The sequence below is a fragment of the Microcoleus sp. AS-A8 genome, assembly GCA_039962225.1.
GTDB lineage: Bacteria > Cyanobacteriota > Cyanobacteriia > Cyanobacteriales > Coleofasciculaceae > Allocoleopsis.
On the sequence record JAMPKV010000003.1, the window covers coordinates 288,356 to 346,026 of the forward strand.

The following is a 57,671-nucleotide window of genomic DNA, read 5'->3' on the forward strand; positions in this document are numbered from 1 at the left end:
TGGCGTTTTATTATTGGCTGCGGCAGCATTTTGGGATGCAGGCGGTGGTGCATGTGGGGAAGCATGGAAATTTGGAGTGGTTGCCGGGTAAGAGTGTGGCGCTGTCGGGTAAGTGTTATCCAGAGGTGGCGTTGGGGGCAATGCCTCATTTATATCCCTTTATTGTGAATGATCCGGGTGAGGGGTCTCAGGCAAAGCGTCGTTCGCAAGCGGTGATTATTGACCACTTGACACCGCCGATGACTCGTGCACAGTTGTATGGCCCGTTGCAAAAGTTGGAAGGATTGATGGATGAGTATTATGAGGCGCAAAGTTTAGATCCTAAGCGATTGGGTGTGATTAGCGATCGCATTACCCAACTCATCCTCCAAGAAAATCTCCACCAAGATTTAGGCATTGAAACCGACGAAATCCAAAACCCAGATTCCAATATCCAAAATCGGATTGATGGCTATCTTTGTGAATTGAAGGAAGCCCAAATTAGAGATGGTCTTCATATTTTTGGGCAATGTCCAGATGGGCGTCAATTGCGAGATTTGATTGTAGCTATTGCCCGTCACCCAGGGAATGACCGCATGGGTTTAACTCGTGCCTTGGCTCAAGATTGGGGATTGGATTTCGACCCACTTACGGCTGATTTATCTTTGGTTTTGGCGGGATATGCAGAAGATGGAGATAAAAGTCATCAAAGGGTTGGTGACGTGATTGAAGAATTAGAGCAACAAGCTGCTGATTTAGTAGAACAACTCATCCAAAATTCGCTCCCCCCCTACCCCCCCATAAAAAGGGGGGATTGCAATGTCCAAAATTCTTGGGGAGAGGCAACAAAACGAGAATTAGAATGGATATGCGATCGCCTGCTGCCTTCTTTGCAACAAACTAACCAGGAAATTACCCAACTGTTACGAGGATTGGATGGGCGATATATCGAAAGTGGGCCATCTGGCGCACCAACACGAGGACGCCCAGAAGTCTTACCCACAGGACGCAACTTTTATTCCGTTGATATTCGTGCGATTCCCACAGAAACAGCTTGGGCTGTGGGACGAAAGGCGGCTGAAGTTTTAATTGAGCGCTATACCCAAGAAAATGGTGAATATCCCAAAACTTTAGGACTCTCAGTTTGGGGAACCTCAACCATGCGTACTGGCGGTGATGATTTAGCGGAAGCATTAGCCTTATTGGGGGTTCAACCAATTTGGGATTATCCTTCGCGTCGAGTGGTGGATTTTGAAATCCTGCCCGTGTCAGTCTTGGGGCGTCCCCGTGTGGATGTAACGTTGCGAATTTCTGGCTTTTTCCGCGATGCCTTTCCTAACTTAATTAGTTTATTTGACCAAGCCGTTGTAGCTGTTGCCGCTTTGGATGAACCGCCGGAGGATAATCCTTTAGCTGCCCAAGTTCAGCAGGAAGCAGAGATGTGGCTATCCCAGGGGTTGAGTCAGGAGGAGGCAAATGTGCGATCGCGCTATCGTATCTTTGGCTCTAAACCCGGTGCTTATGGGGCTGGGTTACAAGGTTTAATTGAATCCCAAAATTGGACAGATGAGCAAGACATCGCCCGCGCTTATATCAATTGGAGTAGTTACGCCTACACGAGTACCCCCCCTATCCCCTCCTCACTAAAGCTCCGGTTAGCAAGGGGGGGAACTGGAGAAGTAGCAGTGCCCTCCTCTAATCAGGAACAAGTGGGGAAAATAGCTCCCCCCCTTAATAAGGCGGGGCTGGAGGGGGTAGCCGCACCTGAAGCCTTTAATCAACGCTTGAAACAGATGCAGATTGTATTGCACAATCAAGATAACCGGGAACATGATTTATTCGATTCTGATGATTATTACCAGTTCCAAGGTGGTTTAACGGCGGCGGTGCGGGCTTTAACGGGTAAGAATCCCACAATTTATTTTGGCGATCATTCCATTCCCGAAAACCCGAAAGTTCGGCAGTTACGAGAAGAAATTGCACGAGTATATCGTTCCCGTGTCGTCAATCCGAAGTGGATTGAAGGGGTAATGCGGCACGGTTACAAAGGTGCTTTTGAAATGTCAGCCACAGTCGATTACTTATTTGCCTATGATGCCACGACCTATTGTGTAGAAGACCATATGTATCAAGGTGTAGCCGAGGCGTATTTATTCGACCCAAAGGTGCAGGAATTTATCCAACAAAAGAATCCTTGGGCGCTGCGAGATATGGCTGAACGGTTACTGGAGGCCAATCAACGAGGGTTATGGAAAGAAGTGAAGGGGGAAGTTTTGGAGAAATTGAGAGCGATCGCACTGCAAGCGGAGGCGGTGATTGAGGGTACTCACGATCAATCATTGAGCTAATCGGTTGCTTATCCCACAACGGTTAGCTAGATTTTGATGGGTTTGGAGTCAGCGTTTTCGCGCTAAAGCGTCCACTACGAACGGGGCGATCGCATCAGCCTCTTTAAGGCTATTCTTATAACTTTTCAGCTTCTTCACCGATAGCTGAACGGTCAAGTCCCTGTTTAATCCAACTGATACATTCCTGCTCAGATTTGAAAATTTTGGGTGCAGCAACATTATTTAAATGCTCAGGCTTATAGTGGTCATAAAAATATTTTCCACCTGTTTCATAGACAATAATTAAATTGTTTTGATACGTATAACGACGTTTAAAGTAATCATCGCTACTGACAACCTCTGAATTCTTATCGAGATGTTCTTTGGCAACTGTAATACTCCCCTCCCAACTACTCGAATAAATACCCACCGGATTCTCTGATTTATGCAATTTACTTTTATGTCCTAATTCAGATAGTAATTTATAAGAATAAATAGATTGACTATCAGCTATTCCCAAAACGAAAGGAATAATTAAATAACCTTTATAAGAAACTGATTTTTCGTAGAGTAACCGACTCATTTTTAAAATTCTGTCGTGAGGGTTGCAGCTAGGGATACTGATTCAAAATGATGTTTTTTGAAAATTAATCAGCTTGAGCTGGATTCGTCTTCAAGTAGAGGGATGATTTATAGAGGACTTGTTCTTGATGAGTTTCTAAAGTGCAATCAGACAGAGGGTAAGCGACGCAGGTGACGGTGTACCCATCGGCTAATTCCGATGGTTGCAGAAACTTTTGTTCGCTTTGATCCACCACACCACTGACTAGTTTGGCGATACATGAGGAACAGGTTCCTTCGCGGCACCCCGCAGGTAAACGAATACCCGCTTCCTCTGCCATATCCAGAATATATTGATCATCGGGTACCGAGATGATGCGGTCAAGATTGATTGTTGGATTGACTAACCGGACTTGATAAACAGCCATCTGTTATTTCTCCATAACTGCTATTCTCTGTTAAGCCAATTTTGCCAGAAATCCTCAACTACTCTGTCCATGCTTGCGCTTACTGGAGATTACTCTGAATTGTTTAGATTTTCTCCCTTGACATTTTGAAAGTCTTAGGCAGTAGTGATAGGCTATGTAACGGAGACTACCAATTACCATCCCCAGGATAGATGACAAATCAAAAGCACATTGAATTACTCGCTCAAGGAGTAAATGTATGGAATGCTTGGATGGAAAAAAATCATCATTTAATTCCCGATCTCCGAGAAGCCAACCTGAGAGAAGCTCACCTCCGATATGTCAACCTGTGTAGAGCGGATTTATCGGAAGCAGATTTATTTAATGCCAAGCTCAGCGGAGCCGACCTCACTGGAGCTAACCTCAGTAGAGCGAACCTCTTTTTAGCCGATTTCTCAACAGCCGACCTCACTAGAGTGGCTCTCAGTGAAGCCAACCTGACTAGAGCTAACCTGTTTGTCACCAATCTCAGTGAGGCTGATTTGACGGGAGCTAACCTCAAAGAAGCTAATCTCAAAGAAGCCAATTTTAGCCATGCCAATCTCAATAGAGCCGACCTCAGTGGCGTCAATCTCCATAGAGCGAACCTCAGTAAAGCCGACCTGAGGAATATCAACCTGAGTGATGCTAACCTGAGTGGTGCCAACCTAGGTAAAGCCAACCTGAGTGGTGCTAACCTGAGTGGTGCTAACCTGAGTGGTGCTAACCTCTGCGGTGTTAACTTCAAGAGCGCTAACCTCTGTGGTGCTAACTTCAAGAGAGCCAATCTCAGTGGTGCAAGTTTGAGCCATACTCATGCGTTGGGTAGTAACTATGAACAGGCAAGACTTACGGGTGCTGAGCTAGAAGATTGGCGTACTAACAGTGACACAAACTTTGATGGTGTGATTTGTGACTATGTTTATTTGAAGGCACACCATCAAGCTCGTCTCCCGATGACTGGAAAATTTGTCCCAGGAGAGTTCATCAGTTTATTTTCAAGACAAATGAACTATCACTCTGTAAGTTAAAGATAAAATAGCTTACAAACGTGACGATGATGACGCATGAGTTAAAATCGGTTCCGAGAGCGCCGTCGCTATCGCTTTGAGACATCGATCATCCGTCAACATCCAGGAATGCAGGCGAACAGGTACCGTCACCTCTTTCCCCACGGGCATCTGCGAACTATTCGACGGGACAATGATTAAATCGTAAGGCGTCCAGATCACGGTAAAGTTCAGGCGTCCCAAAATATTTACAGCATCTCGATTCAAATCCTGTAAAAACGCACTATCTGGACGCATCTGAGTACAGCCAGGACGCCAAGACAGATAACCGGCCAAAGTGCCGTTGTTGGGAGCCGATATACTCACGAAGCGCTTGACTCGCTCAATGCCTCCCAATCGTTGTATATAGTATCGCGACACCAGACCCCCCATGCTGAAGCCAACAATATCGATGGGTTGTGTGGGGCCAAACCTCTGATCCACATAATCAGCCACTTGCTTAGCCAATAGGTCAAGGCAGCCGTCGCCGTTGTTGGGTATCATGTTGAAGTGATGTACTGACCAACCCAGTCGGCTCAGATAAGGATCCATTTTGCTAAAGACGGCGATTGTGTCGGTAATGCCGTGAATCAGCAATACAGGGTTGCGTTCGGGTTTTGTACGCCTCGCGTAATCGCTTGCACCATTCATCATTGCTCAAATAACTCATTTAATCCAAGCTTAGTCATCTGTTGACCTATGACTGGGCTAATGTGGTACAGCTACCTCAGTGGCCTAGGTTTGGCATCAAAGTATGAGATGATTGTAAATATAGATAAACAATGTGAGCCGCTTTCGGCAGCGAAATGTAAACCTGTATACTAGTTACAATCAAATTGTAAAGTTTTACAAAGAAGACCCCACGAGCCTTGCACTGTGTCGCCGTAAAAATTCATAATTCAATCTGGCAGCAACTTTTGGGAAGCTTCATTTTAGAAGTAGCCACCGGGGATTGGCAGTCGTAATATATAGTCTTGTATCAAAGATGGCGGAATATTCTTCCATATTTGGCAACTCACATAAATTCATCTAAAAGCGCAGGAGTATCGGTAAATGTTTGATTTTATCAAAAACTTGTTCGGCGGAATCGCTGCATTTTTTAGCGGGCTTTTCAGTGGTAAAAAATCCAAGGACGGTGAGTCAGCTCCTAAGGCTCCTAAGGCGAAAAAATCGAAAGGGTATTTCTTGGAGCTAGACGACAGTGGCAGCGCTTCATCAGCTCCTGAAGCCAAGAAGCCGGAACCTATGAAAGCGAAGGCGGCGGCTCCCGCCAAACAGGCAGAATCGTCTTCTAAATCCGCTGTCGCAACACTCGAACGCCCCAAAACTTCGACCGTTAATGAAGTCCCTTCTGGGAACGAGACCGTAAAGATCCAAGCGCAGCCTAACCCCCCAGCCCCTGCCACAAATGGCAAAGTTTCACCTCAAGCTGCATCGACGTTTGCTCCTAACTACTTAATGCCCACGCCTACCAATAGTCGGCGTCGTCCAGGTGCGAACATGGAGATGTTCCGGGATATGGCACGTCAGGTTAAAACACCGAATCGCTAGTACCTCTGGTGTTTCATTTTTCCTGAGAAGAATTCTTCAGGAAAACCAATCCACTATACAACTGAAATGCTGGGTCCCAAGGCGTCTCTTGTCGACGAAACAAGTCGATATGAGAAGGCAGGTTACCCAGCATTTCTCTAAAATCGATCGCGGTTTCGGCAAAGGTTTTGAAATCTGACCCGACTGGAACTTGAGGCAAGTTTTGGTTAAGGAAATCGACTAAGTGATTCCAGTTGTTTTTGGTAGTTCCTTGTTCGAGCGAAGGCGCTTTTGACTTCCGGCGTTGATCGGCAAGGGGCTTTGGAGAAAGAGCGAGTCCCTGCTGGAACTGATAGTTACGAGCGCCTAAACGCAGAATACTCCCTCGTTCCGGTAAATGCAGGTCGCAAAACTGGACGTAATCCAGGGTTTGAGTTTTGCGCTTAAAATTGCCACGCGCATCCCGATCCACCACTTGGTCAAACAGCGGCAATAGTCCTTCCACTCTTTGAGTGACTTCTGACCAGTCGAAAGTCAGAGAACCCAACTGTCCCTGCTCGTTTTTGCAAACCACAGTGGGTTGAGAAGATTGGCTCTCTGGGGAAAAATAATGAACGTTAAACACGTTAATTTTTTTGATGTCAGCGATCGCGGCACAAAAGCAAGGAATTGACGCCTCACGTAGAGATGAAACATAAAAGTTGAGTTCTCCCATCGGCCCCGTGCGATACAATCGCCAGCCGCGCATCGGTAACTGTAACCTGGCGCTGTAGGCATCGAGTTGCATGATGTGGGCAAACTTTTGCACCGCTTCCGCTTTCGTTTCAGCCTGGAGCGGTTCCAGTACCAAAACCCCCACTTGCCCACTGTTCGGGTCAGCCGTCGCCTCAGCCAGAGCTTGTCGCCGTCGCTCTTTCTCCATAGCTTCTAAGCGCCCCAGCCCCTGACGTGCTTGAGATATGATTTTAGGATTAGTCGTGCCCCGTAATAACTGCCGATAGACATTTTCAGCCGATTCCTGCTTGCCCGTCGCTTCATACAGTCGTCCGATATAAAGCTGAACCCAAAGGTTCTTCGGCTCCTGTTTGACCCACTGCTTGAGTAATCGGGCAGCAGTTCGATAATCTTTACGCTCAAAGGCATCAGCCACTTGGTCAATCATGACGGCTCAGGAGTGGGTAGTCACCGCTTGCTAGTTTTCCTGTTGGGCTAGCGAGTCGAATCTCGCCTCAAGTTTCCGAGGACAGAGGGAGTCTATACATTCCCTCCCATTGTAGAAGAGGGCTACGGTGATTTTTCAGTCAAAAAACCATTAAGATTTTTTTACAATTTATAAAATTATTTGTAAATTACTCTAATCAAGTTAGCTTTTCTTTTCTCCATCGTCTCACTTCAAACGTCTTAAAACGATGTGAATTAAAAGTTTTCTAAAGTTTATGTATCACAGCTATTTGGGTGCTCATACCCAGTTGCAGTCAAAGATAGCAGGCTTTTTCCCCCGTTCCCCCATCATTGTAGAATCTCCGGCCCCATCCTCGTATGAGGGGAATAAGGGTTATCGAAACGGATTGGGTATCAGGCGTCCTCTTGGCTCGGAACGTTAGACAGGCCAAACTAGGGTTGAATCCCTTGCTTTTTGGTGAATTCTACTATAATTAAAACCATAGACTCACTCTTAACGGCGCAAACAACACTTGCCCGCGAGGACTCTGCCTGCACCCGAACCATCTTCCTGTAACTATGAATATTGAAGACCAGGAACTGATACTCGGCCCTGAAGATTACAGTCTGTTGACTGACCTTTACCAGCTCACGATGGCAGCTTGCTATACGGGCGAAGGTCTTTTTGCTCGACCCGCCTCCTTTGAGCTATTTGTGCGGCAGTTACCCAAGGGATTTGGCTATCTGATTGCCATGGGGCTAGCACAGGCGCTGGCATACCTGGAAAAGTTTCGTTTCACTAAAAACCAGTTGGAGGCTTTACAAGCCACAGGCATTTTTGCGGAAGCTCCGGAACAATTCTGGTCAATCCTGGCGGAGGGGCGGTTTACAGGCGATATCTGGGCGGTACCAGAGGGAACAGCCATTTTTGCGTCGGAGCCATTGTTGCGGGTGGATGCCCCCCTGTGGCAGGCGCAGATTGTGGAAACATATCTGTTGAATACGATTAACTATCAGACTTTAGTGGCGACACGAGCCGCACGGATGCGAGATGTGGCAGGGCCTGAGGCGAAGTTACTGGAGTTTGGGACGAGGCGGGCGTTTAGCCCTCAAGGTTCTATATGGGCAGCGCGGGCGGCAATGGCGGCGGGGTTGGATGCAACCTCAAATGTGCTGGCGGCGCTGAAGTTAGGGCGCAAGCCAAGCGGGACAATGGCTCATGCCTTGGTGATGGCGATCGCAGCCATAGAAGGCAGTGAGCAGGATGCTTTTAGTGCGTTCTATCGCTACTTTCCCAATGCGGCCTTGTTAATCGATACCTACGATACGATCACCGCGGCAGAGAATTTGGCACAACGGGAAAAAGCTGGCGAAATCCAAGTGGCGGGTGTGCGCTTGGATTCTGGGGATTTAGTGACTTTGTCCCAAAAAGTGCGATCGCTTCTTCCTAATGCGACAATCTTTGCCAGTGGTGATTTGGATGAGTATGAAATTGCCAGACTCAAACAAGAAGGAGCTTGCATCGATGGCTATGGACTGGGAACGCGACTGGTTACCGGAACGCCCGTGAATGGAATCTATAAGCTGGTCGAAATTGATGGCATTGCCACGATGAAGGAAACAATTAACAAAGCCACTTATCCGGGACGCAAGCAAATCTATCGCCAAATTGTCAATGGGAAGCTCATCCAAGACCGATTAGCACTCTTCTGGGAAGCCCCTCAGCCCAATGAGCAGCCTTTGTTGCAATTGGTGATGAAACAAGGTCAACGGGTACAGCCACCGGAACCTTTAACAGAAATTTCCCAGCGCACAGCGGCCTCTGTGGCAACACTTTCTACCTCAATCCGCCAACTTAATGACCCAACTCCCCTCGCCGTACAAATCTCTGATCATCTTTTGCAGCTAACTCAAGCGACTCAGCACAGACAGATTAGCCAGTTAACACGTTAGCAAGTTAGCACCTTATCTTTCCCACTCCAACTTTCAACCTTCAACCTTTTTATGGTTAACATTGCTTTGTTTGGCACCAGTGCCGATCCACCCACTGCCGCTCATCAAGCCATTATTAACTGGCTATCTGATCACTACGACTATGTAGCCGTTTGGGCATCGGATAATCCCTTTAAGTCTCATCAGACACCGTTACAACATCGATCGCAGATGCTGCGGTTACTGATTGAGGGGATTGAACCGCCTCGACGCAATGTGACGCTACACCAAGCCTTAAGCAGTCCCAGAACGGTGGAAACGCTGGAAAAAGCCAGAGAACACTGGGGAGTTCAAGTCGGCTTTACCCTCGTGATTGGTGCTGACTTAATTAGCCAGATGCCGCGTTGGTATCAAATTGATCAATTGTTAAAACAAGTGGAATTGCTTGTAGTACCACGTCCGGGTTATGAAATAGACGAGGTGGGTTTAGAGGAGTTGAGGCAACTTGGAGCCAAAGTGGCGATCGCAGACCTGAAAGCACCCGCCGTTTCCTCCACAGCGTATCGTGAGAATGGAGATACACAAGCTGTGACACCTCCCGTTGAGGACTATATTCATCGAGAACAATTGTACACATGCCAGGACGCGGCACCCAGAAGCTAAATAAAAAAGCACTAGCTGACTTTAAAGTTGGAGTTGATAATGTAATTTTTTCTGTTGATACTCAGCAAAATCGCCTACTTGTGCTGTTGGTGATGCGCCAAGATGAGCCATTCTTAGGGCAGTGGAGTTTGCCAGGGACATTAGTCCGCAAAGGAGAATCGTTAGAAAATGCCGCTCATCGAATTCTGGCAGAGAAAATACGGGTAAATAATTTGTACTTGGAGCAACTCTACACCTTTGGAGGGCCAAGTCGTGACCCGCGAGAATCACCTTCTAGCTTTGGTGTTCGATACCTATCCGTCAGTTACTTTGCACTAGTCCGGTTTGAAGAAGCCGAATTAATTGCGGATGGCGTCAGCGGAATTGCTTGGTATCCCATTAAGCAGGTGCCGAAACTTGCCTTTGACCATAATGAAATTCTGGAGTATGGTTATCGCCGTTTACGCAATAAGTTGGAGTATAGTCCGGTGGCTTTTGATGTGTTGCCGGAAGTGTTTACTTTAAGCGACCTTTATCAGCTTTATACAACGATTTTGGGGGAGAACTTTGCAGATTATTCTAATTTTCGCGCTCGTCTTTTAAAGCTGGGTTTTTTGTCGGATACGGGTCTTAAGGTATCGCGGGGAGCTGGGCGTCCAGCGAGTTTGTATCGTTTTGATGCAGAAGCGTTTGCACCGTTGAAGGATAAACCATTGGTGTTTATTTAAGTGAATGTCAGGAGACTTTGAGACTGTTTCTAAAGTAATGTAACTGGCTACATCGACTCCTTTTGGATAGATCGAAGGAGAGGAGTTCTCTTCAAGTGGAACAAACTACTCTAAAATGAGGTCATTTTAAAATCTCAGTAATATCTTCCCTCAGAGAGTAGACAGGGTTACGTCGAATGCCACTACGTTTATTGAGCAAGCTGTCGCTGTTTCTAGTTATCCTCACCTTTCCTTACTTTCTGCCTTCTTCTCCCAAAGCTATTCGGTGTACGTTTTTGGCTTGGAATGCCCAAGCGAGTGATTTTGGACGGGATGGTCGAAATGGCTCTGATGGGCAAACTGGACGACGGGGACGAGATGGGCAAAGTCAAACTATTTTTGCTAACGGTTCTCCGGTGAATTTAGATTTGTCCGGGGAAGATGGCTCCGATGGAGATGATGGCAGAGAGGGAGACGATGCCGACTGTGGTAGGCAGCCGCGAGATGTGGACCGTAACCTGCGTGCGGCTGATGGAGGTAAGGGTGGCAATGGGGGTAATGGTGGGGATGGGGGTAATGGCGGTTCGTTGACAGTTTATTACACCAATCCCGCCGACTTAAAACAAATCTTTGTGCGGGCTACAGGGGGTAGAGGAGCGCGAGGAGGTCGAAGGGCTGAGGGGGGTAGGGGTTGCAATTGTCGCGATCGCAACTGGGAAATCCAAAGCTGTAAGGGGACTCCAGGGAGTCCTGACTATAGTTGCAAAACTCGTAAGTTCTCTTGCGAGGATGGCAATGATGGCAGCGATGGTAGCGATGGTAGGGATGGGAGTGATGGAGCTTTGGGTAGCGTCACGTTGATTCAGCGTAGTGAGGCGCTGCCGCCAGACAACCCAACAGCAACGGTGGAAATGGCTCAACTCAAAGACCAGATTTTTGCACTGTCTAAAAATATATTCCAAACTCGCAATGGTGCAGCGTCTGTTTTAGCACCGGGTTCGGTGATGGCGGATCAATACCTGGAGTTTGTAGAACGTGCGGAAAGTTCATTTCAGGTGGTATGGAATGCCACGCGACCGATTTCTGATTTTGCCGGGGAACAGGTAAAGGTGAGTCTGGAAGATGACAAACAGGTCAAGGTTTCTTTCCCGGAAGAGGTTTGGGTGGATGGTACAACCTCCCAACAAGGTGGAACGACTCAGTTTGTTGCCACTAATGTCATCCTCAAAAAAGAAGCCACTCAGCTCAAACGAGCCGATTTTTCCGGGAGTGGGACTGACCTCAATTTTGCTGTGATCGACGCCGCCGGAAAGTCCGAGCTGATTGCAACTCAGTTTCGGATCAAGTATAAAGTATCAGAATCGGGCGATCGCTTTCGTGAGCGCTTTGATTATCGCACCCGCTATGAAGGCGATATTCCAGCCGAATTGGTTACTCGTAGCAATAATCGCTTCGTTCTCAATCTAGGCAAATTGCCGATCGCCCCGCAGTATCTCAAATCGGGATTACCCGTGGAAATTGAGTTAGTGGCAACCCGCTCTTTTGCCGGACGTTCTGCGGAGCAAAAAATTGAATGGCGGGGAGAAATTCGGCGCTGAGACGTTGCCGGATGAGGATGCGATCGCTTGTAAAGATAAGGGGGAAGGTTCTCCGATTGGAGTTGTTAAATCTTGATTGAGTAGAGCGAACCAGACAGTCCGCGCAGTGTCGAAGCCTATACTACAGAGCAGCTCTCACCAATAACGGTTGATTGCTATACTAGCTGGGCTGAGATGCTCATTTTTAGACGAGGTTAAGGAGTTTATACTAATGCCACCTCATGAGCAAACCGCTGCGGACGGTAATACAGAAAGTCACAATGTTGTAACGGCTCAGCCCTTGAGGGATTTCCCCGTCCTAAAATTCCCCTTATTATGGAAACCTAAAACTAGTACTTGGCGCATTCACCAAAAAATTGGTTACGGCTATTTTTTAGCTATTGGAATTGGTTTTTTTGGCTCACTGAGCGGGATGCTCGTCGCGGACTATTTCCAGGGACAAGGCGTAGAGCAACTTGCTGATGCTCATGTGCAATCCAAGCTTTTGGGTGATTTCAAGGATACTGCCATAACAGCGCAATTGCAGTCTTCACGTATGGCTTGTCTCCTTCAAGATTCAAGACGGCTGCAAATCGAAAAAGTACAATTTCATCACAGTGTTGCTAGGGCAAAGAATCTACGGGAACAAATTAAACGATATATAGAGAGTAACCCCGCTTGGTTAGCCACAGACCCCAGGACTTTACAGGCTTTATTACAGGCTTACACAACGAGCTTAGACTCCTATGCTCAAGCCACGGAGTCCCGCTTGCAGCAACTTGATCCATCGTTATTGACACCAGAGAAGATTGAATCAGTACACCAGCAGTTGGAGCAGATTTTGGTTGGGGAGGAAGCGAAGAGCCTCGAGCGCCACTATGCTCAATTGAGCCATATTCTGGAGATTGCTCATCATCAGGAGCGACAAGGGGAAGTCGCCCTAGAGGATGCACAAGGAGTGGAAAAACTGATTATTGTGCTGAGTATGCTGACATCCGTGGCGATCGCGGTGATTGTAGGACTCCGTACTAGTCGTGCGATCGCCCAACCGGTTGTCACCGTTACTCAAGTGGCTCAGCAGGTAGCAAAAGACTCTAACTTTAAGTTGCGCGTTCCGGTCATGACCAAAGATGAAATTGGGTCATTAGCAACCTCTCTGAATTATCTCATTGAGCGAGTATCTGAGCGCACCCAAGAACTGCAACAGGCTAAAGAAGTCGCTGAAGCGGCAAACCTTTCCAAGAGCCAGTTTCTAGCCAACATGAGCCACGAGCTTCGCACGCCGTTAAATGCGATCATTGGCTTGAGCCAACTTCTCCAACAAGACGCCCAGGACTTAGGTTTATATGAACAAGATTTTATCAATGACCTGCAATCAATAAATTCTGCGGGTCAGCATTTGCTGGAACTGATCAGCCACATCCTCGACTTGTCCAAGATTGAAGCGGGGAAAATGGCACTCTACCCGGAGACGTTTGATCTTAAAGAGCTAATTGATGATGTTGCCATCACAGTCAAGCCGTTGATGGCAAAGAATGAAAATCTATTAGAAGTTCATTCTCAGGAGTCGCTGGGTACCCTGCACGCCGATCAGACAAAAGTACGACAAGTTTTATTCAACCTACTTTCCAACGCCGCTAAGTTTACGACACAAGGTCGGGTGACGCTCACGGTTACCCGTGAGCAAGTCGGCAGCAGTGAATGGGTTTATTTTCGCGTCTGTGACACAGGCATTGGCATATCTGAGGAGCAGCAGGAACGCTTATTCCAAGCGTTTACTCAAGGAGATGCCTCGACCACACGTAAGTATGGGGGTAGTGGACTGGGGTTGGCCATTAGCCGTCACTTTTGCCAGATGATGGGCGGTGAGATTGGTGTAGCAAGTCAGGTGGGGCAAGGGTCTACGTTTACCGTCCGCTTACCCGTCGGCTTTGTGAATTAGCGATCGCTAATGATGCTGGTTCTCATCCAGGATTGTCCCATCGAGAATGGCCTGCTCCAAGTTGGCACCGCTCAGGTTCGCCTCGTTTAGGTTCGCCTCGCTTAAGTTCGCGTGGGTCAAGTCTGCCTCAACCAGCTCAGCTCCACTTAGATTGGTTTCATCCAGGTTGGCTCCCCGCAGGTTAGCCTCACTCAGGTTAGCCTCACTCAGGTTCGCTTGGCTCAGATTAGCCACAACTAAATCGGCTTGGCTGAGATTGGCTCCATCCAAAACAGTTCCATCTAGAACGGCTCCATCTAGGATGGCTCCACTCAAATTAGCTCCACTTAAATCTGCATTCGTTAAATTGGCTCCATTGAGATCCGCATGAGTGAGGCTGGCTCGACTCAGAGTTGCCTTATCTAGGTCTGCCGCTTCCAGAAGTGCTCCGTCTAGCATGGCTTCGCTTAGGTCAGCTTCAATCAGGTTGGCTTCACTTAAGGAGGCTCCATGCAAGTGTATGCCTCGCATCTTCGCTTGATTCAAGTTGGATTGACTCAGGTCGGTTCGACTCAGGTCGGAAGCCGTTAAGTTAACGCCACTTAAGTTCGCTGAACGCAAATTGATTCCCTGTAAGATTTTCCCACTTAAATCCACCCCACTTAAGTTCACTTCCTGAAAATCCCGCTCTCCAGCAGCATACCGCGTCAACAATTCATCAGCATTCATCCGCATGACCTCTCTCTAGCTCACTTGGGTTGGGAGCTTGCACTAAACTACTCTCTATCTTGGTCGGCAAACCTTTGAACCGTCAGAACCAAGCGAGGTATCTGTAGCCAGGAATGAACCGTTGGCTTTTTCTGTCTTTGGGTAGAGATAGAGAACTCAATTAGGTGTATTTCAATTTTAAATCGCTCAATTTATTAAATTCTCGGTTTTTCTTTCCAGAGCAAATCTTTAACTATCTATGTATCGATGATTTAGATTTAATCTATGAATTTTTGTTTCACAACGAGAACAAACACTTTCTTTCCTTGGCTCAACTATTCATCTTTTTTTATGTATTTGGCTTTTTCTTTAGCAGACTAAGTGCTGAAAAACCATATGTTTTTCTCTTTGAAACATAAACTCAAACACATACATAGATAAAAATCAATAGTTATTATTACTCTTTACCTATATAAGCCGACTGTAGGGCCACCATTATCGAATTATTTAATTGAATCCTTCTTTTTTGGCTCCTCAACTAGTATACTCAGTACTAAAGCTTAAAGAAAACTTAATTTTCTCCATTCGTAAGTCCTAGTCAGAACAGGGCTGGCTCAGTCTTGCTTTCACTGGCTTGAGAATTTCTCCATCCAAAAAAGGTAATGCCGATGGCTCAATGGTTATTGGAAACGGCTTGGTTAATACCTTGCTATGCGTTGATTGGTTCAATTTTAGCGATACCTTGGTCTCCTGGGATTATTCGTCGCACAGGCTCAAGGCCCGCGGGTTACATCAATGCATTAATGACCCTCGTCGCGTTCTTACACGCTTTAATGGCTTTACCAGCGACTTGGAATCAACCCGCACGAGAAGTACTCATTCCTTGGCTTCAAGTTGTCGATCTCGATTTGACCATTCCATTGGAATTATCTTCGATTACCATTGGCGCAATCCTTGTGATCACAGGCATAAACCTGCTGTCACAAATCTACGCGATTGGTTACATGGAGATGGATTGGGGTTGGGCACGCTTCTATTCACTCCTGGCATTATTTGAAGCTGGGATGTGTGCGCTTGCCTTGTGCAACTCCTTGTTTTTCAGCTACATTATTCTGGAAATCCTCACCCTGGGAACTTACCTCTTAGTTGGATTTTGGTTCAATCAGTCTTTGGTGGTTACGGGTGCTAGAGATGCGTTCTTAACCAAACGGGTGGGCGATTTGTTTCTCTTGATGGGGGTGATTGCTATCTATCCCCTGGCAGGAACCTGGAAGTTTACAGAACTCGCCGAATGGGCAAGTACGGCGCACATCGATCCAACAGTTGCAGCGTTGCTAGGTTTAGCCTTAATCGCGGGACCGATGGGCAAATGCGCTCAATTTCCGCTCCATCTGTGGCTCGATTTAGCAATGGAAGGCCCGGTTCCCAGCACGATTTTACGAAACGCTGTGGTTGTTTGTACGGGTGCTTGGGTGCTAATAAAAGTACAACCCGTGATCGCGCTTTCTCCCTTGGCTACCTCAGTCACATTGTTGATTGGTGCTGTGACAGCATTGGGCGGTACGATGGTTGCGATCGCGCAAATTGACATCAAACGCACACTGTCCTATCTGGTAAGCGCTTACATGGGTTTGGTGTTTATCGCCGTCGCCACCGGTCAAACCCAAACTGCCCTAACGTTAATGTTGACCTACGCCGTATCAATGGCACTGCTGGTCATGAGCGTTGGTGCTATTGTCTGGAACACCATCACCCAAGACGTGACTCAGTTAGGGGGTCTGTGGGGTAAAAGACCTGCTTCGGCTTTCGCCTATATCGTCGGCGCGGCTGGCTTGGTCGCAATACCTCCCCTCGGTGGTTTCTGGGCTTTATTGCAATTAGGCGACCATCTTTCTAACACTTACCCCTGGTTGTTTGGACTATTGCTACTGGTCAATGGTCTAGCGACCTTTAGCGTAACCCGCGTGTTCGGCTTAGTGTTTGGTGGCAAACCCACGCAAATGAGCGAGCGAGCGCCCGAAGTCCACTGGCCGATGATTTTACCTATGATGCTCTTAATGGGCTTCACCCTCCATGTCCCGCTCATCCTCCTGCAATGGCAACTTATCCCAGACTGGTCAACTCTCAATACAACCGTTGCTGGCTTGCTAGTTTTGTCTAGTGCAGTGGGTTGCACTGTTGGGTCATTCATTTATCTCAACAACGGCTTTGCCAAACCCGTGCGCTTTGGCAGCAAATCCCTGCAAGACTTCTTTGCTTACGATTTTTACACCGAAAAGCTTTACCGCATAACCATTGTGTTTGTAGTTCATCAAGTCTCTAGAGCTATTTCTTGGGCTGACCGCTATATCGTTGACGGCGCGGTCAATTTAGTAGGGATATTAACCGTTTTCAGCGGACAGAGTTTAAAGTACAACGTTTCCGGTCAGACCCAGTTTTATGCCCTAACGATTCTATTGGGAATAGTGTTGTTTGGAATTGTCGTAAGCTGGCCCTTGTTGGCTCGTCTTTCGCTGATAGTTAATGCTTTTTGAAACTTATCAGTAGTAAGTTAGCGCATTAACTGTAAGCTGTATTAACAAGGTACCAACAAGCGCGAAACATATTGCTTACAGCACGTAAGAGTGCAGTATACCTTAAGTCGTTTCTTGTGCGGTTTTAAACCACACATATTAAGTCACTTGTCCGTATTCTCTAAAATGTTGAAAGGAAGAACAGATTCAATGAACACCAACAATCAGAGTGCCAATCTATCCCGACGCAATTTGCTCAAGTTTAGTGCAGGGGCAATCGGCACAGGAGTATTGACAGCAGGATTAGGCTCTAAGCTAACTTTTCCCGACAAAGCTGTTGCACAAGCGAAAGAGGACCTGACTCCTGACCAGGCACTGCAAGAATTAATGAAGGGAAATCAACGTTTTGTTAATGGAAAACTTGAAAACCCCCGCCGAAATAGGGCACGTCTGGCAGAAGTTGCAAAAACTCAAAAGCCGTTTGCAGCTATTCTCGGCTGTGCGGATTCACGGGTTCCTTCTGAGATTATCTTTGACCAGGGATTTGGAGATTTGTTTATATGCCGTATTGCTGGTAATGTCGCGACGCCTGAAGAGATTGGAAGCCTGGAATTTGGCACTTTAGTATTAGGGGCAAAAGTGATTATGGTCATGGGCCATGCAAGATGCGGTGCCGTAGATGCCACGATCAAAGGTGCTCAAGTTCCCGGTCAAATTGCCAGTTTGCTGGATGCGATTAAACCGGCTTTAAAAAACTCAGGAAATCAAACCGGTAATGAGCTTGAGAAGGCAACCAAAGCCAATGTTTTATTTCAAATTGAACGATTAAAAGCCTCTCCTGTCATTTCTCAGTTAATCCAAGAAAAAAAACTGACCCTTGTCGGGGGTTATTACGATTTAGATACTGGGAGAGTCATTATGGTTAGTTAGGCATTGGTCATTGGTCATTGGTCATTGGTGAGTGGTAACTACCAACAACTAACAGCTAACAACTAACAACGATCTATGCTGAGTACCTTGATTTTGCTACCCATAGTGGGAGCTGCAATAGTTGGTTTTTTTCCCGGAAAGGCAGCAGGTACGCGGATACGTACTGTTACACTAGCGATCGCCGCCGCTATCTTAGTCGTCACTCTCTGGCTTGGTTCTCAGTTTGATATAGCCAATACAGGAATGCAGTTTCAAGAGTCTTTGCCCTGGATTCCCCAAATTGGCTTAACCTATAAACTGGGCGTTGATGGGTTATCCTTTCCCTTACTAGCTCTCAGCAATTTTCTGACATTAATCGTCATCTTTAGTGGTCGGCTTGAGATCGAGCGTCCTCGCCTCAAATACGCTCTAATTCTGCTCGTTAATGCCGGTGTTGCCGGAGCATTTATCGCCCAAAATTTACTGCTGTTCGTCTTGTTCTACGAAGTAATCTTAATTCCCCTTTACCTGTTAATTGCAATTTGGGGAGGTGAGAAACGCGAATATGCAGCGATGAAGTTTCTCATCTATACAGCAGTATCCGGGATTCTGATTCTGGGTGCATTTTTGGGGATAACGTGGCTTTCCCACTCCACCAGCTTTGACTACGATGCCATTAACACGCAAGGATTATCCTTAACTGTTCAGCTGATTCTCTTAACTGCGATTTTGGTGGGGTTTGGTATCAAAATTCCTCTGGTTCCCTTACATACCTGGATGCCAGATGCTTATGTTGAAGCGTCTCCCGTGGTAGCCATTATTTTAGGTGGCATGGTTGCCAAGTTGGGAACCTATGGTTTGGTAAGGTTTGGCTTGCAGCTATTTCCCGAAACTTGGGCACTGACTGCTCCGGGACTATCGATTATCGGCGTAATCAGTGTAATGTATGGGGCACTGAGTGCGATCGCCCAAAAAGACATCAAGCGCATGGTCGCTTATAGCTCCATCGGTCACATGGGCTACATCGTTGTCGCCGTCGCCGCACTGACTCCCTTGAGCCTCTTGGGTGCTGTTGCCCAGATGGTGAGTCACGGTTTAATTTTGGCAATGCTGTTTTATTTGGTAGGGATTATCGAAGCCAAAGTGGGCACCCGCGACTTGGATGTCCTCAATGGCTTGATGAATCCCATGCGTGGTTTGCCTTTAGTCAGTGCCCTCCTAATTTTAAGTGGAATGGCTAGCGCTGGAATTCCCGGTTTGGTCGGCTTTGTCGCTGAATTTATGGTGTTCCAAGGCAGTTACGCTGTATTCCCTTGGCAAACGCTCCTGTGTATCTTTGCCTCTGGCTTAACCGCCGTCTACTTCGTGATTCTCCTCAACCGCACTTGTTTCGGCAAACTCGACAACAAGACGGCGTATTATCCCAAAGTTCTATTGGCTGAAAAAGCCCCTGCTCTGGTTTTAGCTGCTCTCATCTTCTTCTTGGGAATACAACCGACTTGGTTAGTGCGTTGGATGGAGCCGACTACTACGGCAATTACTGCTGCGGCTGCAACTGAAACTAATCAGAAAATCGCTATCAACTATCAACTACCAGTCGAAAAATGATAACGAGTAGGATGGGCATTGCCCATCCTATCCATCGGATAGTTGTTAACTAAAAAACATTCTTACAAGCGAGAACGAGAAAAATAAAACCATGATAGCAACCTCAGATCAACCGACGAAAAGTCAACCGAATAAACCTAAATTGCCCCCTTCTAGACATGAATTTGCTGATGTCATTCACCGCCTAGAAGCTGGTGGTGCAATGATACCGGATACGCCGGAAAATCTAATGCAAATTGTCGGCATTTGGAAGGCGTATGCCGTGCCGATGGATTTCTACTGGCGCGACTTACTTTATATTGGCGAGCGTGTCTTTTTAAATCCCCTTCCTTTCTTTAAATACTTCCTGCCCAAAGAGTATTTAGAACTGCATAATCATTACGCTGGTGACGATGCTGATTTGCGAATTTGGCGCGGAGAAGCGACTGCCCATCCCGAACTCTTGGAGTTTATCGAGAAGGGGGAAACTGGCAAAATGCCCAAGTTGCTCCATCACTTGTGGCATGACCGGATTAACATGGAGTTTGCTGAAGCCTGTATGCGGGCGATGCTTTGGCACCGTCACATGTATGCGCCCGTTAACCAGTTTGATGCTTACCTCGACTCTGAAGAGTATAAAGCCAACGCTGATAGAGCAATTAAGGCTTACTTTAAGGGCAATCCTTTAATGCTGGGACTCCATAAGATGTTCCCAGAGATGTTTTTGGAGCAGTGCCGTCAGGCGTCTTATTACAGCAATTTGGGACTCTTTTGGGAAGTAATGGCTCCAGTATTCTTTGAAATTTCTGATCTCTACGATGAAGGGAAAATAACAACGGTTCCGGAGGCGATGAATTTTATTGTAAATGGGATATTTGCGATCGCCGGTCGTCCCATTTACCACCATGTTTACATTAATGGCGAATGCTACGAAGTCATCCCGAAATCCAAGGGTTTTACATGGCTATATGAAGCCGCACTCCCTTATGTTGAAGCAGTTTTTTATCGCACTGCACCGTTTAGGGGGACAAAATCCTATAATGCCCAAGCTGGGGAAGTTCCCAGCGATCAAAAAGACTTCCACTATGGGGTTCTTTATGCTGATAAATTCCCTGTTGGTACGGCAGGCGTCCCACCGACACTGCTGATGCAGGATATGTACCACTTCCTGCCTCCCTATCTCAAGGAATTCTACAAAGATCGTTGTCGGAACGATGATGATATCCTCAACCAAATTGCGGTAACGTTCCAGCGATCGATGTACTGTGTCACCTCTGGGGTGTTTCAGGCGTTGCGAACGGCGTTACTGTATCCGTTAGATGACCCAAATCCGAAGCATTTGCAAGCAAATCGGGCGTTTTTTGAGGCGCAATTGGATCGGTTCTGTCGTCCTGAATATGGGATGCGTAATGCGGCACGTTTGGGGGCTATTCAGACGGCGGATTATAGGTAGGGAATTTAGATCCCCCCAACCCCCTTTTTAAGGGGGCTTTTTTTTTGGATATGCGATCGCTTTTAAAAAAAACAGAGTAGGGTAGGGTGGGAAATGCCCACCTTTCTTACTTGTTTTTCACAGGCGTTAACCTAGTGAGTGGGAACTAATATTCATCCAAAAACGGACTTTTTCACCCCAAAAGCTGCCAGTCCTACTACCGCACCAGTACCTACAAACGCAGCGAAACCGACAGGATATGCTCCTCCTGCTATAGCTAAACCTGCTACTCCAGTTTGGTGGTATACGGTGCCACCAGCAACCGCACCAACTGTTGCAAAGATTGCAGCTTCTTTAAGGTTTTTGATGGCTTCCTTTGTCGCACCATGATCTGCTAGTCCAGCTACTGCACCAGCGCCTGTAAATGCAGCCAAACCGATAGGATATGCCCCCCCGCAATAGCTAAACCTGCTCCTCCGATTTGGTGATATACAACTCCACCAACAACCGCACCAACTGCTGCAAAAGTTGCAGCTTCCTTAGCGTTTTCGATAGCTTCTAACAAGTTCTTTCCTCGAAAAAAAAATTATCAGCATCAAACCTTCATGGAGTCTCTCTTAGAGAAGGTGCTAACGCGATAAAGGTGAGATGAACTGGAGTAAAGACTTTGCGATCGCATACCAATCGGTGTGCTAAGGAGATTAGCGGATTGTTTATTTCTGACGATTTGAAGCGAAAGCTTAGAGAAGAACTTTGCTGTTAAACAAGAGAATTTTTTTCTAGGCTGGGGTGTGTCTACCGTCATTAACTTGATAGATTATATAGAGCGATCGCACTTTCTCTGTTCGCAGGATTAGCCAGTGTGATTACCTACGGTAGCGCTAAAAGCGATCGCTAAAATTTCTCTACAACCCCGATCTGTGTTAGTGCCAAATAGCAGTTCAGCAACTTGGGCTAACTTCTCTTACGAACAAGGTTCACCTATCCCATCAGAATTACTGTGTCAATAACGTGGATGACACCGTTATCCGCTTCGATATCTGCGGCTAGAACAGTGGCATTTTTTACCTCAAAACCATCAGAGGTATCAATCCTGATCGGTGAACCCTCAACGGAGGTAACTGAATCCACTTTTTCCAAATCGGCTTTTGTTAACTTGCCTGATACGACGTGATACTTCAAAATTCGAGTTAGCTGAGGAATGTTCTGTACGAGGGTTTGTATCGTTCCCGGCGGGAGTTTAGCAAAAGCCTCGTCATTCGGTGCAAAGACAGTAAAAGGGCCAGGACTTTTTAGCGTCTCCACTAATCCAGCCGCTTTGACAGCCGTTACTAGAGTCTCGAAAGAACCCGCGCTAACCGCAATATCAACAATATCAGGCATTTACGTATGTTCAGCTAAAATTTGCAAAAAAATCTAATTTATTATTTTACTTGTCAAGGCACCCCAAAAGCTATCTTTTTTGTTGATCGCTAGTAATAAATCAGGCTTATGTGTCAATTCCAGAAAATGCTTTAATTACTATTTGATATAATTCATCTCCCTCAAATATTGGAAGTTGTTTAATCAGAGTCATTGTCACCTTTGCCTTCATAGTTATCTTCTCAAGTTATACACTGAAACACTTGCTGTGTTTGTTGTCAAATCGTTCTGTACCCTAAAGTGTCACAAAAATTAGTTTATGGGAATGGGGAACCCGAAGCGTTTTTGAGGTAGTCTATCTGTCTATCTGGAGCAGAGGACGCTCTGCGCCTTGGCCTGAAAGCCAAGCTGGCATACGCTATTGCTGCTATTGCTAGCATAGAAACAGGCAAGGACAAATCTACAGAGAACGCATACAGCAAGGATTTGTTTAAGACAAAAAATTTTGGAGAGACTTGATGCAAAAATCATTGTTCGTTGGCTGTCTCGTTCTTCTTATAGCTGGATGCGCGCAAAAGCCTCCCTCTACACCCACCAGTGCTGAAAGTCCGTCCAAGAGTGTACAGCTTTCCCAGGAGTCCCAGAAAACCCCTGCCGCTGCACAAAGCAACGTCGAACTCATTAATGCCGGTACTGAGCCTAAGCAGCAACTGCGTTTCACACCTGGGGCGAACACAAAGCAAACGCTACAGATGACCATGGATATGGACATGGCTATGTCTGTAGGAGGACAGACTCAGCCAGCGTTTGATAGTCCACCCATTAAGATGACGATGGAGTCGGAAGTCAAAAAGGTTGATGCTAACGGGGATATTCACACGGATTTTTCCTATTCGGATGCAGATGTTGTTGCGGCTAAGAATACCCAGCCACAATTAGTGAACGCGATGCGCGCCCAAGTTAAAAAGCTTGTCGGCTTACGCGGCTCTATGATTGTCGATAACCAGGGAAACACGAAACAGGCAAACTTTAATACGCCTGAGACACTCGACCCCAACACGAAAAAAATGGTTGAGCAAATGGTGACGTCCCTCAAGCAACTTTCCTCACCAGTTCCCTCAGAAGCGGTTGGAGTAGGTGCCAAATGGAAGATTCCTAACTCGGTTACGGCAAACGGAATGACGATGAATCAGAGTTCCACCTATGAGTTAGTGGATATTAAGGATAATGTCGCCTCCTTGCAAGTGAGCATGGAACAGCAGGCAGGGACACAAAAAATCAACCCACAGGGTCTACCTCCCGGTGCCTCTATCGACCTCAAATCCATGAATTCCCAAGGTAATGGCAAGCTCAAGTTGGCGTTGAATCAAGTTATGCCGATTAGCTCTACGATGTCCATGCGTTCTAAGTCTCAGATGAGTGTGAAGGAACCGAACACTGAAAAAGCCACAACAATGGATATGAATGTATCTGTTGAGATGGCTCTCGAATCTAAGTGATCAGGGTGTAAATTCAGCCTGATTGAATCCTGCGATCACTCATTACCATTTTTGAGGTTGGATTTTGAATCCTTTGCTCCTAGAGAGTTGCCATACTTCAAATCACGTAATCTTCAAGCCAAATGGTATCACTAGCAGGACTTACGCCTTTTCTGGCTTAATACACCATCTTCGTCGGGGCAAGGGATACCTTGCCCCGATATGTAGCGGATAGCGTAGCTAGTTGCGTTAGTCCTAACTAGATTACCTATAAACGCTTCAAAATATGACAACTTAAGATTAAACAGTGGGACACACCAATACACAAACACATCTGGGGTGCCACCATGACTTGTGCCTAACTTATCCTCCATTCGTCTATGACTTTGGGTGGCTTGCCTCAATAGGGTGGAAACGAATAGCATTTTGAAGTTGGTGCGTCACCCTGCCATATACAATGCCAAACACGCAAGGAAGACCATTTAACTTGCCAGCACTGTGTCCAAGACTTCCTCGAAACAGGCTGACCTTTACAGCAAATTGAGGGGATAAAGTGTTGATGATGGATCTTCGACAAATCAAGCAATTCAAATCCGGCGTTGGATACGTCGCCTTATCAGGAGTGTTAGCTGTAGTTACCACCGGAGGTTGGCTGATCTATAGTCAAACCTTTAATCAAGCGGCTCAACCGCTCGCGGTGCGTTTGCTCACGGTGAAGCAAGGCAATGTGGAACTCGTGATTAATGAAAGCGGTACTGTGGAACTGGGAGGTCAACAACAGCTAAAAGCTCCTGGAGAAGTCACGGTAGATCGAGTACTGGTCAACATTGGCGATCGCGTTCGCTTTGGTCAAAAACTGCTCGTCCTCCGCAATCCACAGCGACAAACGAACCTGGAAAACCAGCAGTTAGAAATTCGCAAACAACAACTCAAACTCACCCGCAGCCGCCAGAAGGTGGAAGAGGCTAAAGAAAAGCTGGCAGCAGCACAAAAGGAACTCCAAGAGCCAGTCAACCAACAATTTCTGATTCGTAAACAAGAACTCATCCTGGAACGCAACCGCCAGAAGGTGGAAGAAGCCAAAGAAAAGTTAGGCACGGCTCAACAGAAACTTAAGCAACTCGAAGTTCTGGCTCAAAAAGGATTCATTCCGGGTAATGAACTGCAAGAACAAAAAGAACAAATCCGCAATGCTGAGTTTGCCGTGCGCGATGCTCAAACCGTCGTCAACGCAGATATTCTCGAACTTCAGCGCCTTCAAGCCGAGAAACAACGCCCCTCTCAACTCCAAGACAAGGTGAACGAGGCGCAAGCTGAATTGCAAGAGGTTCGCTCCGCTGTCAACACCGATAAGAGCGAACTCCAACGCCTTCAGGTGGAGCGAGAGAGTATTGAGCAGCAACTGCAAAATAATATTGTCACGGCTCCCATTGCGGGTAAGGTTTTGGATGTCCAAGTCAAGGATGGAGATGGAGTAAAACCCGGTGATGTTTTGTTGACTCTGGGCAACCCGGCACAAGAATTGGTGAACCTTCAGCTATCTACGCTGAACGCGACTAAAATCCGAGTCAAACAAAAAGCTCGGATTAAGGTGATTGGACCTGATGCTAAATCTTATCAGGGACAAGTCAAGAGCTTGTATCCTCAAGCGATCGCACAAGACGACAACCCAGACTCATCCCGACGCCAATCTGCCCAAGCCAAAGTCCCTGCGATCATTCAGCTTGACGAACCCACGGGTACTTTAATTCCAGGAAGCCAAGTCAGTGTTGAGATTATTCAAGAACAACGGCAGAACGTATTAACGTTAGACTCATCCGCCATTGAACGTTCTGAATCGAAACCGTTTGTCTGGATTCGAGACGATTATGGTAAGGCTCAAAAACGACCGATCACTTTAGGGCTAGAAGGAGCGACCCATGTAGAAGTTAGATCCGGCTTACGTCTTGACGAACAAGTCATACTCTCCCCACCAGAAACTCCCCTCAAACACGGAATACCTGTTGTTCCTCAAACGAGTTCTCTTACTCCTAATATCAGTCCTCTTCAGCCCTAAAATGTTTTCCCTTTGTACACACCGGTATGAGGATTTTGCACTTGTATATAACAATCCTAAATTATACGGTGAGATTGGCTGTTTTAAGAAACCACAGAGGCACAAAGGGCACAGAGGGCGCAAAGCAGAGAAAGGGGGGTTTCAATAAATGATAAAGATTATTTAGGACTGAAGATAGAACCTTGTCAATTAAAAAATCAAATCTTCCCAATTCCCCATGAGTCTCTCCTCCCTCGATCTCCTCGTCCTCACCTTTAATTCCCTGCGCGGCAATCCCTTGCGTTCTGCCCTAACCACTCTGGGAGTATTCATGGGTGTGGCGTCAGTCAGTGCGACACTTCAGGTTGGCACTATCAGTCGAGCAGTGATTGAGCATGACTTGTCACAGCGAGAAGCGCCTCATCTCACTGTTGGATTTTGGGGAATTAAAGGTAGGGAAGCAAAACTAGAAGATATGGAATTTTTCAGGCAACAACTCAAAGGTTTACAAGCCATCAGTGCGGTTAATTTCGTTTGGGAATTGGGAAGTCCAACGGTATTTCAGGGTCGAGAAGCGGAGCCAGATATTATGGCAGTTTCCCCAGACTATTTGCTGACTTCAGGTCGGCGAGTCTTGGGAGGTCGCTCTTTTACAATGGCTGATTTTGTCAACTATCGCTCGGTTGTTCTGATTGATGAATTTTTAGCCAAACAATTGTTTCAGGGTCAAGAGCCGATGGGTCAACTCATCTTCACGGGACAAAATCCATTTCTCGTGATTGGAGTGATAGAAACTAAACTCAATTCTAAGGAAGATGAACCTAAAGGTGGATTATTGATGCCCATGTCAACCTATAGTTCGATAACGGGTAAGCAACGAATTAATGCTCTGTGGATGCGACCCCAGAACCTCAAAGATATGAAAAAAATAGAAGCTCAGGCTAAGGCAATCTTTGAGCAACAGTTTCCTGAATCGGATTTTTATTCTTGGAATAATGTTGACGATATTCTTCAACAACGAGAAACCTTTGAACTCGCCTCACGAGGATTAACGGCTGTGGGCATCATCTCGCTGCTGATTGGTGGAGTGGGCATTGCTAATATTACGATCGCCGCCGTGATGGAGCGTACCCCAGAAATTGGATTAAGACGCGCGATTGGGGCAACCCGGAGAGATATTTTACTGCAATTCATTCTAGAAGCAGCACTGTTGAGCCTTGTAGGCGGCATTTGTGCGATCGCGACTGTACATGGATTAACGGTAGTGGTGGCGAATACGTTTAAATTACCCTACGCATTCAAGAGTAATATCGCCGTTTTATCCTTAAGTTCAGCCTTACTCGTGGGTGTGGGTGCTGGTTTTATCCCTGCTGTTCGCGCTAGCCAAATCGAGCCGGTGAAAGCGCTACGGAGTGAGTAAGCTTCATCAGATCTCGATGTTGGGATTCTGAAACGCAACACTACTCAATGCAGCATCGCTTTGATGTAGGCTTGCCAATCAGATTCATCTACCGAAATCACTGTAATATGTCACAATCCCCGAACCCCGATTCTAAACGTCCCAACCCACGAGATTATCTGTCTTGTCCCCGCATCAGCGTTTTTATTCCTACACTCCTCGGTATGCTCATTGCCGTTTTCGGCACAGCTTGGACATTCACCCTCGCGTTTAAACCTCAGCCAGCACCTAATCCCAAATCTGGGTTAACTACCCCCTTTTTGGTGGAGACAAGGCAGAAGGCAGACCGGATCTTTAGTGAGGACAGATGGCAGAAGGAAAAAATACTTAAGCTGAAAAGGGGCTTATCAAAGCGGATTTGGGATAGATCCTCTGCCAACGACAAGACAGCCCTCACAACGTTGTCACAGCCCCTCACGAACAGGCTGAAGCCAAGCCATCAGCCGATTGCCCAAGGTGCACCAATGCAGCATCCTGCCTCATACCAAGTTGCGTTCAAACAGCTAAAAAGAGCCTCACCTCCAACCCCTTCCTCATCCTCACTAAAGCTCCCGCTACAAGCAGAGGGGTGTCATTTAACTTGCCTGTGTGAATGCAACTCCGTCTCAAATTCCCAGAACGCCCCCTTGGCAGTCTACCCATTCCTGAGCCAAGAGACGGGCTTGAACTCCGTTCGGATTTTAGAAAAGCTCCCCACCCACAGCCAACGCCAGGAAATCGCTCCAGTTCAAACCCTCGAAACACAACAAGCCAAGCCAATCACTGACAACCCATTAACCCAAAATCAACCCAAACCTTTAACGGAAGCGGGGGCAATTAAACTCAGTCTTTCGGATGTTGTCATTTTGGCTTTAGAGAATAATAGACCGATTAAAAATGCCTACCTCGAACGAATTGCCCAAAGACAAGAACTAGCTGTAGCAGAAGATAAATTTTCTCCTAATTTCACTCCTACCGTGTCCATATCCATTGCACAATTGGGCACAAATCGCAGGGTAACTGATACAGACTTAGGCATTGGGGCAACGGTTTCTGTAAAAGTTCCCACAGGAGGAGAGCTGAGTTTTCGTTGGGCAACCAATGGTCAAACGGTGTCTCAAAATGGCCTGAATCTCGATATCAATGATGACCCTTTTAGCCAAAAGTTACAGCTAAGTTTTAACCAACCCTTATTAAGGGGTTATGGGGTTAACGTGAATCAAGCTTCGGTTGATATTGCTCGGCTGACTGAACAGGTTAATATCCTGGATTTAAAATCTATCCTGACTAACACGATTACCGAAGCCATCCTCGCTTACCGTGAATTAATTCGCGCACAGGAACAACTTAAAATTGCTCAGCTTTCTCTGCAAACAGCCCAAGAATCATTAGCTAATAACCGAATTTTAATTGAGGCAGGTAGACTTGCACCCGTTGATATCGTTCAAAGTGAAACTGAGGTGGCGAGGAGACAAGTCAGTTTAATAGAAGCTGAAAATAACCTTGCCTCCGCTAGATTAGTCCTACTGAATATTGTTGATATTGAGCCAACGGCCGTAATTATAGCCACCGACTCACTGCTCGCACCTGCCGTTTCTTTTAACTCAGATAATCTCAGGCAATTAGCCTTTGAAAATCAGCCAGATTACTTGAAGGCACAGTTGGATTTAGAAAGAACTAAATTGGGCTTGTTGCAAGCGGAAAACAACCGACTTTGGGACTTAAACCTGAATACCAGTTACGGTTATGCCTCAAACAACACCAGCGATCTGCGAATTGGATTAGGGTTGAGCCGTCAAATTGGTGATGTAACAGTAGAACGAGATTTTCAGCGCCGCTTAGTCAACCAACTCCAAGCCGAAAATACTCTCACGGAGCAACGTGAGAGTTTAGATATTCAGTTAATAGATAGGATGAGGGATGTTAATCTGAGTTTCTCTCAGGTAGAACTGGCTAAAAAAGTGACAGAGTCCTCGGAAAAACAACTAGAGATTGCACGAGAAAAACAAAGATTAGGGAGAGATATTACGGTTTTTGAGCTAATCAGACTTCAGGATGATTTAGTCCAAGCCAGAAATGTAGAACTTAATGCAATCATTAACTACCTCAATGCTTTAACCCGATTAGATCAGACCTTAGGCACAACCTTAGAAACTTGGCAAGTAAAGATTGATATGAAATAAGACCTGAAAAGGCTGTTCTAGTCAGTCTCAATCCTTCATGAACCTGTGTTACCTAGTTTCGTCAAAAACACTCGTTTCTTGGCCTATTTCTCCTGCCTCCTCGGCTCTTACTCTCTACTCCCTTAAAACACAACTTGATATTACTACTTGTGTTTCTCTGTGTGTACTCTGTGCACTCTGTGGTTCCTAAAAAACTCATAACTCATATTGATGGCTATAGCACGGTAAGATATTTCTGGTTGATAGCCTCTTATCTTTAATAATGAGCCAGATTTCTTCTTCAACATCTACCCATTCCCGCATCAAACTGTTTGAACAACCCAGTCAATGGCTCTATGCCTTTTGGAAATTCTCGCGTCCTCACACGATTATTGGCACCAGCCTGAGTGTTTTTGCATTGTACCTGATTACTGTGGCAACCACGAATAACCAGGTCACGTTGGAAAGTATAGAGCAACTGCTGGGAGCTTTGCTGTCTTGCTTATGCGGTAATGTCTACATTGTCGGACTCAATCAACTAGAAGATGTAGAAATTGACCAAATTAATAAACCCCATCTTCCGGTTGCAGCCGGTGAATTTTCGCGGCGACAAGGTCAAATCATTGTTGCTGTAACGGGTATTCTCGCCTTACTATTGGCAGGCTTACTAGGGACATGGTTGTTCTTGATGGTAAGTATTAGTTTAGCCATTGGAACGGCTTATTCGCTCCCGCCAATCCGATTGAAGCGATTTCCTTTTTGGGCAGCATTATGTATTTTTTCGGTCAGGGGAGCCATTGTTAATTTAGGGCTGTTTTTGCACTTTAGTGATTGTTTACTGGGGACTGTTCTGTTTCCCACTGCACCCGTGTGGGTGCTAACCTTGTTTATTGTGGTATTTACCTTTGCGATCGCTATCTTCAAAGATATTCCCGATATGGAAGGTGACAAGCAGTACAACATCACCACCTTTACGATCAAACTGGGTCAACAAGCGGTGTTTAATTTGGCTCGTTGGGTGATAACCGTGTGTTATCTAGGGATGCTCATTGCGGGAATATTTTTGCTCCCTGCTTCCGTTAATTCAATTTTTTTGGGTGTTAGCCATCTAGCGTTGTTGGGTATCCTGTGGTGGCGGAGTCGGAGCGTAGACTTGCAAGATAAAATCGCGATCACGCAGTTTTATCAATTTATTTGGAAACTCTTTTTCCTAGAATATTTAATCTTTCCCGCTGCCTGTTTATTATAAACATTGAAGGATGAAGTAGGAAGGATGAAAAATTATTCCTACTTTATCCAGTGGAAATGAGTTTTGAACTCCTATTGCCTCCAATCGCCCAGCTCGATGAAGTAGTTTTAGTGCAAGTTTAAGCGCTAGTTTGCCAATCTTCTCGACTAATTTTGTAAATGACTGCTTCCAGGCCAAAGATTTCTGTCGTCCCAACAAGTTTCTCTCCTAACTTCTCGGCAACCCGCCTTGAAGCCGAATTATCTGGACGAATCAGACTTATTACATAGGATTGCTGCAACTCATTAAAAGCATGAACCATCGCCGCCTTTGCCCCCTCCGTCGCGTAGCCACAGCCCCAGTAAGCTCGTCGCAACGTCCAGCCAATTTCAAATCCCAGCCAGCCCTCCGGTTGCCAGCAGCCGAGGCGACCCATCATTACACCAGTGTGACGTTCCTCGATAGCCCACATCCCGTAGCCCCGTAGCTGCCAGTGACCCAGCATCATCGCCATATTCCGCCAAGCCTCAAAGCGGGATAAGGTCTGCCCATTGCCGATATAACGCATTACTTCGCGATCGGCACACATTTCGGCGTAAGCATCCAGGTCTTTTTCGTTAAATGCGCGTAAGATTAGGCGCTGGGTTTCAAGTTGAGGAATAAGCATTGAGAACTCTCTCTAAACAGGGAACTGTCCGATTTTAGACAAATGATTTCAATTTAATTATCTATAGCAATTCTCTATTGAGTGCAAAACACGTCGTTCGTAGGGGCACGATATTATCGTGCCCTTACCAGTGGTGTAGCTATGAGTAGCTGAAGCCCTTGAGAATTTAAGCAACTAGTTCCTTCTGCTTTCTCAAAGCTCCTAAACGAAGCATCATCGCCAAAACTAATAAGATGACAAAAGGAGAATAGATCAGCATTGATTTGGGAAGATTGACGCTGTATTCAAACAGCAAACCCAGCCAGAAAAAGTGCATTCCAGTATTGTGTAAAATCTTCCAACCCTGTTTGCCTAACCAAGCGGCTGGGCGCTTAAAGGAGGTTACAGTCATAGCAAACAGCAAGATATAGCCAAGTATTCCCAAAGGGTTGGATGGTGGAGCAACTCCAGCCGTTACCAACCATAAACCGAAAAGAGCGATCGCCTGATAAGTATGGGACACCGCCATCGATATCCCCAGATAGCGGCGATTTTTCAGAAGCCATGCTGAGAGTGGAGTTAACCAAAGTTTGCGAAGTGAGGAAGCAACAAACGCACTGAGAAATAGGATGGTTGATGTACGAGCCGTTGCTCGAATTGCCATCCGCATCCCTTTTTCATCAACACCATAAAACAGCCAAATTACGCCAACAATAGTGCCGACTGTCAGCGCCGAAAAACCAACGATGCCCCATCCCTGTAAAGCAAATTTCGTACCTCTCATGCTTGGTAATTCCTTGAATATTGCTGATAGGTACACAATTTAGCGATCGCACCCCAGTGCTGTCTTGCCTAATCTCCCGAAAAATGTCCTAATCTTAAGAATTCAAAGAGCATTTCTATATGCCTTGGGTGTCGTTTTGGTATGTTGGCGAAACACTCTAGTGAAATGACTCTGACTCGTGAAACCGACTTCATGACAGATTTCAACCAGCCTCAATTCCTGCTTTAGCAGCAACTGTTTGGCTTTCTCAATCCGGCATTTCATCACGTACTGATACGGTGTAAGTCCTGTAGATTGTTTGAATAAACTGGCAAAGTAATTCGGACTCATCCGCACAGCAGCAGCTATTTCAGCCAGGGTTAAGTTTTGGTCTAAATGCTCGTTGATGTAGTTAACCGCTTGCCTTAGCTTATATTTGGACAATCCGCCTGTATAGTTTTTAATCTTCTCTGCGTGGGAGCAGTATCGCCTCAGCAAATGTGCGGATAATGCTGTTGCCATAGACTCAGCGTAAAGCCGACTGTCGGTACCGCCAGCTTCTAACTCCGCCATCAGTGCCAGTCCCATGTGCTGAATTAAGGGATCGCATATCTGCAACTGTGGTATTAACTCGACTTGATCTGGGTTCACAGATTCACAAGCCGCACGGGTAAGTGTAGCAGGTTCAAGAAACAATTCGAGTAATGGCACTTCGCGATCGACCTGTGTTTTGGGCAAGGATTGGGTAGCTGGGATAATGCCAATCTCCCCCTTGGCGTAATCTACCTGTTGCCAACGTCCATCGAGTAGATAGGTGGCACGAAAATCATCCAGAGCAATCAGGATAAAGTGCTGACGGAGGTAAGTTTCAGGCATTTCGTCAGCGGGTTCTAGCTCATAGATGAGGTTCAAGCCATCCCATCCTGACTCGAAGCTTGAGAGGAGGTGTAGGTGTACAGGCGGTTCGCTGCTGGACACGGTTGGTCTCGGCTTTAATTTACTGTTTTCAATTTATCAGGGGTTTGGTGCCCAACTAGCTCTAGTCAATGAATGGCAGCAGTTGTTCCAGGAAGCGATCGCTTTCCTGGCGACGAAGGAAACATCGCAAATACTACCCCCAGCATCAATGCAAGAGCAATCAAATAATATTGCATTTAAATTTTCAACAGGATTTTCCTAACTGGTAGAAACTTGAGCTAATTCCAGGGAAAATCACCCATCATCCTTCAATCTATCTATATCCTCTCGATAAATCTCATGAGCAGCAATGTCTTTTAGCAATGAGGAGATATCCTTTTGCTCTCGATACGATCGCTCTTGCAGTTTTTCATAAAGATCGAGTTCTTCAGCATCTGACCAAGTAATATCAGTACGGCGCTCCGGGCGAGTTGCAACATGCATATAATTCCCATCAGGACAAGCCCAGTAGCAGGTTCTGCAAACTTCTAGAATTTGATCAATTCTATTCGGGCAATGTTCGCATTCCCAACTCTTGGAGCGCTGATGAGACCCACACAGAGGTTGGTAATCTTCTACATAAAGTTCCTTTCCCTCGCCTCCTACTATATAGGGGACTCTATGGTCTAACTGTAAAATCCGAACTGGATAGGTTGTATTGCAAATATTACATTTATAGTCGAATCTCTGGAGTACTTCTTGGCGGAATCTTTTTGGAAAGTGTCTTCGGCCTAGAAAACTGTTTTCATCTATAATATCAGCGAGGCTATAAATAGCCATTCGAGATCCAGTCTTGGGATGTCTTCCGTAACTTACTTTAAGACTTACACCAGCCTCCTTCAAATCTTGCGCTGCGCGTGGAGGTTGATCGTAGCCAAGCTGTCCTAGTTCATAGGTACTAACACTTCCATTCTTCAGAATAAGCTCTAAAACTGTCCGAGGACGCTTTCCTAAGCGATTCAGCAATGCTTCATATTTCTTAAGAACTTCTTCATCAGTCATGCTCGGAATCAAACTCGTACAAAAGTTCCCTGAGACTTACTCCTAAGCCATTAGCGAGGTAAACCAAATTTACAAAGGAAATGTTCCTTTCTCCTCGTTCCACACCGCCTATATAGGAGCGATCAAGCCCACACAAGAAACCCAACTCTTCTTGAGATAGTCCCTTGGCAATACGGTACTTTCGGATCAAAGCGCCCAAAAGCAGTAATGCTCGCTTTTCATTCTCTTGCCTGCCCATGTTGCTAGCAGGTATTATGATACTTATAAGTATCATTCCAGTACTTAATGCCGTCTACGGACTATAAGTACCATTTAGTTAGTTGTTTCCGACATGCAGCACGCCAGAGACCGTAATGTTAAAGTTCTAGATTTATATAGCGGCCTTGGCGGATTGAGCTTGGGCTTCGAGATGACGGGTGCCTTCGAGGTGATTGGTGGCATCGATAACTTTGACTGGGCAGTTAAAACGTTTTACCACCATCACAAATTGAATCTACGGCTTATTGGCACACCTCAACACATGTCTTGTCTGGATACGAATGCTGTTCTTGATGATCTTGGTACGATGCCAGACGTAATTGTTGGCGGGCCTCCATGTCAAGGATTCAGTCACGCAGGAAAGCGTTTAGAGGATATGCGAGATGATACTAGAAACCATCAAATCTTCCACTTTTTTAGGTTTATAAAAGATATAAAACCTAAAGTTTTTTTGATGGAAAATGTGAGCGGTATCCTCAACGTTGGGCAATCTAAGAAGAATGACTTGATCAGGAATTTAGTCGCTGAGTACGAAAAACTAGGATATTCAGTGAGTTGGTCGATTCTGAATACGATGAATTACAGAGTTCCTCAATCTCGCAAGAGATTTATTATGGTTGGAGTTCTTGACAGGAAGCAAAAGTTCACTTTTCCTACTCCACCCTGCTCAACTGATTATAGTTTTCCGTCCGAGAGTATATACACCGTTTTAGATGCACTCGGAGACATTCCTAGCCCTACGGACGAGAAGCCTCAACCTTACTCTATCCCTGCAAGTACTGACCTTCAAAGGTTTTTAAGACATAATTCTTCAGGACTTTTCAACCACTTAAACACACGTCACTCTGAGGATATGGTTCAGAGGCTGAAAGCACAAAAGACTGGTACACGCTTATATCCTAATTGGAACCACTCTTGGTATCGCCTCGACCCTTCTCGTCCATCACCAGCAGTAAAAGAAAATCATCGCGCACCCTTTGTTCACTTCTGTGAACCTAGAGCAACTTCACCACGAGAATGTGCACGCCTACAAACAATTCCAGATCGATACGAGTTGCTGGGCACAAAAACAGCACAGTTAATCATGATTGGTAATGCAGTTCCTCCTGTTTTTGCTGCTCACCTAGCAACAGCCATAGCTGAGCAGTTCTTCAATATTAGACCTCATAGCCCTTGGGATCTGGTTTCTAATCCTATGCAGGCAAATAGAAGTTTAGTAGCTGGCGTTGTTGGGTGAACGCTGGGAGTTATCGCCATGAATGTGCTGTGAGCCAGACCGAGAACTCTACCTTGAAGTTCCAGTTGAGACTTACGAAACGTTCTTCAGGCGCGAGACGGTGCGAGAAATGACTCAAGCTTACCGTCTCAAAATTGCAGTTTATAACCCAGACTTGGAGGCGATCGAGCAATGGATCGAGTAGAACAATACCGAGGCTATATCAAACAACTCCTAACAGAATATGCCAGCTATAAGTCCCTGAACAAAACAATCGAGCGGCAATTTGTTTGTGATACCGAAAACGACCACTATCAAATTGTAAACATGGGGTGGGACGGGCATCGCCGCATCTATGGCTGTACTATCCACATTGATATCAAAAATGGCAAAATCTGGATTCAGCACAACATGACCGAAATCGATCTAGCCCAAGAATTAGTCAGCCTCGGTGTTCCCAAAGAGGATATTGTGCTAGGGTTTCATTCACCCTTCATGCGGCAGTTTACCGACTATGCCGTTAGCTGAAATGTTAATGAAGTAGATACCGTTGCAATGCTCAGCGATCGCAATCCGTCTTGAAGAACCGCTTGATTTGCTCATTAGCTGGAGGTTGCGGCTGGGGCGTAAAATCAGGAAAGCTTGAGTCTGTATGACGCGACACTAAGGTTTACCGCAAATGGGCAAAGTTTACCTGGTAGGTGCAGGGCCGGGAAATATTGAATATCTCACAATTCGGGCACAGCAGTTGCTGGAACAAGCTGAGGTACTCATCTACGATGCCTTAGTCGATGAGAGGCTATTAACGTTAGTGCCTCCCAACTGCCTTAAATTTGATATGGGGAAGCGGGGTGGACGCCCCAGCCCATCCCAATCCGAGATTAACCAGTTGATGGTAGAACAGTGTCGGCAGGGCAAACAGGTTGTCAGGCTCAAAAGTGGCGATCCCTTTATTTTTGGTCGCGCTACCTCGGAAATCTTGTCCTTGCAGGAAGCTAACTGTCCGTTTGAGGTAGTGCCGGGAATTTCCTCAGCCCTTGCGGCACCGTTACTCGCTGGAATTCCCCTAACAGATACCGTACTCAGCCGAGGCTTTGCGGTGGTGAGCGCCCATGAACCAGAAGAGTTGGACTGGGAAGCGTTAGCACGGCTGGAGACATTGGTGATTTTGATGGGTACACGCCATCTGGGGGAAATTGTCAAGCAATTGCAACGCCATAAGCGATCGCCTGCTTCCCCCATTGCCGTGATTCGCGCTTGCGGACGCCCCGAACAACAAGTTTGGATTGGCACTTTAAAGGATATTGTTCAGCAAACAACGGGTGTTTCCCTCTCCCCGGCAGTGATTGTCATCGGTGAAGTGGTGGGGCTACGAGACTATTTGCAATCGCCCAGTGAACAAGAAGTGCCCTCTTCTCAGGAAGCCGTCAGCCGTGAAGAGTTGAGGGTGGAAAAGTGGGACGTTAAACCTTTGCCCGAATTGAACGTTAACCCGTTGCCCGTTGAAGAGTTACCCGTCTTAAACCTGGAACAGTGGAACGTTGAACCTTCACCCGAATTTAATGATGACAGGTTGCCTGTTGAAGAGTCACCCGGATTAAACCTGGAAAAGTTGGACGTTACACCTTTATCGGAATTGAATGTTGACAAGTCACCCGATGAAGAGTCACAAGATTTGAAGATTAAACAACTCAACATTGACATTTCAGAAGCACTGAACGTTAACCCGTTGCCGATTGAAGCTGCTCCAGAACGCTGGCAACCGATCAACCAACCCTTCGACGACGGCTACGTCGAACAACCTGTAATCTCTCCTAACCCAGAACCTGCGAACGTGCAACCTTCAACCCTCACTCCATCGTTACCACTGACGGGTAAAACCGTATTAGTCACCCGTTCGGCTGGACAATCTAGCCATTTTAGCCGCCTTCTGCAACAAGAAGGAGCCGAGGTGATTGAAATGCCTGCATTGGTGATTACGCCGCCGTCCAGTTGGGATGAGTTGGATCATGCGATCGCACAACTCTATAACTTTGATTGGTTAATTCTCACCTCTGGCAATGGCGTTGAGTACTTTTTTGAACGACTGCACGCCCAAAAGAAGAATAACCGTGCCTTAGGTACGGTGCAAATTGCGGTGGTGGGCAAAAAAACAGCCGCGAGTCTGAAAGCACACGGATTGGAGCCTGACTTTATTCCTCCCAATTTTGTGGCAGATTCCCTCGTCGAACACTTCCCGGAACCCCTAGAGGGTAAAAGAGTGTTGTTTCCCCGCGTGGAAAGCGGGGGCAGAGATGTCTTGGTGAAGCAGATTACAGCCCAAGGTGCAGAAGTCACGGAAGTTGCCGCCTATGAGTCGGGTTGCCCTGCCCAAATGGCACCCGCCGCCTTAGCAGCTCTGCAACAACAAAGGGTAGATATTATCACCTTTGCTAGTTCCAAAACGGTTAAGCACTTTGTTCAACTGTTAGAAACATCCCTGCGGGGAGATACCCAAGGGTTTCCTATGGCCCAATCCCGACTCCAAAACGTCTGTATCGCCTCCATTGGGCCTCAAACGTCCATCACTTGCCGTCAACTATTGGGGCGAGTGGATGTTGAAGCCCAGGAATATACTTTAGAAGGTCTGATTCAGGCGATTGTGCAGTGGACAACAGACAGATATTGACGCTTTCATCTCAGGACGCAAGTAGGTCGGATAAGCTTAATCTCAAGATATCTTTAATATCATTGCTCAGGGCACGGATACAAAATACTTGGAAACTGAGATTCCTTCTAAGATTAAGGAGGATAATAGCAAAGTAATCTCTTCTGGACAAACCCAGGTCTAGGAAGAGGTTTTTCTGATCCGAGAACCAGAGCGAAGGTATCTCTCCACACAAAATCTCTACCGCAACCATTAAACAGAGGTGGTTGATTTAATCGCCATGGCGCAGGACATCACCGAACAGAAACGGCTTCTTGAAGAACTTAAACGAGAAAAAGAAGATTTATCCGCACTCATTACCGTCACAACCAATGGCATTAGCACGTTGCATTTAGAAGAACTATTGGACGTGCTACTTCAGCGCATTGTGCAAGTGATGCGTGCCGATGCTGCCGTCATTCTTTTGAAAAAAGATAACCAGCTTTATGTCGGCTCCAGTCTAGGGATAGATGCAGAATCTCGCTTAAGTAATATTATCCCCATTGGGGAAGGTTTTGCGGGTACAATCGCAGCCACAAGGCAGCCGCTTTACATTGAAGATGCTCAAACCGACTCGCGCCTGATTGCCCTCAAACCCGGTAACATTCGTTCTATTCTGGGTGTCCCACTGCAACACCAGGGCGAATTAGTGGGTGTCCTGCATGTGGATTGGAAGAGTATTCATCCCCAAAGCGATTGCCCAAGGGGCACCGCCCAAGGCGATCGCGAACTTCACCTGTTGGAAATTACCGCCGAACGCTGTACGATGGCAATTCTCAACGCCCAGTTGTACGAACACACCAAACAGCTGCAAGAACGCCTTCAGCTCCAAATTAACCATATGCCGATCGCCTGTATTATGAGCGATCACCAATTGTGCGTCACGGACTGGAATGCCTCGGCTGAAAAAATCTTTGGCTTTAGCAAACAAGAGGCACTGGGGCAAAAATTGTGTGAGTTAATCGCTCCTGTAGCCGTTCGTCCGCACCTAGAAACGAGTTTTCGACAACTGGTGGCGGGGGAGAAGACGGTACACAGTGTCAACGAAAGCTTAACCCAAGATGGACGTATCATCATCTGTGAATGGTATCACACGCCCCTCAAAGAAGCCGATGGCACGGTCGTTGCTATGCTTTCCATGGCGCAAGACATCACGGAGCGCAAGCAAACCGAAGCACAATTGTGGCGCTATGCCTATTACGACGCGGTCACCGGTTTGCCCAACCGGGCTTTATTCTCAGAACGTTTAGAACAGCGAATCGAAGCGGCAAAACAGGATAAGGCTGATTTATTTGCAGTTCTGCTGCTCAAGCTAGAACACTTTGAGATGGTCAAGTATAGCCTGGGGCACAACGTGGCAGATCAATTAATGATTGCCACGGCTCGACGACTAGAGGCGTACCTACAACCGAGCGCCACATTGGCACGAGTGGGGCCAGATGAGTTTGCCATTCTCCTGGCGGAACTGCAAAATAATGATGAAGCCACGGAGCGAGCCGATGGCATTCACCGACTTTTGATCTTACCGTTCGACCTCCAGGGACGTGAGGTATTTTCTACCTCCAGCATTGGAATTGCTTTGGGTGGGACAGATGAATTCAAATGTATCACTTCTGAGCCGGAGCTTTTGCCCAACTCATCCCCAGAAATTCCCCATCCATCTTCATCGTCTCAGGAACTCAACTGTTCTGATCGACCCGAAGATTTTTTACGGGCGGCTGATACAGCAAGGCATCATGCCAAAGTTCAGGCACATGTGAGTCATGCTGTCTTTAATCCTGCCATGCACGAACAAGCTGTGGCACGCTTTCAGTTAGAAACAGACTTACGACGAGCGATCGAACGCCAGCCGTTTCAGGTGCACTATCAGCCCATCGTCTCTTTAGAGATGGGTAAAATAACGGGTTTTGAAGCCCTAGTGCGTTGGATTCATCCCACACGAGGCATGGTGTCACCCATGGAGTTTATTCCCCTAGCTGAAGAAACAGGATTAATCAGCTTTATCGATTGGTGGGTACTGCGAGAAGCTTGCACTCAGTTAAGGATTTGGCAACAGCTATTTGGTGAAGATTCAGCATCTTTAACGATGAGCGTAAATTTTTCTGGCTTGCACCTAGTGCAGTTGGGTTTATTGGAACGCATTGATCACGTTTTGCGAGAAACGGGTGTCGAAGGATGTAATTTGAAGTTAGAGATTACGGAAAGTGGTTTACTCAAAAACGCCACCTCTGGAACTGAAATTTTACAGCAGCTCAAAACCCTGGGAGTGAAACTCTCCATTGATGACTTTGGTACTGGCTATTCGTCTTTAGCACGTTTGCATCAGTTACCCATTGATACGTTAAAGATTGACCGTTCTTTTGTTAGTCGCATGGGTCATGAGGGAGAGAGTTTAGAAATTATCCGAGCCATTATGATGTTGGCTCATAGTTTAGAAATGGATGTGATTGCTGAAGGTGTGGAAACGCCAGAGCAGCTATCACGGTTGCGAGCGCTTAATTGTGAGTATGCACAAGGCTATTTCTTCTCTCGACCGGTGGATAGTAAGCAAGCTGAAGAGTTGTTAGCTGCTCAGTTACAGTGGTGACGCCGCACGTTATTATTTGTGATCGGTTATTTGTTTCAATGAGGTCAAAATAGGTTTTTTTTGAGCTAGAATTAATATTTCTATAATTTTGCTCCGATAGGGAGATTCTTCAGTAAAAGTGAGATTGAATCAGGAGCGCAATTAACAGGGGTAAGGGGTAGTTTTGGGATGGCAATCTATCTGGGGCGTTGGGGTTGGGGATTAGGGTTAGCAGGAGTTTTAGTAGGGGGTGAAGCTAACTTTTTAGGAAGTCAGACTTTAGCTCAAATTACACCTGATTCTACTTTAGGAACAGAAAGTTCTGTTGTTACACCTAACGTTAATGTTAGGGGATTTCCTGCTGAGCGAATAGATGGGGGAGCCGTTCGAGGGGCTAATTTGTTCCACAGCTTTCAGGAATTCAATGTTGGGGATGAACAGCGAGTTTACTTTGCTAATCCAACGGGAATTGACAACATTCTCAGTCGAGTGACAGGTAATAACCTCTCTAACATTCTGGGAACATTGGGGGTAGATGGGGGAGCCAATTTATTTTTGCTCAATCCCAACGGCATTATTTTTGGCTCGAATGCTCAACTGGATATCGCGGGTTCGTTTGTGGCGAGTACGGCGAATCGTGTGGTGTTTGATAATGGTTTTGAGTTCAATGCAAAGAACCCAACAGCACCGCCACTATTAACAGTCAATGTTCCTCTGGGTGTGCAGTATGGGACAAATCAACCACGAACCACTATTACTAACACTGGGAATTTAGCAGCAGGAGAAAATTTAACTTTAGATGCTGGAAATCTTGATTTACAGGGTCAACTTCAATCCGGAAATAACTTAACGTTGCAAGCACAAGATACGGTTAAGATTCGGGATAGTGTCACTAATCCATTTATTGCGGCTGCTGGGGGACAATTACTAATTCAGGGGAATCAAATTGTTGATATTTTTGCTTTGAATCATCCTAATAGTGGGTTGTATTCCGATGGAGATATGGTATTGCGAAGTACCAATCCTGTAATGGGTGATGCTCATTATTGGGGTGGTGGGAATTTTCGGATTGAACAGTTGGCTGGAAGTTTGGGGAATTTAGTGAGTCCTAGTGACCCGATTATTCGTGCTAGTGGAGATGTTAGTTTCACAAATTATACCGGAGCTTCACTGCATATTTTAGCAGGAGGTTCAGTCAGTATTAATAATGTGACGATTACAGGTGGAGATATAACAGGAAATGCAATTGTAGAAGATGTTACTTTATCGAATGGTACACCTCTGAGTATCAGAGGTACCACTCAACCAACTCTAGACGTTCGGGCAGGAACTACTGCATTTAATCCTATAGGAAATATAGGTGGGCCTCTTCCCGCAGGACTTACTACTACTGCAACTCCAACTAGTGCCAATATCACCATAGGCAATATAGATGTAACTGCTCCTAATAGTCTTGTCTTTCTAACCAATCAGTACCAACCCAACACAACATTGCCTGGTGGAAACATTCAAGTTACAACAATCGATACTCGCAGCAATGCTGGTAATGGTGGTAATGTCTTTATCGATTCTCGCGGTAACATTACACTCCCTGGTAATGGCTTCATCAACACATCTTCTTCGGCTAGCAATGCTGGTAATGTCACTTTAATTGCTAATGGCTCATTTTCCTCTACAGGTGGCGATATTGGCAGCACCATTAGTTCAAGGGTTGGGGCTAAGGGAGGTGACATCAACATTCAGGCGGAGTCACTTTTCCTATCAAATGCTGCTGTTTTGGAAAATTCTGTTAGTTCTGGCGGGATAGGAAATGCTGGCAACGTGAATATTAATGTCCGCAACAGTGTTACGCTTACTCAAACCAATTACGGAGCAAACCCCACTTTAATTGAGAGTAAAGTAGCCTCTGGGGCAGTGGGTAATGGGGGTAACATTAATATACGAGCTGGGTCACTTTTGATTGAGGGGACGGCTGCACTGCAAACCTATACCGATTCTAATGGGCGGGGAAATGCTGGTAACGTCTTTGTCCAGGTTGATGACTCTGTATCTTTCATAGATGGTGGTCTTATTTATAGTGCTGTATCAACAGGAGGTCAAGGAAACGCTGGAACGATTCAGATCTTTGCCCCTAATTCAGTAACTATGTCTGGAGTGAATCCTTCTAGAGGAGGGAATGGAGGCATTTCTAGCGGCTTGTTTGCTAATACTTGGGCAGGTACAAGCGGTCAAGCGGGGAGTATTAATGTCAACACAGGTGTCCTGAGTGTGCAAAATGGTGCAGTTGTGGACGCCTCAACAGCCAATGCTAGTGATGGCGGTAGTGTGACAATTGGTGCTAATCGCTTAGAGCTAACAGGTGGTGGACAAATTCTCTCCGTCACTCGTGGTAGTGGCAATGCAGGTAGTGTTAACCTCAATATTGCTGATACTATCACCATTTCTGGAAGTGACCCGTCCTTCGAGAGCCGATTGAGGCGATTTGGACGAGATGTAGTTACAAACGAAGCCGATGCTAGTGGCATATATGCTGGTGGGACTATTTTTGGTTCTACAGGAAACGGTGGGAACCTATCCATTAATGCAAGGCAGCTCAATGTTAGTAATAAGGGAGAAGTTAGTACTAGTGTTGGTGGTACGGGGAGAGCTGGAGACATATCAATCGCAACTACAGACTCAGTCAATGTCAGCAGTGAAGGCAAGATCATCACATTATCCACTCAAGGAAACGGCGGCAACTTATCCATTAGCACCGGACAGTTGAATGTGAGCGATGAGCTAAGCGTTATCGCAACTGTTAGCGGTAAAGAGAATGCCGGAGACTTATCAATCATCGCGACGGACTCAGTGAACGTCGTCAATGGAGGTGGTATCACTACATTTGTAGGTAAGTCAAGTACTGGAAATAGTGGCACCTTATTCATCCGCACCAGAGAGTTAAATGTCAGGGATAGGGGAGAAATCACCACGGCTTCCGAGGGTACAGGAGATTCTGGAAAAATATCAGTTATAGCCACAGACTCTGTGAATGTGGTTAACCAGAGTGGTATTAGTACATCCTCAAGCGGCACAGGACTTGCAGGCGCTCTTGATATAACTACAGGGAAACTCAGCATTCGGGATGGCTCACTTGTTTTCACCAGTCCTCTTGGATCTGGTGCTGGAGGTGATCTCAGTGTACGCGCTACCGATTCAATTGAAGTAGTTAATGGCAGTGCACTTTCTACCTCGACTAATGGCAGTGGTGACGCGGGAAATGTAATTATTAACACCCAAAACTTACTGGTAGATAGCAACAGCAAGCTTTCTGCCGATACATTTAGTAGTGGTCAAGGTGGAGATATGACCATTAACACCGCAAGGCTATCCGTTCGCAATGGTGGGGAAGTTTCCACTGGTGTTTATCTTAACAGTAGTGGTAATGGCGGAAAATTAACTGTAAATGCCACTGATTCCGTAGACCTCAATGGGGGAAGCTTAGCTACTTTAACAGTTGGTTCTGGCGCTGCCGGAGAAATGGACATTAACACTAGGAGATTGACTGCCCAAAATGGAGGACGAGTAGAAGCTCGAACGGCTGGTTTAAGTCCGGGAGGAACTATAAAAGTAAATGCTTCGGAGTCTATCGAATTAATTGGTCAAGGCGCTGCCATATCTTCATTTAGCGATCGCAGTAGCTTTGGTGGTGCACCTAGCGGTAACGTCAACCTTACCTCTGGGGAATTGATTATCCGCGATGGCGCAGAGGTCACTACAGCAACGTTGGGTCGAGGCAAGGGGGGTGATATTCGAGTGCAAGCTAACTCCCTGTCCCTCAGCAATAACGGAAGTATCACTAGCCAGAGTACGGGAGAGGTTAACGCGGGTAATGCAGGGGATATCAATCTCACGCTTCAGGGTAACTTGCGCTCCAATGGTGGCATCATTTCTGCAACCTCTTTTCGAGCTGGGGGTGGTGATATTAAATTTCAAGCTGATGATATCCGCCTTCGCGACGGCAGCCTCATCAGCACGAGCGTCTTTGATAGCACAGGCGGTGGCGGCAACATCGCAATTGACTCCACCGTCTTCCTCGCCATAGAAGACAGTGACATTCTCGCCAATGCAGAAGCTGGGCCGGGAGGCGATATTACCATTAACTCTTCAGCATTTTTAGCTGACCTGTTTTCTAGTGGCGCAGCCGTACCCGTCGGTCGCAACCCTGGCGATTTGGGTCGGTTTCGGGGCAATGGGCGGAACGATATCTCTGTCTCTGCGGGGTTTCGGGGCAATGATCGAGTTGATATTTCTGCTGATTCACGAACAGGTACCAATGGGACTGTCACCATCCGTGGTTCGTTTTCTGAGCGAAGAGTGAACCCGTTGCCATCTTGGGTTGATGCAGAAGACTTAATTGACCGGCGTTGTACTCCTCACAACAGCGCACGCAAAAGCAGCTTTACGATGACAGGACGTGGTGGTTTGCCTCCTAGTCCCAATGATCCCCTGACTAATCAGGAAGTTTTGGTGGATTGGATTACCCTCACAGGCAGGCAAGCAAACGGTAATGGTGAGGCTACGCGTACCCAGCCCACCCATTCTCATCCACAGCAACTGGTGGAGGCGCAGGGTTGGGTGATGAATTCAGATGGGCAGGTGATTCTGACCGCTTCTGTACCCACCGTCACGCCGGGGAGTTCTGGGTTAGCATTCCCATCTTGTGACGATAACGAGACGGCTACCGATTGAATGAGTGAAATGCAGCACGAGGAAAGAGGGCACGCTCATCTCGTGCCCCTACATAAATTTGTAGTTGAATGGATTTTGATAAAGTAGGGGCACAACATTGTTGTGTCCTTAGAGCTTATATCACAATGAGGGAATTCCAAAAATCCCAGCGCCGAATTGGTTTAACGGGTGGCATTGGTACGGGAAAAACAACTATCTCCAATTACCTGGCACACCATCATCAACTTCCCGTTTTAGATGCCGATATTTATTCTAGAGAAGCCGTGCAACCCGCTTCGCCTATCCTCACCCAAATTTTTGAACGCTATGGCGTCAGTGTGCGCTTAGCCGATGGCACGCTCAACCGCAAACGCTTGGGTGAGATTATATTCAATAACCTCGATGAAAAGCAGTGGTTAGAGCAACAAATCCATCCTTATGTGCGCGATCGCTTCCAATCAGAACTCGATACTTTAATCGCTCCCACTGTTGTCTTAGTCATACCGTTATTATTTGAAGCCGAGATGACGGACTTAGTAACGGAAATTTGGGTAGTTAGTTGTTCCCCCGAACAACAGTTACAACGGATGATGACACGCGATCGCCTCTCCCTGGAACAAGCTCAAGCCCGCATCAATAACCAACGTCCCCTAGAAGAAAAAATTGCTCGTGCTGATGTTGTATTCGATAATTCCTCCACACTAGAACCTCTACTTAAACAGGTCGATTTATTGATTGTGGGGAATAGGGTGATGGATACGTAATAATTAATCACCAATTCCCAATGTCCAATCTTGAATCACTTCAACTAACTGGTCAATTTCTTCCCGTAGAGTAAAGTAGTGAACACAAGCGCGGACACAGTCTGGGTCGAGAATGGTTCGGAGCATGAACCCCTTTTGTTCGAGAAATTCTACTAATTGCTTGTGAGAACGTCCGTTCGTTAATACAAACGAAACCAGACCCGCTTGTGGCGGTGAAGTACACAGGCAACGGACAGACTCTAGCTGAGATAAACGTTGCCAAAGGTACTCACTTCCTTGACAAATTTGCTCGTACCGTTCTTCAGATGTTCCCCATTGCTGATGAGTTGCGATCGCAGCACGCAATCCTGCATACAAGGGGTAAGCTGATGTTGCCACTTCAAAGCGTTGACCGTTAGACTTCCAGCCTAGGGGTTTACCTGTTACATCACTGACAATTCCTCGCCAACCGATGAAGGTCGGGTGAATACTGCCTAAGGCATCGGGTCGGATGTAAAGACCACCCAAACCTTCAGGCCCACACCACCACTTGTGACCTGTAAACGCATAAAAGTCTGCTCCCAATTCAGTTAAATTTAAAGGCAGAGAACCCACCGACTGCGCCGCATCAACCAGAACTCTGATGATATGGGAACCTGTAGCATAATTTCGGCAGGCATCAACAATCTCCCTAACGGGTAACACTTGACCCGTATTCCACAGCAGATGACTCAGCACCACCAATCGAGTCCGGGGTCTTAGGTGCTGTGCAATAACGGCTGTCGGGTCTCCCTGATTGAGGGTTTCCTGGATGGGACAGGTGGAGATTTCGATATTAAACCGACGAGCGAGTTCTCGTGCGATCGCGATAACACCTGGATGCTCACAATCCGTCAGCAGTAAGTGGTCTCCAGCTTGCCAGTCAATCCCCCACAGGGGAATATTGCAACCCACTGTCACATCTTCCGTGAGTGTGATCGATTCTACAGGTACGCCTAATTCTGAGGCGATCGCCACTCTTGTTTTGTTACCTTCTTCCGTAATCCAAGTATTCACGCCAGCACAGAATGGCCCATGTAGCTGGATATATTCATAAACATTTTGGATCGCCGCTAACGAGGCTTGAGGCAGCGTGCCTTGACCCCCAAAGTTAAAATACGTTTTATTAGCTAAAGCCGGAAATTGCTGCCGATGGCGCTCAAGTTGCGTTGGCGCAGGGTAGATGCCAGTCATAGAACCAGTGCGAAAGAACAAGACATCCCATTTTATCGCTCTGGTCACGGGTCAGTGGTGTCCTTTTGCCTCGTGCAACACCTAAATAGAATTGGGGATCTAATGCTTCAACCCTTTTGCTTCGGTCGATCCAGCCAATACCCTGAGCTGACACTGCGGGTAGATTCGGTTATCGTAGAAGTTACGTAACAAACTTGTGTTTTTTAATGTGTTAGTCTTTGTAATACATTTATGTATTACCGAGTCTTGCTGCCGAAGTGTATCCCCACCAGGCTTACACATTAAGTGCATCTCTAGAACAGGATTTGCGACGCGATTGGGGTGGACATTCCAAATTCCGAAAAAGTATTCAGTGGCAGTCTCTACCAGCAACCTAACCAGAACCACAGCTTCTGCTTAGAGGCAGTGGCGATGAGCCTGAAAGTTTAAACTTTTTCTTACAGGTGATTAGCCAACTCCTGTCAACCTATCGGCAAAGATGCCTGCGGTCGGTACTAACCTTCGTTGGAATAGGCGGCAGACGTTTCTTCACTCTTGATACTTCTGTTAATCCCGCCGTGCACCTGCCACTTCTGACTCTGTGTCTGGCATCGCCCTGGAAATTACTGAAGCCTTACTAATTTAAGGTAATGACCTGATGACGTGTTCACTTAATCAAGCTTTCCCATGGGTCAAACAATGCTCATCCGCTTAAATGAGGCAGTCAGCTCTCCAATCGAGCTGCTTCTAAGCAGCTTACCAAACTTTTATTATGCAGGAATTGTGTGAGGATAACCAGACATGAGTAAAGTATTGCTAGTTGAAGATAATCCCTCTCAGTCGCAGTTGATGGAGAGTTACCTGCGAGAGGGGGGACACACGGTCATTCGTCTTAACAATGCTAAAGAAGCTTTGAATAAGGCGCTTGAACATAAACCCGATGTAATTGTGACCGATGTGGTAATGCCTGGAATGAGCGGTTTTGAGTTATGTCGCCGCATCAAAAATAACCCATCAACCACCAAAATTCCTATTGTAATTTGTTCTTCAAAAGACCAGGAAATCGACCGTTTGTGGGGCATGAAGCAAGGAGCTGATGCCTACTTAACAAAGCCTTTCTCTAGAGAGCAGCTTGTTCGTGCTGTCAACTTAGCTGTGGTTTGAGTCAAAAAAACTCAGGACTCAGCTTATTTTGTAAAATGCCAGTGGTTCAGATCCCCGACTTCTCTAAGAAATCGGGGATCTATGCTTTAAAGGGCAAGGGATAATACCCATCCTTTTGGATAACCCCCTGATTCCCCAAAGGAGGATGAAACAGGGAAAGAGATTGTTTAGTCTCCACAAGGCTCAAAGTAATTGCTAATGCATTTTGGCAGAACTTGCTGTTAGTCAATAAAACAGGTGAGAATTTACCATCCCTACAAGTAGCCTAAGTGTTCATTAGGCACATTCTTACTTGGCAGAAACGAAAGAATTGAGTTTTCTCAAAAAATCTAGTTAGAGCATTAATTTCTATGCGTTACTCTCAAAAAAATAAATTATGACAGGAATAGAATTGCCATCTGTAGCGTCAACAACTTCACCGAAGATTTCTTACTCCAAAAAACGGAAATCCTTGTCCCTTGAATGGTTTTATAATTTACCCGTTAAGGGCAAGCAACTCACTGGTTTGTTTACCTTCGAGGTGATCTCAATCGTCGGACTGGTGGGTGTAGGGGCTGTATTGATTGTGGCAGCTCCGAATCAGGTGGTGACGGGTCGAGCCGTTGCAGGCACACAAAGCTACACGATCGCCGCTAAAGCCTTGAGCGATGTCAACGGCAATCCCGTGGCGGTGTTGGTGAGGGGAACAGAAGAAACGGCCTTAAATAAACTCCTCGGCGATAGCCTACTGCTCCAGCTAGCCGTGTCTGCCCTGACATTAGTGGTGGATGTGGGGTTAGCCGTGTTACTGGGACGAACGATTGCCCAACCGCTCAAGCAGCTACAGCAAACGACCCAAAGATTTGCCAGGGGCGATCGCCAAGTGGGTGCGAAGGCTTTGACGAACGATCTCCAACATCTTCAGGTCAAGGCCCATATTATGGCAAAGTGGTGAATCTGGTTCAGGAGATTTCCCTGAAAACTAGAAACTGTAAATAGACGCAGATGATTGAAGATTACGATAGCCCTAGGAGGGAATCTCTTGCTTAAGTCCACTCCATTGCTTCAAAATACCTCAGCTACTAGTCTGGTCAAGATTTGGGCACAACGCTATGTCCCCGACTTATCAATTTTCTCTTCAAATCAAGGTCAATTCAATATCTCTGAGGTGATGCAAGCGGCATCGTTAGAGGGGCGAACTCAAACCGTTGCTAAGCTTCAGCGTCTACTGCAAACCAGTTGCGAATTAGCGAGTATCAAAACGAATATCCTGTTTTCTTACATTCCCAATGTCGTAAATCTATCGGAGGCTGGAAACATCGCCCGCTCAGCCGTGCGAGTTTATGAGAAGGTACTGGACATTTACCAGCAGCAGTCATCTCTCATCGCGGCACAGGATGCCCAACCCCAGACGGGGGAAGCTCTACCCCAATGGGTGAGGCAAGCGATACAGCTACCCGATATTCAACAGTTGGCTCTAGAACTTGAACCTGAATTACTTCAACTTCAGGAACAACATCTATTAACACAGGATGGGCGCAGTCGTGGCTTTCTTTCCACGCACTTTCACTTGAGTACCAAGCAAATTCTCAATCGACTCACACTACCAGAGCAAGCCTTGCTTAGCCCTTACTTCAAGTTCATCGAAGAGCAAGTCTGCATCCCCTGGCAGCGAGTGTGCGCTGCGGCGGCACAGCATCCACCGGATTCCCCGACTCTGGCACTCGTGGAGCAACTATTACCCCAGACGGAAGAAATCGCGTTAACCGTCTACCACCGAGCTGTGGAATTGTATCCCCATTATCGAAGCTATCGGGGAAGCCTGAGCGAATCTGGGGTTGCCGCCTCTACCCTCCGAGACTTGAATATGTTCCAAGGCTATCTGTGGCTGTGTGTACTGGAAAAAAGTCTGGATGCAGTGGAACAGGAATTGCTGCCTTTGTGCCAGATGGTTTTTCCCTGTGTGGAGGTCAAAGGAGAATGTGTTGAATCGATATTAGAGTTATTATTTGAGACAATTTTAACCCGTGTGGATTCCGAACACAAATTTTCGGTAAAGTCCTATAGTTTGGCGATACAGCAGAGCTTCACTAATTTTGACGCCAAGGTGAAATAAGCTAATGGGCATTTAAATTACATTTTTATGGGTGGACTCGTTGTAAGGATGCCCTCGTTGGGTCGAGAATTTTCTGACCAATACCAGGAAACTTAACAGCAATGCTGATTTTATTTCCTGAACCAAAAACATGGGTGACTTCGCCTGTGCCAAAGGTGTCGTGAATCAGTAACTCGCCAACTTTCCAATCGTGGGACTGTTGTGTTGAGCGTTTGGATGTTTGCCGATTAGTTTGGGTTGAAGATTGCAGGTTGTTTTCTGAATATTCAACCTTCGACCTTTTAACTTTCACTAAAGTGCTGCTGACGAGTTCTTTGGGTAATTCCTCAAGAAACTGCGATCGCACAGCGGGTTCTCGATTCCCATACAAGCGTCTCTCACGCGCATGGGAGAGAAATAACTGTTCTTGGGCGCGGGTAATTCCCACATAACAAAGGCGGCGTTCTTCTTCCAAAGAAGCCGGGTCATCCATTGAGCGATAATTGGGGAATAGACCCTGTTCTAACCCTACCAAAAAGACAACTGGAAACTCTAACCCTTTAGCCGAGTGGAGAGTCATTAAAGAGACAGATTTTTGCCCATCTTTTAAATCATCCAAGTCAGAAGCAAGAGAAGCATTCGCCAAAAATCCTTCTAAACTGGTATCTTCGTTTTCTTCCTGAAATTGGAGAACCGCGTTATAAAGTTCAGAGACGTTTTCCAGTCGATTCTCGGCTTCATCAGTTGCCTGTTTTTTCAAGTCCTCAATATAACCCGACTCTTCCATAATTCCCTTGACAATTTCAGCCGCAGAAAGATTCTCAACTTGCTCCTGCCACCGCTGTATGATTTCGGCAAAGCTGTTGACGCCCTTCGCTGAGCGTCCGGCTAAAGTATTCACTGAAGTTTGGTCACTGAGAATTTCCCACAACGATATATTTAATTCTTGAGCCGCTCCCATGAGCCGGTCAATTGTCGCTTGACCGATGCCACGTCGAGGGGTGTTAATAATACGGAGGAGACTGACGGTATCATCGGGGTTGGCGATCGCTCTTAAATAAGCCAGAGAATCTTTAATTTCTTTGCGATCATAAAACTTCAGCCCACCCACAATAATGTAAGGAACTTTACCCCGGAGAGCATCTTCAAACGGTCGAGATTGGGCATTCGTGCGGTAAAGAATGGCAAAATTCCCCCAGTTGAGTTCTGGGTACTGTTGCTCCATTCGTCGGATTTGATTGACTACAAACTGTGCTTCTTCTACTTCATCATCTGCTTTATGAACATAAATTTGTTCCCCTAATCCGCGTGTGGGTCTTAGTACTTTATCGATACGCTGGGTATTATTTTCAATCAGGTAATTAGCGGCTTGGAGAATGTTTTCCCTAGAACGATAATTTTCCTCTAATTTCACCATCGTGCGGGTATCTTCATCGGGCAATCCATCTCCGAAATCTTGCTGAAATTCCAATAATATGGTAAAGTCAGCCATTCTAAAGGAATAGATGGATTGGTCGGCGTCACCCACTACAAAGATTGATCTATCTTGCCAATTCCATGCACTTTTCTGTGTCTCTCCGTTTGTGCTTAACAGGCGAATCAAGTCATACTGAATCCGGTTCGTGTCCTGGTATTCATCCACCAAAATATGACGGAATTGCTGATGCCAATAGCCCAAGACGGTTTCATTTTGCTGAAATAGTTTAACGGGAACTAAAATTAAGTCATCAAAATCGAGGCCGTTGTTGCTAGCGAGTTGATTTTGGTAATGGCGGTAGACTTCGGCAATCACTCGTCCCTTATAGCCAGATTGTTCTTTCTCCAAATCCAGGGGAGATAAGCCCTGATTTTTGGCATTACTGATGGCGTAGCGGACTTTGCGGGGGTCAAATTTTTTGTCATCCAGGTTTAATTGTTTGGTGACAATGTTTTTCACAAGACTTTGGGCATCGGATTCATCAAAGATGGAAAAGTTACGGTTCCACTGATGTTTTTGTTCGTCTTGATATTTATTGATATCGAGGCGGAGAATCCGAGCAAATAGACTGTGGAATGTACCAATCCACAACGGTTTAATATATTTTTTGTAAACGCGCGATCGCAACTGAGTTTGTTCTTCTTCGGGCAGTAATTCCAGACGTTGCCCATGTTTGCGTTGCGCCATCTGCTGGGCAAAGATGGTTTCAATCCGGGTTTTCATCTCCCGTGCCGCTTTATTGGTGAAGGTTACCGCCAGGATGTTTTCCGGATCGACTTTGTGGGTGAGAATCAGATTGGCGATGCGATAGGTTAATGCCCTTGTCTTGCCAGAACCCGCGCCAGCAACCACCAGCAAGGGGCCGCAGAAATGTTCGACGGCGAGACGTTGGGAGGGGTTGAGGTGGCTGAGGAAGTCAGTGGTTGCAGTCATGGCTGGATTGAGCGACAGGCGTTGGTTTTAGCAAGGAAGTCTATTCTAGTCAAGGGTATCGTATCTTTGCAGAAGACTGTAGGGGTGAGATGCGATGTCTCCCTAAATGGATTCATCTTGCTACGGGAAGGAGAAACTTGTAATTATAATCAGCACTAAGACAGACGGCAGGACTCTGAGGTTAGGATGACAGACCAACAGACAATTCAATTCACATTTGCTGTTAACGACCCAGAACTAGAGGATGCAGAACGGCAAGAGATAGCGCGAAAGCTGCTGCGGGAACTGCGTCAACTGGATGAAGTGGAAAACGTTGACTTTGCCAAAGACTCGCAGCTAGAAGCGGGAGCTAAGTCAGCTCTAGCAACTATAGTAGGAGTCCTGACGGCTGAGGTTAGTATAGAAAATATTCAGAAAGTTTTGGGGTTTATTGGCGATCGCATTCCGAATAAACCCGTTGTGATTAAAGTAAAAGTGGGTGAACAGGAAGTCGAGATTGAAGCGAAAAGCCGTAAGGAGTTAGAAGACGCCGAGCGAGTTGTTCGCCAACTTTTGGCACACGGGAGTTGGGGGGCGAAGGACGAGCAATTCTCACCTCTTCAACTGCCTTGCAAAAATCTTTTGAGCATGAAGGGTCGGGAATTTATACTCGCTTTCTGGTTGAGGGATTGGAGACGGGAGCAGCAGACACAGATGGAACGGGTACAATTTCCATCTTGGAGTTGCACGACTATGCCAAGGAGAAAGTTCAGGCAGCTAAACCAGCAATGAAGCCAGAAATTTACTCCCACCAAGAAGGATTCAATATTATCCTGACTCGTTCGCCCGTAAATGACCCTGAATTGGAGTATCGTCGAGAGGTTGAGAAATGGGTTAAGAGTCGTCGCGGTGAAATTTCTCGTATTGGTCGTAGAGCTTTAAACAAGCTAGCAACAAGGTTACAGTTATCGCCGGGAGCCACCAAAAGTATTGAGGCGGAAGTTCTAGCACCCTACAAAGAACACAAGGCAAATCTGAAGGAATACGAAGAGGTGTGGTGGTGTGTGTCTCTTGTCTCGCGTCGAGACTTGTAAAGTGTAGCATTTAAGGGTTTCCGGTTTTTATCAAGATTTGCTACTAAGGCAAATTCCAGGAAGCCACGCCATTTCTAGCTTTTCGATACCTGGCACTTCTTGCACTACTCCAAACTTTAGCCGCTAGCCCGCCCTGAAATAAATTTCGGCGTCACAGCTAAAGTCAGCTTTAGCTGACTGAATCGAGGTTTTATCCCGTTAAAACTGACATCTTGCACCAATTGCAACAACCGCCAGTGGTTTTAACCACTGTCTCATAGCTAAAGTCGTCTAAAGACGACTAGATAAGAGTTTCAGTCCATTTCAATGGACTTGAGCTATAAGCCAAGAAATTAATTTCTTGGCGGGTTATGTGGCTTATTGAGAATGGTGCAAGATGTCAGTTAAAACGGGTTTGAGCTTTCAGCCGGAACTTTAGTTCACGGCGAGGTGTAAGCTGCGACATGGACGTATCGCAGGGTACTGAATCTCTCTTTGCGATCGCCTAAAATCAACGGGCGCGATCGCACCTTGAAATAAACAGCAACAGCATCAAATTCCAAGCATCCAGTACTATGGAAACATCCGCAATGGCGACACAACAGGTGAAAAGCCATGTCCGAAACCACCCTAGCAGCACCCGATATCCAACTCCCCCCCACACAGGCAGAGCTGCCCTATGATGATGGTATTCCGATGGAAAGTGCACGGCATAAAGCCCAAATGGACTTGCTGATTGATGCCTTAATTCCTTGGTTGGAACAACGGGAAGATGGGTATGTTGGCGGCAATATGTTTGTCTATTACAGTCTGGCACAGGTACGAAACAAAGACTTTAAAGGACCCGACTTTTTTGCTGTGCTAGGAGTGCCCAAAGGTGAACGAAAAAGTTGGGTCGTTTGGGAAGAAGGAAAAGCACCAGATGTGGTAATTGAGTTGCTTTCTGAGAGTACTGCCGCCGCCGATAAAAACAACAAAAAGCTGATTTATCAAAATCAAATGCGCGTACCAGACTATTTCTGGTATGACCCCTTTAACCCAGATGATTGGGCCGGTTTCTCAATTCAACAAGGCCGTTATCAACCCATCACACCCAATGCTCAAAATCAGTTAGTGAGTCAATCGTTAGGACTAGCATTGCAGCGTTGGCCGGGAAATTACAAAAGCATTGATGCGACTTGGCTACGCTGGGCAACTTGGGAAGGAGAATTGCTGCCAACACCTGAAGAAAAGGAACGACAACGAGCAGACAAGGCAGAAGGGCAATTGCTACAAACGGCACTCAACTTACTTGATGCTGGGATGACAATAGAACAGGTAGCTCAATTAACAGGTTTGAATTTATCTGAAATAGAACAATTGATAACCCGTTCTGAGACGTGATGCATCAAATAAAAGGCGACTGGTTAGATATACCGGGAGCATGTTGAAATGCATCGTTAGCTTCGTCTAGATTTCGTTGAATTGTTTCTTGAGCAAAAGGTAAGGAATTCAACGCCTGACGATACTTCTCTTTAAATTCGCGTTTGGACGATTTTCTGGCTAGACGCCGCTAACCCCACTTGAATTAAAAATTAAACTTATCAGTGGGGCTTGCGCGTTGTCATTCGTGGTGAACTCTGATGTTCTAAAAAGTAGTAACGATGTCAGAACATGCGAAATTGTTCAACTTTTTGGGTGTATTCGATGGGCATAACGGTTACAACATTTTCATCAGGATTGGGAATGATGTAGTACTCAATCACTTGACCCCCGTAAACTTTCTCGGCGGCTTCAATTCCCGCCGCAATAGCAACATTGACTTCAGAAATCTTCCCTCGAATAGTGACTATAAAGTTACCCCTTTCCGCTATGCCGTAATAAACCAATGTGACGGCACCAGCTTTGACCATCGCATCTGCTGCCGCTAACACAGCAGGAAAACCTAACGTTTCAATCGTTCCAACGGCTGCTGGCATGAAATCAGCTCCTGAGTCAACTTTAATAGGTGAAATCAATTGTACGAGACTTCACTCTAATTTTGATAAAAATACTATTTGCAACAACAAAACCCGGCATTTTTACCGGGATGAGAAACATTGGAGAATTCGAGAGATTTCTGAAGGATTAAGCGGGGACTGGAGCGCCTTGCTTTTGATTCGCCAATTCCAAAAGCCGACGAATCCGCTCTTCCGTAGGAGGATGAGTCCGGAACAGAGCCAGCAGACCTTTGGTGGAGAGCGGATTGACAATCAGTAGCGCGGACATCGCTGGGTTGCCGTTCATCGGGATTTGGCGACCCATAGCTTCGAGCTTCTCCAGCGCTGTGGCGAGTGCTCTGGGATTTCCTGTGATTTCCGCCGAACCCAAGTCAGCCGAATATTCGCGAGTCCGGGAAATGGCAAACTGAAGCAGCGCCGCCGCAATCGGAGCTAAAACAATCAAAAACAACACACCCAGAGGATTGCCACCTTGACGATTATCGCGAGTTACGGGGCCATACAACGCTCCAAATGTGAGCACCCGTCCCAAGAAAGTAATGGCTCCAGCGATAGTCCCGGCAACGGCTTGGGTCAGGGTATCGTGGTTACGGATGTGGGTGAGTTCATGAGCCAAGACGCCCTCAAGTTCTTCCCGTGAAAGCAAATCCAGAATGCCTTGAGTTACGGCTACTGTTGCATGTTCTGGGTCTCGACCGGTGGCAAAAGCATTCGGCGATTGTGTCGGTACGATGAATAATTTAGGCATGGGAATGCCTGCGCGATCGCTTAAAGAAGTGACGGTATCATAAAGTTCTGGCGACTCATGACGAGCAATAGGCTGTGCGTTATACGTCGCTAAAGCGGCTCGATCCGAGTAGTACCACGAACCGAAACTGGTTAGGGCTGCAAACACTAGACCCATGTACAGACCCTGTTCATTCCCGACTAGATAGTAGCCCCCTAAAACGAGCAGACCACTCAGCAGTCCTAGCAGCGCTGCTGTTTTAATTTCATTGATGCCAAGCATGATTTTGAGAGTGATTGTTAAAAATGTTTGCGATTTCTCTCAACATCTCAAATCTTGAAGAAATTTTGTCTCTATCCCTCGAAATAAATCCAGCTATTCCAATGGGTAGGTCAATTTTTGATGGAAGGTTCAAACATCCTCAAAATGATTACTCGCCCCCTGAGGAATCGAATCCAGCTTGGTCATTCTTTTGTGCGACATCATCTGGAAAAAAAGCTTGTATTAATGACCCAACCATCCAATAAACTCCGAATGCCAATAAGATGAGCATCAAAGGCGCAAAACCGGCAAAAGGAGCAAATAGCAGCATCAGCAATAAGCCGAATATTACAATTTTTCCGAGTCGATTATTCATGGAGTACTTTTCCTATCTCAATGGTTTTACTATCTCAGTTTTGCTGAATTAAAAGCATCTAGCAGGAGAAATAGAACCCATAGAAAATACTAACCTCCGCCTCTGTGTGTAAGGCTTTCAACTTTCGCTCTGACGAGAGTAACACAACAGCCTTATTTAAGGGCGGTGGAGGCATCTAAACTTAGTAC

At 46.3% G+C, this 57,671-nt stretch carries 49 protein-coding genes (1 of these 49 cut by a window edge); 30 read left to right on the forward strand and 19 right to left on the reverse strand.

The window, feature by feature from the left end; translation table 11 throughout:
• Positions 1-2,327 carry the 3' portion of a cobaltochelatase subunit CobN gene (cobN, locus tag NDI48_06785; protein MEP0830915.1) on the forward strand. It extends 1,633 nt beyond the left edge of the window, so 2,327 of the gene's 3,960 nt are visible here — the last part of the coding sequence; the start codon falls outside the window, past its left edge; the stop codon is at positions 2,325-2,327.
• Between the two features lie 115 nt (positions 2,328-2,442).
• On the opposite strand, the gene NDI48_06790 is transcribed toward cobN, so the two are convergent.
• Together NDI48_06790 and NDI48_06795 are read right to left on the reverse strand one after the other, a co-directional pair.
• A complete protein-coding gene (locus NDI48_06790; GenBank protein MEP0830916.1) occupies positions 2,443-2,889 on the reverse strand; it encodes a hypothetical protein in 447 nt (148 codons plus the stop codon).
• A 64-nt stretch (positions 2,890-2,953) separates the two neighbouring features.
• A complete protein-coding gene (locus NDI48_06795) occupies positions 2,954-3,295 on the reverse strand; it encodes a 2Fe-2S iron-sulfur cluster-binding protein (protein MEP0830917.1) in 342 nt (113 codons plus the stop codon).
• 191 nt (positions 3,296-3,486) lie between these two features.
• On the opposite strand from NDI48_06795, the gene NDI48_06800 reads away from it, so the two are divergent.
• On the forward strand, positions 3,487-4,344 hold the full coding sequence (locus tag NDI48_06800) for a pentapeptide repeat-containing protein (protein ID MEP0830918.1): 858 nt from the start codon (positions 3,487-3,489) through the stop codon (positions 4,342-4,344).
• 12 nt (positions 4,345-4,356) lie between these two features.
• Here NDI48_06800 and NDI48_06805 read toward each other — a convergent pair whose 3' ends face one another.
• On the reverse strand, positions 4,357-5,013 hold the full coding sequence (locus tag NDI48_06805) for a triacylglycerol lipase (GenBank protein ID MEP0830919.1): 657 nt from the start codon (positions 5,011-5,013) through the stop codon (positions 4,357-4,359).
• Positions 5,014-5,415: 402 nt separating this feature from the next.
• Here NDI48_06805 and NDI48_06810 point away from each other — a divergent pair, with 402 nt between their 5' ends.
• Positions 5,416-5,913, forward strand: a complete 498-nt coding sequence (locus tag NDI48_06810) for a hypothetical protein (protein ID MEP0830920.1) — start codon at positions 5,416-5,418, stop codon at positions 5,911-5,913.
• Positions 5,914-5,926: 13 nt separating this feature from the next.
• Here NDI48_06810 and NDI48_06815 read toward each other — a convergent pair whose 3' ends face one another.
• Complete coding sequence (locus NDI48_06815; GenBank protein ID MEP0830921.1) at positions 5,927-7,054, reverse strand: tetratricopeptide repeat protein; 1,128 nt, start codon at positions 7,052-7,054, stop codon at positions 5,927-5,929.
• Positions 7,055-7,632: 578 nt separating this feature from the next.
• Here NDI48_06815 and NDI48_06820 point away from each other — a divergent pair.
• The 5 genes from NDI48_06820 (at position 7,633) to NDI48_06840 (ending at position 13,853) form a co-directional block, all read left to right on the forward strand.
• Positions 7,633-9,006, forward strand: a complete 1,374-nt coding sequence (locus NDI48_06820) for a nicotinate phosphoribosyltransferase (GenBank protein MEP0830922.1) — start codon at positions 7,633-7,635, stop codon at positions 9,004-9,006.
• A gap of 51 nt (positions 9,007-9,057) precedes the next feature.
• Positions 9,058-9,648 carry a nicotinate-nucleotide adenylyltransferase gene (locus NDI48_06825; protein ID MEP0830923.1) on the forward strand — a complete coding sequence of 197 codons (591 nt, stop codon included), beginning with the start codon at positions 9,058-9,060 and terminating at the stop codon, positions 9,646-9,648.
• Entirely contained in the window at positions 9,621-10,355 is a 735-nt protein-coding gene (locus NDI48_06830) for an NUDIX hydrolase (GenBank protein ID MEP0830924.1), read from the forward strand. The genes NDI48_06825 and NDI48_06830 overlap by 28 nt, the downstream gene beginning before the upstream one ends.
• Positions 10,356-10,531: 176 nt before the next feature.
• On the forward strand, positions 10,532-11,932 hold the full coding sequence (locus tag NDI48_06835) for a collagen-like protein (protein MEP0830925.1): 1,401 nt from the start codon (positions 10,532-10,534) through the stop codon (positions 11,930-11,932).
• A 211-nt stretch (positions 11,933-12,143) separates the two neighbouring features.
• The gene (locus NDI48_06840; protein MEP0830926.1) at positions 12,144-13,853 is read left to right on the forward strand and encodes an ATP-binding protein; all 1,710 of its coding nucleotides are present in this window, start codon (positions 12,144-12,146) and stop codon (positions 13,851-13,853) included.
• A 6-nt stretch (positions 13,854-13,859) separates the two neighbouring features.
• Here NDI48_06840 and NDI48_06845 read toward each other — a convergent pair whose 3' ends face one another.
• Positions 13,860-14,561 (reverse strand): pentapeptide repeat-containing protein, encoded by a 702-nt coding sequence (locus NDI48_06845; GenBank protein ID MEP0830927.1) that lies wholly within the window; start codon positions 14,559-14,561, stop codon positions 13,860-13,862.
• A gap of 647 nt (positions 14,562-15,208) precedes the next feature.
• On the opposite strand from NDI48_06845, the gene NDI48_06850 reads away from it, so the two are divergent.
• From NDI48_06850 to NDI48_06865, 4 genes are all read left to right on the forward strand, one after another.
• Positions 15,209-17,074: an NAD(P)H-quinone oxidoreductase subunit F gene (locus tag NDI48_06850; protein MEP0830928.1), complete on the forward strand. Its 1,866-nt coding sequence runs from the start codon at positions 15,209-15,211 to the stop codon at positions 17,072-17,074.
• A 189-nt stretch (positions 17,075-17,263) separates the two neighbouring features.
• The gene (locus NDI48_06855; GenBank protein ID MEP0830929.1) at positions 17,264-17,983 is read left to right on the forward strand and encodes a carbonic anhydrase; all 720 of its coding nucleotides are present in this window, start codon (positions 17,264-17,266) and stop codon (positions 17,981-17,983) included.
• Between the two features lie 75 nt (positions 17,984-18,058).
• Positions 18,059-19,570, forward strand: a complete 1,512-nt coding sequence (locus tag NDI48_06860) for an NADH-quinone oxidoreductase subunit M (protein ID MEP0830930.1) — start codon at positions 18,059-18,061, stop codon at positions 19,568-19,570.
• 91 nt (positions 19,571-19,661) lie between these two features.
• On the forward strand, positions 19,662-21,002 hold the full coding sequence (locus NDI48_06865; protein ID MEP0830931.1) for a CO2 hydration protein: 1,341 nt from the start codon (positions 19,662-19,664) through the stop codon (positions 21,000-21,002).
• 152 nt (positions 21,003-21,154) lie between these two features.
• Here the strand turns inward: NDI48_06865 and NDI48_06870 are convergent, their stop codons facing one another.
• The 3 genes from NDI48_06870 to NDI48_06880 all read right to left on the reverse strand — a co-directional run bounded on the left by NDI48_06870 (position 21,155) and on the right by NDI48_06880 (position 22,364).
• Positions 21,155-21,415, reverse strand: a complete 261-nt coding sequence (locus NDI48_06870) for a hypothetical protein (GenBank protein MEP0830932.1) — start codon at positions 21,413-21,415, stop codon at positions 21,155-21,157.
• Complete coding sequence (locus tag NDI48_06875) at positions 21,385-21,546, reverse strand: hypothetical protein (GenBank protein MEP0830933.1); 162 nt, start codon at positions 21,544-21,546, stop codon at positions 21,385-21,387. Before NDI48_06875 ends, NDI48_06870 begins: the two co-directional genes overlap by 31 nt.
• Positions 21,547-21,962: 416 nt before the next feature.
• Positions 21,963-22,364, reverse strand: a complete 402-nt coding sequence (locus NDI48_06880) for a fasciclin domain-containing protein (protein ID MEP0830934.1) — start codon at positions 22,362-22,364, stop codon at positions 21,963-21,965.
• Positions 22,365-22,861: 497 nt separating this feature from the next.
• On the opposite strand from NDI48_06880, the gene NDI48_06885 reads away from it, so the two are divergent.
• From NDI48_06885 to NDI48_06905, 5 genes are all read left to right on the forward strand, one after another.
• Entirely contained in the window at positions 22,862-23,842 is a 981-nt protein-coding gene (locus NDI48_06885) for a hypothetical protein (protein MEP0830935.1), read from the forward strand.
• 538 nt (positions 23,843-24,380) lie between these two features.
• Positions 24,381-25,877 carry an efflux RND transporter periplasmic adaptor subunit gene (locus NDI48_06890; protein MEP0830936.1) on the forward strand — a complete coding sequence of 499 codons (1,497 nt, stop codon included), beginning with the start codon at positions 24,381-24,383 and terminating at the stop codon, positions 25,875-25,877.
• Between the two features lie 217 nt (positions 25,878-26,094).
• The gene (locus NDI48_06895; protein MEP0830937.1) at positions 26,095-27,276 is read left to right on the forward strand and encodes an ABC transporter permease; all 1,182 of its coding nucleotides are present in this window, start codon (positions 26,095-26,097) and stop codon (positions 27,274-27,276) included.
• Positions 27,277-27,383: 107 nt separating this feature from the next.
• Positions 27,384-29,477, forward strand: coding sequence for a TolC family protein (locus NDI48_06900; GenBank protein ID MEP0830938.1), 2,094 nt, complete (start codon positions 27,384-27,386; stop codon positions 29,475-29,477).
• Positions 29,478-29,739: 262 nt separating this feature from the next.
• Complete coding sequence (locus NDI48_06905) at positions 29,740-30,705, forward strand: homogentisate phytyltransferase (GenBank protein MEP0830939.1); 966 nt, start codon at positions 29,740-29,742, stop codon at positions 30,703-30,705.
• A gap of 118 nt (positions 30,706-30,823) precedes the next feature.
• Here NDI48_06905 and NDI48_06910 read toward each other — a convergent pair whose 3' ends face one another.
• The 5 genes from NDI48_06910 to NDI48_06930 all read right to left on the reverse strand — a co-directional run bounded on the left by NDI48_06910 (position 30,824) and on the right by NDI48_06930 (position 34,290).
• Complete coding sequence (locus tag NDI48_06910; GenBank protein ID MEP0830940.1) at positions 30,824-31,351, reverse strand: GNAT family N-acetyltransferase; 528 nt, start codon at positions 31,349-31,351, stop codon at positions 30,824-30,826.
• A 166-nt stretch (positions 31,352-31,517) separates the two neighbouring features.
• Positions 31,518-32,114 (reverse strand): hypothetical protein, encoded by a 597-nt coding sequence (locus NDI48_06915; GenBank protein MEP0830941.1) that lies wholly within the window; start codon positions 32,112-32,114, stop codon positions 31,518-31,520.
• A gap of 102 nt (positions 32,115-32,216) precedes the next feature.
• Positions 32,217-33,071, reverse strand: coding sequence for an AraC family transcriptional regulator (locus NDI48_06920; GenBank protein ID MEP0830942.1), 855 nt, complete (start codon positions 33,069-33,071; stop codon positions 32,217-32,219).
• 234 nt (positions 33,072-33,305) lie between these two features.
• A complete protein-coding gene (locus NDI48_06925; GenBank protein ID MEP0830943.1) occupies positions 33,306-34,052 on the reverse strand; it encodes an HNH endonuclease in 747 nt (248 codons plus the stop codon).
• Positions 34,045-34,290 carry a helix-turn-helix domain-containing protein gene (locus tag NDI48_06930; protein ID MEP0830944.1) on the reverse strand — a complete coding sequence of 82 codons (246 nt, stop codon included), beginning with the start codon at positions 34,288-34,290 and terminating at the stop codon, positions 34,045-34,047. The genes NDI48_06925 and NDI48_06930 overlap by 8 nt, the downstream gene beginning before the upstream one ends.
• A 93-nt stretch (positions 34,291-34,383) precedes the next feature.
• Between NDI48_06930 and NDI48_06935 the strand changes: the two genes are divergently transcribed.
• The 7 genes from NDI48_06935 (at position 34,384) to coaE (ending at position 46,249) form a co-directional block, all read left to right on the forward strand.
• Positions 34,384-35,547 carry a DNA cytosine methyltransferase gene (locus NDI48_06935; GenBank protein ID MEP0830945.1) on the forward strand — a complete coding sequence of 388 codons (1,164 nt, stop codon included), beginning with the start codon at positions 34,384-34,386 and terminating at the stop codon, positions 35,545-35,547.
• Positions 35,548-35,569: 22 nt separating this feature from the next.
• Entirely contained in the window at positions 35,570-35,731 is a 162-nt protein-coding gene (locus NDI48_06940) for a XisH protein (GenBank protein ID MEP0830946.1), read from the forward strand.
• A complete protein-coding gene (locus NDI48_06945; protein MEP0830947.1) occupies positions 35,719-36,054 on the forward strand; it encodes a XisI protein in 336 nt (111 codons plus the stop codon). The genes NDI48_06940 and NDI48_06945 overlap by 13 nt, the downstream gene beginning before the upstream one ends.
• Before the next feature lie 151 nt (positions 36,055-36,205).
• The gene (gene cobA, locus NDI48_06950) at positions 36,206-38,194 is read left to right on the forward strand and encodes a uroporphyrinogen-III C-methyltransferase (GenBank protein MEP0830948.1); all 1,989 of its coding nucleotides are present in this window, start codon (positions 36,206-36,208) and stop codon (positions 38,192-38,194) included.
• 259 nt (positions 38,195-38,453) lie between these two features.
• Positions 38,454-40,799 (forward strand): EAL domain-containing protein, encoded by a 2,346-nt coding sequence (locus NDI48_06955; protein MEP0830949.1) that lies wholly within the window; start codon positions 38,454-38,456, stop codon positions 40,797-40,799.
• Positions 40,800-40,967: 168 nt separating this feature from the next.
• Complete coding sequence (locus tag NDI48_06960; protein MEP0830950.1) at positions 40,968-45,506, forward strand: filamentous hemagglutinin N-terminal domain-containing protein; 4,539 nt, start codon at positions 40,968-40,970, stop codon at positions 45,504-45,506.
• Between the two features lie 125 nt (positions 45,507-45,631).
• On the forward strand, positions 45,632-46,249 hold the full coding sequence (coaE, locus tag NDI48_06965; protein MEP0830951.1) for a dephospho-CoA kinase: 618 nt from the start codon (positions 45,632-45,634) through the stop codon (positions 46,247-46,249).
• Positions 46,250-46,252: 3 nt separating this feature from the next.
• Here the strand turns inward: coaE and NDI48_06970 are convergent, their stop codons facing one another.
• Positions 46,253-47,461, reverse strand: a complete 1,209-nt coding sequence (locus NDI48_06970; protein ID MEP0830952.1) for an aminotransferase class V-fold PLP-dependent enzyme — start codon at positions 47,459-47,461, stop codon at positions 46,253-46,255.
• A gap of 780 nt (positions 47,462-48,241) precedes the next feature.
• On the opposite strand from NDI48_06970, the gene NDI48_06975 reads away from it, so the two are divergent.
• The 3 genes from NDI48_06975 to NDI48_06985 all read left to right on the forward strand — a co-directional run bounded on the left by NDI48_06975 (position 48,242) and on the right by NDI48_06985 (position 50,699).
• Positions 48,242-48,604: a response regulator gene (locus tag NDI48_06975; GenBank protein ID MEP0830953.1), complete on the forward strand. Its 363-nt coding sequence runs from the start codon at positions 48,242-48,244 to the stop codon at positions 48,602-48,604.
• A gap of 376 nt (positions 48,605-48,980) precedes the next feature.
• Positions 48,981-49,538, forward strand: a complete 558-nt coding sequence (locus tag NDI48_06980) for a cell wall metabolism sensor histidine kinase WalK (GenBank protein MEP0830954.1) — start codon at positions 48,981-48,983, stop codon at positions 49,536-49,538.
• A gap of 87 nt (positions 49,539-49,625) precedes the next feature.
• A complete protein-coding gene (locus tag NDI48_06985) occupies positions 49,626-50,699 on the forward strand; it encodes a hypothetical protein (GenBank protein MEP0830955.1) in 1,074 nt (357 codons plus the stop codon).
• Between the two features lie 25 nt (positions 50,700-50,724).
• On the opposite strand, the gene pcrA is transcribed toward NDI48_06985, so the two are convergent.
• Complete coding sequence (gene pcrA / locus NDI48_06990) at positions 50,725-53,088, reverse strand: DNA helicase PcrA (GenBank protein ID MEP0830956.1); 2,364 nt, start codon at positions 53,086-53,088, stop codon at positions 50,725-50,727.
• A 186-nt stretch (positions 53,089-53,274) separates the two neighbouring features.
• On the opposite strand from pcrA, the gene NDI48_06995 reads away from it, so the two are divergent.
• Together NDI48_06995 and NDI48_07000 are read left to right on the forward strand one after the other, a co-directional pair.
• Positions 53,275-53,859 carry a hypothetical protein gene (locus NDI48_06995; GenBank protein MEP0830957.1) on the forward strand — a complete coding sequence of 195 codons (585 nt, stop codon included), beginning with the start codon at positions 53,275-53,277 and terminating at the stop codon, positions 53,857-53,859.
• The gene (locus NDI48_07000; protein MEP0830958.1) at positions 53,856-54,161 is read left to right on the forward strand and encodes a hypothetical protein; all 306 of its coding nucleotides are present in this window, start codon (positions 53,856-53,858) and stop codon (positions 54,159-54,161) included. The genes NDI48_06995 and NDI48_07000 overlap by 4 nt, the downstream gene beginning before the upstream one ends.
• A gap of 419 nt (positions 54,162-54,580) precedes the next feature.
• On the opposite strand, the gene NDI48_07005 is transcribed toward NDI48_07000, so the two are convergent.
• The gene (locus NDI48_07005; GenBank protein ID MEP0830959.1) at positions 54,581-54,757 is read right to left on the reverse strand and encodes a hypothetical protein; all 177 of its coding nucleotides are present in this window, start codon (positions 54,755-54,757) and stop codon (positions 54,581-54,583) included.
• Between NDI48_07005 and NDI48_07010 the strand changes: the two genes are divergently transcribed.
• Positions 54,756-55,523 carry a Uma2 family endonuclease gene (locus tag NDI48_07010; protein ID MEP0830960.1) on the forward strand — a complete coding sequence of 256 codons (768 nt, stop codon included), beginning with the start codon at positions 54,756-54,758 and terminating at the stop codon, positions 55,521-55,523. The genes NDI48_07005 and NDI48_07010 overlap by 2 nt on opposite strands.
• A gap of 263 nt (positions 55,524-55,786) precedes the next feature.
• Here the strand turns inward: NDI48_07010 and NDI48_07015 are convergent, their stop codons facing one another.
• The 3 genes from NDI48_07015 to NDI48_07025 all read right to left on the reverse strand — a co-directional run bounded on the left by NDI48_07015 (position 55,787) and on the right by NDI48_07025 (position 57,483).
• Positions 55,787-56,098 (reverse strand): BMC domain-containing protein, encoded by a 312-nt coding sequence (locus NDI48_07015; GenBank protein MEP0830961.1) that lies wholly within the window; start codon positions 56,096-56,098, stop codon positions 55,787-55,789.
• A 148-nt stretch (positions 56,099-56,246) separates the two neighbouring features.
• On the reverse strand, positions 56,247-57,128 hold the full coding sequence (locus NDI48_07020; GenBank protein ID MEP0830962.1) for a M48 family metalloprotease: 882 nt from the start codon (positions 57,126-57,128) through the stop codon (positions 56,247-56,249).
• Positions 57,129-57,276: 148 nt separating this feature from the next.
• Entirely contained in the window at positions 57,277-57,483 is a 207-nt protein-coding gene (locus NDI48_07025; protein MEP0830963.1) for a hypothetical protein, read from the reverse strand.
• Positions 57,484-57,671: the final 188 nt, after the last annotated feature.

What these genes read in the sequence shown, in the direction of transcription:
- NDI48_06790 (MEP0830916.1), bottom strand. Translation starts at nt 2,889, where the DNA reads ATGAGTCGGTTACTCTACGAAAAATCAGTTTCTTATAAAGGTTATTTA.
- NDI48_06795 (MEP0830917.1), bottom strand. Translation starts at nt 3,295, where the DNA reads ATGGCTGTTTATCAAGTCCGGTTAGTCAATCCAACAATCAATCTTGAC.
- NDI48_06800 (MEP0830918.1), top strand. Translation starts at nt 3,487, where the DNA reads ATGACAAATCAAAAGCACATTGAATTACTCGCTCAAGGAGTAAATGTA.
- NDI48_06805 (MEP0830919.1), bottom strand. Translation starts at nt 5,013, where the DNA reads ATGAATGGTGCAAGCGATTACGCGAGGCGTACAAAACCCGAACGCAAC.
- NDI48_06810 (MEP0830920.1), top strand. Translation starts at nt 5,416, where the DNA reads ATGTTTGATTTTATCAAAAACTTGTTCGGCGGAATCGCTGCATTTTTT.
- NDI48_06815 (MEP0830921.1), bottom strand. Translation starts at nt 7,054, where the DNA reads ATGATTGACCAAGTGGCTGATGCCTTTGAGCGTAAAGATTATCGAACT.
- NDI48_06820 (MEP0830922.1), top strand. Translation starts at nt 7,633, where the DNA reads ATGAATATTGAAGACCAGGAACTGATACTCGGCCCTGAAGATTACAGT.
- NDI48_06825 (MEP0830923.1), top strand. Translation starts at nt 9,058, where the DNA reads ATGGTTAACATTGCTTTGTTTGGCACCAGTGCCGATCCACCCACTGCC.
- NDI48_06830 (MEP0830924.1), top strand. Translation starts at nt 9,621, where the DNA reads ATGCCAGGACGCGGCACCCAGAAGCTAAATAAAAAAGCACTAGCTGAC.
- NDI48_06835 (MEP0830925.1), top strand. Translation starts at nt 10,532, where the DNA reads ATGCCACTACGTTTATTGAGCAAGCTGTCGCTGTTTCTAGTTATCCTC.
- NDI48_06840 (MEP0830926.1), top strand. Translation starts at nt 12,144, where the DNA reads ATGCCACCTCATGAGCAAACCGCTGCGGACGGTAATACAGAAAGTCAC.
- NDI48_06845 (MEP0830927.1), bottom strand. Translation starts at nt 14,561, where the DNA reads ATGAATGCTGATGAATTGTTGACGCGGTATGCTGCTGGAGAGCGGGAT.
- NDI48_06850 (MEP0830928.1), top strand. Translation starts at nt 15,209, where the DNA reads ATGGCTCAATGGTTATTGGAAACGGCTTGGTTAATACCTTGCTATGCG.
- NDI48_06855 (MEP0830929.1), top strand. Translation starts at nt 17,264, where the DNA reads ATGAACACCAACAATCAGAGTGCCAATCTATCCCGACGCAATTTGCTC.
- NDI48_06860 (MEP0830930.1), top strand. Translation starts at nt 18,059, where the DNA reads ATGCTGAGTACCTTGATTTTGCTACCCATAGTGGGAGCTGCAATAGTT.
- NDI48_06865 (MEP0830931.1), top strand. Translation starts at nt 19,662, where the DNA reads ATGATAGCAACCTCAGATCAACCGACGAAAAGTCAACCGAATAAACCT.
- NDI48_06880 (MEP0830934.1), bottom strand. Translation starts at nt 22,364, where the DNA reads ATGCCTGATATTGTTGATATTGCGGTTAGCGCGGGTTCTTTCGAGACT.
- NDI48_06885 (MEP0830935.1), top strand. Translation starts at nt 22,862, where the DNA reads ATGCAAAAATCATTGTTCGTTGGCTGTCTCGTTCTTCTTATAGCTGGA.
- NDI48_06890 (MEP0830936.1), top strand. Translation starts at nt 24,381, where the DNA reads ATGATGGATCTTCGACAAATCAAGCAATTCAAATCCGGCGTTGGATAC.
- NDI48_06895 (MEP0830937.1), top strand. Translation starts at nt 26,095, where the DNA reads ATGAGTCTCTCCTCCCTCGATCTCCTCGTCCTCACCTTTAATTCCCTG.
- NDI48_06900 (MEP0830938.1), top strand. Translation starts at nt 27,384, where the DNA reads ATGTCACAATCCCCGAACCCCGATTCTAAACGTCCCAACCCACGAGAT.
- NDI48_06905 (MEP0830939.1), top strand. Translation starts at nt 29,740, where the DNA reads ATGAGCCAGATTTCTTCTTCAACATCTACCCATTCCCGCATCAAACTG.
- NDI48_06910 (MEP0830940.1), bottom strand. Translation starts at nt 31,351, where the DNA reads ATGCTTATTCCTCAACTTGAAACCCAGCGCCTAATCTTACGCGCATTT.
- NDI48_06915 (MEP0830941.1), bottom strand. Translation starts at nt 32,114, where the DNA reads ATGAGAGGTACGAAATTTGCTTTACAGGGATGGGGCATCGTTGGTTTT.
- NDI48_06925 (MEP0830943.1), bottom strand. Translation starts at nt 34,052, where the DNA reads ATGACTGATGAAGAAGTTCTTAAGAAATATGAAGCATTGCTGAATCGC.
- NDI48_06930 (MEP0830944.1), bottom strand. Translation starts at nt 34,290, where the DNA reads ATGGGCAGGCAAGAGAATGAAAAGCGAGCATTACTGCTTTTGGGCGCT.
- NDI48_06935 (MEP0830945.1), top strand. Translation starts at nt 34,384, where the DNA reads ATGCAGCACGCCAGAGACCGTAATGTTAAAGTTCTAGATTTATATAGC.
- NDI48_06940 (MEP0830946.1), top strand. Translation starts at nt 35,570, where the DNA reads ATGTGCTGTGAGCCAGACCGAGAACTCTACCTTGAAGTTCCAGTTGAG.
- NDI48_06945 (MEP0830947.1), top strand. Translation starts at nt 35,719, where the DNA reads ATGGATCGAGTAGAACAATACCGAGGCTATATCAAACAACTCCTAACA.
- cobA (MEP0830948.1), top strand. Translation starts at nt 36,206, where the DNA reads ATGGGCAAAGTTTACCTGGTAGGTGCAGGGCCGGGAAATATTGAATAT.
- NDI48_06955 (MEP0830949.1), top strand. Translation starts at nt 38,454, where the DNA reads ATGGCGCAGGACATCACCGAACAGAAACGGCTTCTTGAAGAACTTAAA.
- NDI48_06960 (MEP0830950.1), top strand. Translation starts at nt 40,968, where the DNA reads ATGGCAATCTATCTGGGGCGTTGGGGTTGGGGATTAGGGTTAGCAGGA.
- coaE (MEP0830951.1), top strand. Translation starts at nt 45,632, where the DNA reads ATGAGGGAATTCCAAAAATCCCAGCGCCGAATTGGTTTAACGGGTGGC.
- NDI48_06970 (MEP0830952.1), bottom strand. Translation starts at nt 47,461, where the DNA reads ATGACTGGCATCTACCCTGCGCCAACGCAACTTGAGCGCCATCGGCAG.
- NDI48_06975 (MEP0830953.1), top strand. Translation starts at nt 48,242, where the DNA reads ATGAGTAAAGTATTGCTAGTTGAAGATAATCCCTCTCAGTCGCAGTTG.
- NDI48_06980 (MEP0830954.1), top strand. Translation starts at nt 48,981, where the DNA reads ATGACAGGAATAGAATTGCCATCTGTAGCGTCAACAACTTCACCGAAG.
- pcrA (MEP0830956.1), bottom strand. Translation starts at nt 53,088, where the DNA reads ATGACTGCAACCACTGACTTCCTCAGCCACCTCAACCCCTCCCAACGT.
- NDI48_06995 (MEP0830957.1), top strand. Translation starts at nt 53,275, where the DNA reads ATGACAGACCAACAGACAATTCAATTCACATTTGCTGTTAACGACCCA.
- NDI48_07000 (MEP0830958.1), top strand. Translation starts at nt 53,856, where the DNA reads ATGAAGCCAGAAATTTACTCCCACCAAGAAGGATTCAATATTATCCTG.
- NDI48_07010 (MEP0830960.1), top strand. Translation starts at nt 54,756, where the DNA reads ATGTCCGAAACCACCCTAGCAGCACCCGATATCCAACTCCCCCCCACA.
- NDI48_07005 (MEP0830959.1), bottom strand. Translation starts at nt 54,757, where the DNA reads ATGGCTTTTCACCTGTTGTGTCGCCATTGCGGATGTTTCCATAGTACT.
- NDI48_07015 (MEP0830961.1), bottom strand. Translation starts at nt 56,098, where the DNA reads ATGCCAGCAGCCGTTGGAACGATTGAAACGTTAGGTTTTCCTGCTGTG.
- NDI48_07020 (MEP0830962.1), bottom strand. Translation starts at nt 57,128, where the DNA reads ATGCTTGGCATCAATGAAATTAAAACAGCAGCGCTGCTAGGACTGCTG.
- NDI48_07025 (MEP0830963.1), bottom strand. Translation starts at nt 57,483, where the DNA reads ATGAATAATCGACTCGGAAAAATTGTAATATTCGGCTTATTGCTGATG.